The sequence below is a fragment of the Pseudarthrobacter sp. AL07 genome, from assembly GCF_029960665.1.
Classification (GTDB): Bacteria; Actinomycetota; Actinomycetes; order Actinomycetales; family Micrococcaceae; genus Arthrobacter.
The window spans coordinates 1-46,891 of sequence record NZ_JASBRB010000027.1; the positions used below are offsets into that span (position 1 = coordinate 1).

A 46,891-nucleotide genomic window follows, 5' to 3' on the forward strand; every position below is an offset into this window, starting at 1 on the left:
CTCCCCACCAACGAAAACCGAACCCAAACAACCAACACCGCAACATGCTGCACCACTGACAAATAAGCCCGGCCCAGCTTCAGGGAAGCAAAGAACCAGGCATCTGAGCTAAAGCTGGAAAACGAACAACCCTCAAACAGGCGGTCCCCGGTGCTGGAACAAAAGCACCGGGGACCGCCTGCACCTAACCTAAACCCTGTAGCGAGAGTGTGATCCGCGTGTTCAATATCCCCGCAATTACCTGGACCCTCACAGCCGTCCTGCTGCTCAGCGGAAGCTACCACCTCCTGCAGGCCACCAAGCCCGACCAACTCACCGAACGTATCAACAACAGCCTCCACGCCCTCATGAACCTCCTGATGGCCGCCATGCTCTGGAACCTCGCACCTTCCACGATGCTCGCCCAGATCGCCGTCCTCACCGGCGCAGCGCTCTGGTTCATTATCCAGGCCGTCGCCCGGCCCGAATTCAAAATACTCTGCACAGGCAGCCTGAGCCGCCCGAAATGCGTTTATCACAGCGTCAGCATGGCCGGCGCCGCCCTCATGATCGCCATGATGACGAGCCACATCACCCCCGGCGCCGCAGAAACCATGCCACTGCCCAATGCCCACCACTCAATGCCCCAGCTACCCCGCGCCACTGCCACCGCAACCCTCGATCACCTACCCAGCCTCGCCACCCCGCTGACAATCATCTTCGCAACCGCGGCGCTGATCTTCATCGCCCTTCTTCTGCGCACCCGGAAACCGGCAACCACGGAGCCCGCAAAGACCGCCCATTCCCCCCGGGAACAACACAGCCTCGAAGCCGTCGGCGCCGCCATCATGGCACTCATGTACGCCACCATGGCGTAGGTGTTGATCCCCAATGAACGCTGCGGGAGGCCCCGGCACCAACCCACGGGGAGGTTGATCTTGAGACTGACTTCCGGCCCGGCCACCCGCCGTCGGTTCCTACAAGCGAGGCCAAAGGATCTGTTATGTCGTGGTTGATTCTCATTCTTTCCGGGTCGATGGAGGCCGTCTGGGCCGCATCCCTGCACCGGACCTTCCAAGCTTCGGGCCGGCGCCGTGTCCCGCCCGCGCTCCTTTTCCTGGTCTCCGTACTCGCCAGCATGGGCGGCCTCGCCATCGCCATGCAGTCCATCCCCACCGGGACCGCCTACGCCGTCTGGGTGGGCGTTGGAGTTGTGCTGACCTCCACCTACGCGATCCTCACCAGGGCGGAACGTCCGACGACGGCCCGCCTCCTGCTGCTGACCGGGATCGCCGCGTGCGTGGTTGGCCTGAAGGTGGTGGCGTAATGACCAAGCGTTCCGCTGCCTGGCTGCTGCTGCTCGCCTCCGCCGTCCTGGAAGCCGTCTGGGCCACCGCCCTGGGCCAGTCCGAGGGCTTCACCCAACTGCTGCCCACCATGGTCTTCGCCGTCACGGCCACCCTGAGCATGACCGGCCTCGGCCTGGCCATCCGCAGCATCCCGCTCGGCACCGCCTACGCCGTCTGGGTGGGAATCGGCGCTGCGCTGACGGTGGGCTGGGCGATGGCCGCCGGCGTCGAACCCTTCAGCCTGCTGAAGGTACTCTTCATCGCGGGGATTGTGGGCTGCGCGGCCGGGCTGAAATCCCTGCCTGCGGTCGCCACATCCCCTCCCGACCGTTCCGACCGTTCCGACCGTTCCGACACCAAGGTGCCCGCCTGAGGCCGCGCTGGTTCAGACGCCGGCTTTGAGGAGAAGTGCGTCAATCATCATGAAGAACCGGGCGCGATGATCGGCGGCCTTCGGGTCGGTCATGTATTGAATGGCCGCTCCGTCGTAAATCATCAAAAAGATCCTGACCAGCGTAGCGAATTCCATGAGGCACTGTTCGCCGGTGTTTTGGGCGGCGGAAGCGAACATATTTCCGAGCTCCACTTCATAAGCGGGATAAATCCTCCCGGCCAGCGGGCTTACGGCGTTGCGTGTTGCCCACAAAATGAGTTCAATCTCCGAAAGTATGCTTTCGGGCTCTTCCTCAAGGGCGCGCCAGTAGCCTTCGGCTACTTGTTCCACAGCCTTGCGAAGGCCTAAATGGACCGGGACGTCGCTTGAGAAGCGGCTCAAGTTCTTAAACCAAGCCTCGGCGGCCGCCTCCATCAGCTCTTCTTTGTTGCTGAAGCAATAATGTGCTGTAGCCAGTGGAGCGTTAGCTTCCTTGGCAATGGCCCGGATGGTCACGGACTGAACGCCCTCACGACGCATAAGCTCAACTGTCGCTGAAATCAGCTGTTCTTTTCGATCTTCAGCGGATACCCGCATAGCTCACTCTCCAGTCTCCCGATTTCGGCCCGTCAGGGACACTTCCTCAAGACTATTGCCTGCGCGTTCGAAAAAAGGCCCAGGCCCTTCGTCAAGAACGGTTGACTTGAACATTCGCGCTTTAACAGACAAGCTTCTTCCTTCTTGCGTGCCGACATAGAGCAAGGGTTGCAACCAGCAGGGCGCGCCTCAGCGGGCCCTGCGCCTCTGCTCCTGCACCCAGCCCCATCCACGCCGGGCCCAGTCCGAGGGTTTGCCCTCGATCAACAGCTTTCGCGTGTGGATGTCCAGGACCAGGAGGTAGAACGTGAACAGCAGCGCCGTCACGAACGCCAAAGACGACGCGTCAATGGCCAGCTCCACAAAGGACCAAACCGAGAGCTGGTCTTGCGCGCCGAACACCACAAAGAACGTCACGCCCACGTAGAGGCACCGGATCTGCCAGTCGTTCCGGATGCCGGTGGCAGCCAGGAACGGCACAAACCAGAGAATGTACCAGGGCTGGATGATGGGCGAAAGCATCACGACGGCAGCGAACGCCAGGGCCAGCCGGCGCACCGCCCGCGAGTAATCGCCACGGAACATCAGCAGCAGCACCAGGCCTATAGCCGCCCACTTCATGCCCGTCCGCAAAAGGTCCGCGATAGTGCCGCCCGGCAGTCCCAGCACATTGCCTAGGAACTCGACCTGCTGCCCCAGGAACCCCGACGGCGAATACCCGGTGTACCCAGGAGTCGGGTCCATAATGGCCCACACCCAGCCCAACCCGAGGTTGTAGGGGATCCCACTGACGGCCAGCACGGCGAAACTAATACCCGCCGTCGCGCCCCAAATGAGGAACTTCCGCGTCCACGAGGCGGCAGGCCCAGCCCACATCACCCCGATGAACGGGAGCAGCAGCACGGTGATCGGCTTGATCCCGATGGAGGCGGTGACCAGCAGGATGCCGGCCAAGTAGCGCGTCGTCGCGGCGAAGTAGACACCGGCGACGGCGAGGCCCACCATCAGCGCGTCGTTGTGGGCGCTGGCCACGAAGCTGATGAGGAACAGTGGGTTGGCCACCGAGATCCAGAGCGCCCGCGCGCCGTTAATACCGTGCAGTTCTGCCAGCTTCGGCACGTAGATGACGCAGAGCAGAACCCCGAAGCCGGCGATCAGGCGGAAAAGCAGCACGGACACGTCGGGCTGGGCCCCTGTCAGCTGCACAACACCGCGGGCGAGCCACAGGAAGTAGGGCCCGTAGGGGGTCCTGTTCTCTGCCCAGGCCGGGTCCGCGCCAAGGGCGAACCAGTTGTTGAGTGTGGAGATGCCCACGGTGTAGGGATTTTGCCCCTCCATGACCAGGCGGCCCTGGCCGGTGTAGGCGTAGACATCGCGGGAGAAAATGGGGACGGCCAGCAGGAGCGGCAGGGACCAGGCGGAGATGGCTATGACCACTGACCGCAGCGAGTGTTCGCCCCAGTCACCCAGCCGCTGGCCCAGCCTGAGCCAGGACCGCATCAGGAGCATCGCCCCCACCGTCAGGAGCACGGTGGACAGCGTCACCCCCCACCCCTCGGTCCGCAGCGCGATGACCACCGGCTGGCGGATCATGGGTGAGCCGTTGGCGATCCAGCCCGTTCCGATCGAGCCCACAAACATCATGAGGGCGCCGAGGAACCCCTGCCAGGTGGCGATGTACACCCGGCGCTTCGTGGGGGGAGCTAGGTCGGGCGCAACAGACTTCGGGAGCTCCACGCCGGGGGCTGTCTTTTTCGACGGACCGGGGACGCTCTCCGAAGTGCTGATGTGTGAACCGCCTGCCGTCATCTCTTGTGTGGTCCCCTACTTACGTTACGGCGCTGGCTGGACTAGCTATATGCCGGTCTACAACCCAGTCATTTTAGCAGTTGGCTTAGCGCGTACCCCAGACGCGTAGGGACGGACGGACCCCCTGTTACGCAATGCGGCGTCGCGCCGCCCTTTGCACGCCGCAGCGCCCGAAGCCTGCCGCTGTTCGGCGAGCGGCTGTAACGGTATCCGCGGCCAATTGAATATACGGTCGCGTTGCTGTCAGCCAGCCAGAGGGAAATAATGCTTGGTCGCATTGGGTTCGGAAGGCACCGCGAACTTACTCCCGGTTAGGCTGGACCCACCACGTACGCAGAGCGTGACCTGAGAGCAGCGGGCAGGGTTGTAATGAGCTGGCAGAGCCAACATGCGACCGAAGGATGCCTATGAATCACCACAAAATGACCGCTCCCAGCACCGCTGGAGCCACCCGATGATGGCTCCGGACAGCCTCACATCCTCTCGCAGGAGGAAGAACCGGATCCGCCACCCGAGGTTTGTCGTCGGTGAGCAGGTCAGCTTCGCCGAAGGAACACTCACCGGCACCGGGGTTGTGGATGCCGCCACGGCGGACTTCTCCATCATCTGGGTCTGGACCGATGACGGTGGCGGCCGAAAAATGTTCCTTCAGGGCCACGGTGCGATCGTTCAGTCCGCAAAGGACTGATCGGGTCATCTCAAAGTTCCCCTGACGACGGAGCAATGCACGCCGAATATGGAGCCGTTACTGGCCCGGCGTGCGGATAATTCGCCGCTGCGTGGCCAGGGCGATGGCGGACGTCCGGTTGTCCACGCCGAGCTTGCCGTAGATGTGCACGAGGTGTGTTTTGACGGTGGCTTCGGAGATGAAGAGCCGCCGGGCGATGGCGCGGTTGGTCAGGCCGGTGGCCAGCAGTTCAAGGAGCTGGACCTCACGGGTTGTGAGGGCGGTTTCCGGGCTGCTGATCCGAGACATCAACAGTGCCGCAACCTTGGGCGCCAGCGCCGTCTGGCCGGCCGCCGCTGACAACACCGCCTGGCGGATCTGTTCCGGCGGGGCGTCCTTGAGCATGTAGCCACTGGCGCCCGCCTCCACGGCAGCCAGGATGTCCGCCTCGGTGTCGTAAGTGGTCAGGATCAGGACCGGTGGCGGGGATTCCAGTTTGCGGATCGCTGCCGTGGCGGTAACACCATCCATCCCGGCGCCCATCTGCAGATCCATCAGCACCACGTCCACGCGCTCCCCCAGCGTCCGCAGCCGTGCGAGTTCGCGCAGCGCAGCGTCCCCGTCGGCGGCCTCGGCAGCCACGCTGAAGTCCTCGAATTCGGTCAGCATGGCGCGCAGGCCCGCGCGGACCACAGGGTGGTCATCCACCAGCAGAATGCGGAGCTCCCCCATCAGTTTTCCCCTCCCGGGCCAGGCAACTGCTGCCCGGGAATCGCCCCGCCTGTGAGCGGCAGCCGGACGGCGATGACGGTCCCCTCGCCCGGTGCCGTCTCCACGTCCACCGAGCCGCTCAGCTCACCCACCCGGGCAGCAAGCGAACGCAGCCCGAACCCACTGCCGTCCGCCCGGCCGGCCACGCCGGTACCGGGAGCCTCCGGCACAAAGCCCGTGCCGTCGTCGTACACGTCCAGTGTGACCTCGTCCCCGAGGAACGCGAGGGTGACGACGGCGGTGCTTGCCTTGGCATGAAGCCGGATGTTGGACAGGCTGGCCTGGGCGGCCCGGAGCAGGGTGACGCTGTACTGTGGCGGCAGCTCCGCGGGGTTGCCCACCAGCTCGAAGCGGCAGCGGAGTCCGTCACCGCGGGCGGCCGCCATGGTTTCGGTTTCGGCGCAGAGCCGCTGCAGGCTCTCCGGTAGCGACGACTCCTGGAGCTGCGGCGAGGTGAGGCCGCGGACAAAGCTGCGGGCCTCCGCGAGGTTTTCCGACGCCGTCTGCTGCACCAGCGCGAACCGCTCGGCGGCGGCGGCAAGATCGCCGCCGGCCAGGGACTTCTCCGCCGCCCTCGCCACCAGGACGATGCTGGACAGGCCCTGCGCGAGGGTGTCGTGGATTTCGCGGGCCAGTCGCTCACGTTCAGCTGCGACACCGGCGTCATGCTGGGTTTTGGCCAACTCGGCCCGGGTGCTCCGGAGTTCGTCCGCGGCCAGCCGCTGCGCCTCGCTCTCCTCGTAGAGAGCGCGGTATGCGAGCCCGGTGACCACGGCGAAAACGGCACCCAGCCCCGGTCCAAGGACCATGGGGAGGGTGGGTGACGGCAGTCCGCTGGCCACCCACTGCGAGGCAACAACGGCGGCCGTCATCGCGGCTATGGTGAGCAGCGCAATTCGTCGCGGGAGGACGTGCAGGTGGAGGAAGAAAAGCGGAAAGGCGACCCAGGAAAACTCGGCGCTGCCCGCTAGGAGGATGCCCCACAGCACCGTGACAAGGCCCAGCCAAGGGGCGGCGTAGGGGTGCGGGTTGAAGCTGGAACGGCCAGCGGCGAAGCGCTTTTCCAGGATGGTGCCAGCGAGATACGCGGCCGCCAAGGCAAGTGCGAGTAGGGACCAGGCAAGGCGCTGGCCGACTGCCGCGCCCTCCGCGCCCGCCGCCAAATGGAGCCGCAGGATGGCAACCAGCAGCAGCACGGCAAAACTGACATGAAGCGTCACCCGCAGGAACCGCAGGATGGCAGCCCCCGACGTGGTGGTCTGTGGCTCCGCGGCAGGCATTTCATCAGCTTATGCGCCGGCGGGGGCGTACGGATCAACCAAAAGGTTGACCGCCCCGTCAGCCCTTTGTCCCGCCCGGCTCAACCAAGTCCCCGATGTGGGTCGGGCCGATGCGCCGGAGAGTGGAATCAGAAGGAATCCACCCCACTGAAGGAAGTACAACGTGTTTCTCGCTATTCGCGATATCCGGTTCGCCAAGGGCAGGTTTGCCCTGATGGGCGGCGTGGTGGCCTTGGTGACACTGCTGTTGGTGCTGCTGTCCGGGCTCACCGCCGGGCTGGGCGACCAGTCCACGTCCGCCATCGGGAAGCTGGGTGCCGGGTCTGGTCCTGGCTCCGGCGCTGAGGCCACGCCGGTGGACAGCATCGTTTTTGGCGCCCCGGGCGCCAACCAGCCCACGGCGTCCTTCACAGAGAGCGAGGTGACGGCAGCGCAGGTGGACAGCTGGAGGGGCACCGCCGGGGTGGCCCGGGCCGAGGCCCTGGGTATCAGCCAGTCCCGCCTCCAGGGCGGCGATGGCGGCACCACCAACGTGGCGGTGTTCGGCGTTGCCGAGGACGGGCAGCTGGCGCCGTCGCCGGTCAAGGCCGGATCGGTAGTGATCGGCGCGACCGTCGCCGCAGATCTCTCGCTCGACGTCGGAGATACGGCCACGGTGGGTGGCACTGAATTGACCGTCGCCGCCGTCGTGGATGACCAGTGGTATTCGCACACCGGCGTGGTGTGGACAGCGCTGCCCACCTGGGCCGAGGTGGCGCACCTGGCTCCGGCTGCCGGCAGCGCGCCGGGGAGCACGCCGGTGGCGACCGTCGTGGCGGTCACCTACCAGGACGGCGCCGAGGTGGACCAGGAGTCGGCCAATGCAATGGCGCAGACTGTCAGCACCACCCGCACAGGATCGTTCCAGGCGTTGGGCTCCTTCAAGAGCGAAAACGGGTCGCTGATGCTGATGCAGGCATTCCTCTATGGGATTTCGGCGCTGGTGATCGTGGCGTTCCTGACGGTCTGGACGGTTCAGCGCACCCGCGATATCGCGGTCCTCAAGGCCATGGGCGCGTCCGGAGGTTACGTGCTCCGCGACGCCATGACCCAGGCCGCCATCGTGCTGCTGGTCGGTGCTGGCCTGGGCGGGGCGGTCGGAATTCTTGGCGGGTTCGCCGCAGCCCAGGCGGCGCCGTTCCTGGTTACGCCAGCCACCACGCTGCTGCCCGTGCTGGGAATTGTGGCCTTGGGCATGGCGGGCGCCGCGCTGGCAGTCCGCAAGGTGACCACCGTCGATCCGCTGATCGCTCTCGGCGGCAACTAACTCCTTTTTCACCCTCCGAAAGGTACTTCCCATGTCTGTCACACCTGCACTCCTGGCCACGCCAACTGCCGGCTCCGCCCTGGCCCGCCCGCCGCTGGCCCTCACCAACGTCACCCTCGAATACCCGGACGGCGGCGGAACCGTCAAGGCCCTGGACAGCGTCAGCCTCCAGGTCGCGGCAGGCCGGATGGTTTCGCTGGTGGGCCCGTCCGGCTCGGGCAAATCCAGCCTCCTGGCCGTGGCGGCAACCTTGGTCCGCCCCACCAGTGGGGACGTGGTCATTGACGGGACCAACACGGCGGAACTGAAGGACAAGGAACTGACCGCGCTGCGCCGGGAGAAGGTGGGCATCATCTTCCAGCAGCCCAACCTCCTGGCCTCCCTGACCGCCGTCGAGCAGTTGATGATCGGCCACCACCTGCGCGGCAAGTCCCTGAAGGCCGCGCGTTCGCGCGCCGTGGAACTCCTGGATCTGGTGGGGCTGGCCGGGTCCGCGGACAAGCGTCCGCATCAGCTCTCGGGCGGGCAGCGGCAGCGGGTGAACATTGCCCGGGCCCTGATGGGCAGTCCAAAAGTACTGCTGGTGGACGAGCCGACGGCGGCGCTGGACCACGCGCGCAGCGCCTCCATCGTCGGGCTGCTTCGCCGGGTCACGGACGAGTTCAAAGTGGCCACCGTGATGGTCACACACGACACGGAATTCGTGCCGCTGACCGACGCCGTCGCCGCAATGCGCGATGGCGGTTTGTCTGCGCCGGCCGTACCCGGCGCCTTGCTTAATGCCTTACCTGGTGCCGGGGGCGCGGAGTAGGGTTCCGTCATGGACATCATCCTGGTACCCGGTTTCTGGTTGGACGCCTCATCGTGGGAGGAGGTGACGCCTGCCTTGGAGGCGGCCGGGCACACAACCCATCCGCTGACGCTGCCCGGCCTCGAAACTGTCGATACACCCCGGGCCGGCATCAGCCTCCAGGACCATATTGCCGCCGTCGTAAATTTCGTTGATGGCCTCGAGGGGCAAGTTGTCCTCGTGGGGCACTCCGGCGGCGGCGCGATCATCCACGCGGTGGCCGACGCGCGGCCGGGCCGGGTGGCGCGCAACATTTACGTTGACAGCGGACCCCTGGGCGAGGGCGGCGCCATAAATGACGAGCTGCCCACTGACGGCGACGACGTGCCGCTGCCGCCGTGGGACGGATTCGAGGACGCCGACCTGGTGGACCTCACCGGCGAGCTCCGCGCGTCTTTCCGGGCCCGGGCCATTCCGCAGCCCAAGGGTGTGGCCTACGGCCGGCAGCGCCTGCATGACATCCGCCGTTACAACGTCCCCGCCACCGTGATCGCGTGCGAATTCCCGTCATCGCTCCTGACCGAATGGATCGACGCCAGCCACCCTTTCACCGAGGAATTGGCTCGCATCCGCGACGTCGAGTACGTGGACCTTCCCACCGGGCACTGGCCCCAGTTCACCAAACCCGTGGAGCTGGGGCAGGCAATCCTGGCGGCGGTGGAGCGGGCGGGGTGAGTTACATCCGGCCGATAACACTTGGGCTGCGCCGCCTCCTGACCAGCCCGAGGCAAAGGACGGCCGCTGCCGCGGAAACGGCTGCAACTGTCCCGAACGGAACGGCGTCGGTGGCGCCGCCGATGCAGGTGCAGGAGCGCCGCCGCCAGCAGCCCCAGGGCGCCGGCCACAGTCATGATCAGGCCCACGGTGAGTGTCCCCCGTTCGGACCACCGTTCGGCGAGCCGGCCGGCTATGAACCCGAAAGCCATAAAGCCCAGTGAATTCAGGCCGAAGGCAAACGAGTAACCCTGCGGGGAGAGCCCGTACGTGCCCTGGAGTATGTATGTTGCCCCGCTCAAATAGGCGAAGACCGCAGAGTACGTGAACCCGGTGATCAGCACGGCGCCGACGAACACCGGGTCGGCCAGAAGCCGGCGGAAATCCTGGAGGGTGTGGGAGAGGCCTCGAGTCACCCGCCGTTTCGCGGGCAGGGTCTCCTTGAAGATCACCAATGACGCCACCAGGACCGCGACCCCGACGGCGGCGAGGAACAGGAACACTCCGCGCCAGTCGGTGACGAGGGGCCTGCCAGTACCTCCCTCCGCTGCCCAAGAATGGGGGCGTGGATCACGCCCATAGTGTGCAACGCTGGTTGCATGGATCTGGAGGTGTCACCCGCGCTCACGATTCCCGCGTCGGAACTCCGCTGGCGGTTCTCGCGCTCGTCCGGGCCAGGCGGTCAGCACGTCAACACGACGGACAGCCGCGCCAAACTCTCGTGGAACATCGCCGGCTCCGCCGCGCTTTCGGATGACCAACGGCAGATGCTGCTCACGCGCCTCGGACCACGCCTCGTTGCCGGAATTATCACCGTGGCCTCCTCCGAACAGCGCTCCCAGCTGCGCAACCGCGAGACCGCCCTGGCCAAGCTCACCGAGCTGGTGGCAGAAGGCCTGGCACCCGACGGCCCCAAGCGCCGGGCGACCAAACCGACCCGGGGTTCAAACCGCCGCCGCCTCGCCGCCAAGGAACAGCGGTCGACGACGAAACGGCAACGGCAACGGCCCTCAGCCGAGTAGCGCCGCCCAACGGTTCCGCTGGCGGGACCAAGCCGTGATCCCGCCGTCGGGCTCCTGGCTGACTTGGTCAAGAGAATAACGAGCTCCAGCGGCAACGCAGTAGTCGGCGCCTCGGTCGCGCCGCGGTCCGGATGAGCGCCCTCCTTCACGCATTCCCAGAATTCGTCCGGGGTGACTTCGAGCTGATTCTTCAAAGTTTCTCCCCAGAGGGAAGGGCCGTAAGCCGTGCCGTCCACTGGACGCGAAATTCGTGTCCGAAGAATCCGCCCATCATGCAAGGCAAGCTCATAGGTGGCGTGATGACGGACCTTCTGGTCGTTGGCGTTGAGCACGGGCTGCCACTCCTCAGTCCTACAGAAAACTTCGTGGTCATCGCGCGTGCCTGGTGGATACTTTTGGCTCACTTCTTGCTACCGGTCAGCCGTGCGTCCAGTTCCTCGTCAGTGCACGAGTGAATATGTTGCACCAGGGCCCAGTTGCCCCGGTGGTTTGGTGCCGTGCGTTAGGTGGTCCTCCCAGTCTTCGGCGTATTCGCGAAGAGCGTCGATTAAATCAAGGGTCGCTTCTTCCAACGTTGTGCCCTCGGCTGCCAAGGGCAGGCCGGGCAGGAACATGGCCCAAGCCCCGTCCTCGTTCACGACCTGCCCTTTTGCCGGAACGGTCTTTACTAGGAATTCCCTGAACAGGCCGGTGTTCACCACGGAAGCTGAGCTTTCTCCACGCTCGATGATCGACAGGCCGCCGCGGTCGCTTGTGTCACTGCCTTGGCGGCGTCGTAAATCCGTTGGGTCTGCTCTCCGGGCAGGAAGGGTGCGGGGTCCTCTTCCACAACTTTCCGGCGCCGGCGCTGCAGCGAGCAGTCGCGGGTGTCCACCACCACGTTGCCGTGCTGGTCCGCCAGGACCTGCGCCTCCATGTGCCGGGGCCGGTCCAGGTAGCGCTCCACAAAGCACTCGCCGCGGCCGAATCCACCGGACCGTCGCTGCCGGCCACCAACGGGGCACCGGCGCGGACGGCGATCGCGCGCGCCGTGATCTTGTTGCCCAGCTGGAGGATGGCCGCCGGGGTGGGTCCGATCCAGGCCACGCGCAGGAGGTTGGGGATATCGAGGTACGTTTCCGACGGCGCGTTGCCGCCCAGCGCGTACGCCTCGGTGGCCGCGCCAGCGTGCATGGCGTCGGCATCAACGTCGGCATACACCGCCACGGACTCCAGTCCGGCGTCCTCGCAGGCTCGGGCGATGCGGACAGCGATTTCTCCGCGGTTGGCGATCAGGACTCAGTTTGTCTGGGAAATGTCTGGGGAAGAATCGGAAAAGCTGGTGGGCAGCCCGTAGCCGGGAGCCCAGCGGAACCGGATGGACCCGCCGATGGGAACCTGGGCGGCCAGGTCCAGCTGGTGGTCCACCACGACGGCGATCACGGGGTAGCCACCGGTGATGGGGTGGTCGGCCAGGAAGAGGACCGGCTGTCCGTCCGGCGGGATCTGCAGCGCGCCGGCCATGGTTCCCTCGCTGGGCAGCTCCCCGTCCCGGCTCCGGCTGAGCGCCGCTCCGTCCAGGCGCATGCCCACGCGGTTCGAGCGGGGCGTCACCGCCCACTCCTGCACGCAGAGCGATTCCAGCGCGGCGGCGTCAAACCAGTCATCGCGGGGTCCGGGAACGATGTCCAGGACCGTGACGCCGGTGTCCGGGAAGTCAGGCTGCAGCTCCGGGTTGCCCACCACGTTGGAGGACGTGGCGGCGCCGGCGCCGAGCAGCTGCCCGGCGGCCAGCGGTGCCGGCCCGATCCCGGACATGGTGTCCGTAGACCGGCTCCCCAGCACCGCGTCCACTGCTGCCCCGCCACGGATGGCCAGGTAACTGCGGAAGCCGAGCTCGGGCGCTCCGATGGTCAGGATCTCGCCGTCGAACAGGGCAAACGCCGTAGCCATGGGCACCTCGCGCACCTGGTCGGACCGGTCATCTTCGTCGTCCGGAGCGTCATCATCCGGAACGTCCGACGGCGTCACGACAGTCAGTGCCGAGGGCGCGCCGGCCACGGCCAGCACCTGGTCCCCCACGGCTTGCACGCGCAGCCCGCCGGCAACGGATTCGACGACGGCGGCTGACGGGTCGTTGCCCACGATCCGGTTGGCGCGGCGCAGGGAGGAGCGGTCCAGGGCCCCGGCTGAGGACACCCCAAGCCCGGCGTGACCGGGGCGGCCGAGGTCCTGGATCAGGCTCTGGAGTCCGGGCGAGAGGATCAGCAGGCCGGACTGGTTGTCCGGTTCGTGGGACGCCGGGGCTTCGGAAGCCGCCCTCCCAGCAGGGGTGTCCGTAACTTCAATGAGTTCGCGTACCGCACTAAACTGCACGCGGTCACCGGGGGCGGCCAGGGCCGGCTGTTCCCGGCTGAGGTCCCACATCGGGGCCTCGGTGCGGCCGATCAGCTGCCAGCCACCCGGGGATTTCCGCGGGTACACGGCCGAATAGTTGCCGGCCAGGGCCACGGAGCCTGCGGGGACGGTGGTCCGGGGCGAACTCCGGCGCGGGACTTCAAGGACGTGGTTTTCCCCTACCATGTAGCTGAAGCCCGGCGCGAAGCCACCGAACGCAACCGTCCAGACCTGCCCGGTGTGGGCTGCAATGACGCCGTCAGCGCCCAGCCCGGTGAGCCGGCCCACTTCGGCGAGGTCGTCGCCGTCGTACACGGTCTCAATCTGCACCAGTTTGCCTTCGGCGTGGGACTGGACCGTCAGGTCCATCTCCAGCAGCCGGGCCGCCATCCTGCGCGCCGCAGCGGGCGAATCCGCCTTGACCATCACAGTTTCGGCGGCGGCCAGGACGTCCACCTGGCCGGGCAATGGCTCCTCCAGCAGAAGGGCCTGCAGGGCCAGGACATCGTGGAGCCCGGAGAGTTCGGCGAGAACCGCCGTCGTACCTACTGGCCTGACGGCGAGCACCCGGGCCGCGGCAGCGGGCTTGCTGACTGTTTCCATGGGATCAGGCCGCGCCGCTCAGGCGTGGCTCTCCTGCGCGTCGTCATTGGGCAGCAGGCGGAGGTCCGCTTCCGGCTGCGGGTTCCGGCCGATGGCAAGGCCCACGATGGTGACGATGGATGCCAGCAGCAGGTAGCCGGCGATCAGGTACCAGTTCCCGGAGGCCGCGGAGAGGGCGGTAAAGATCAGCGGGGCCACGGCACCACCGATCACACCCGCCAGGGTGTATGCCAGGGACCTCCCGGCGTAACGCAGGCGGGCCGGGAACTGCTCGGTGATGTAGGCGGCCTGCGGTCCGTACATAAAGGCGTGCAGGGCCAGGCCCAGCACAACGCCGATGATCAGCATAACCTCGGACCGGCCCTGGATGATGAGGAAGAACACCTGGATCCAGGCGGCAGTTGCGGCAGCTGCAATGCCATAGACCATGCGGCGGTTGAAGCGGTCGGTCAGGGCGCCGCCGGCCGGGATCAGGAAGAGCTGGAACGCGGAGCCGATCAGGATGGCGGCCAACACGTCGCCGGTGGTCATGCCCAGTTCCTTGGTGGCGTAGACGGCCACAAAGACGGTGAACAGCGCGTACAGGACGTCCGGGCAGACCCGGGACAGGGCGGCGGAGATCAGTGCTGTGTGCGTCACGATGGCGTTGTACAGTCCGCCGTGCGGCTTCACATACTGGACCCGGGCTCCCTCAACCGCGGCGAGGGCCTGCAGGGCACCGATCTGGTACACGACGTCGTCGGCCAGTTCCGTGGGGCTGATGTCCATAAAACGGCGTCCGAAACCGGCGAGGGCCCGGTAGCCGACGTGGGCACCACTGACGACGCCCGCGGCGGCGGCCTCGCGGCAGGTCCTGCGGATGACACTGGGATCGCCGGCGTGGAATCCGCAGGCCACGTTCGCGCTCGAAACCGAGTTGAACATTGCCAGGTCATTGCCGAGGCTCCAGCGCCCGAAGGACTCGCCGACGTCGCTATTGAGGTCAATCGTTGCCATTTGTGATCCCCGTCTCATTGGGTGGTCCTAACTAGGATGCACTAAATCTTCAGATTGTTCAACAATCCTTCGATTACACAATGTGACGATCGTGTAAATTCTCGTGTATGGCCTCTTCAGACCCGCTCGTCCCCTCTTCCCGCGTTTCTCCCCGCGTTTCGACGACAACGACGCCGGACCGGGGTACCCGGGTTGCCTCGGGCCGCCTGCGGGTTGCCGTTCCGTCCGTGGCCGAACGCGTGGCGGATGAACTCCGCCTGCAGCTGGCCGAAGGCGCGCTGCCCCCTGGAATGCGGCTCACCGAATCCACCATCGCGGAGGATCTGGGCGTCTCCCGCAACACGGTGCGTGAGGCCTTCGTTGAACTTGCCAGCGAACGCCTGGTGGTCCGGCATCCCAACCGCGGCGTCTTTGTGGCAAGCCTGGAGGCAGGCGATATTCACGACGTATATACGGTCCGCCGCGCCATCGAGGTCAGCGCCCTGCGAGCCGGAGGCAGCCCCGAGGATATGGCCGCCGTCCGGGCGGCAGTAGAGGAAGGCAAACGCGCGGCGGCAGCCCGTGACGACGAAGCCCTGGGCACCGCCAACCAGCACTTCCACGGGGCCATCGTGGCCATGGCCGGAAGCCCACGGCTGAACAGCATCATGGGCCAGGTCCTGGCCGAGATGCGCCTGTTCTTTCACAAAGCCACTGTGGACGCGCAGTTTTACCAGCACTATCTGAAGGACAACGAGACGATCTGCCTGGCCCTCGAATCAGGGGAACTGGACCGTGCAGCTGACCTTCTCCTGGCCTATCTGGACCGCTCCGAAGACAACCTGAACGAAGTGCACGGAGAAGCCGGAACAGACTGAGTCGGTAGGCTGGACGAATGAAACGCCGACTTGCCGCCCTGTCCGTCGTCCCCCTGATGCTCCTCCTCTCCGCCTGCGGATCGGTCCAGGAAGTCGCTGAAAACGCCGGAAACGATGCCGCCTCCAAGGTGGCAACCGCAGCCACGGACGAGGTCAAGAAGCAGGTCTGCACCGTAGTGGAGGACGGCCTGGTCAGCGTTCAGGACAAGGCCTTGCTGGGCGGGCTGGTGTCCGCCGCGGACGCTGCCGGCGTGCCCGCGGAAATTACGACGCCGCTGGGCCAGATCGCCGAGGCCGGAGACCGAGTGCCGGCAGAGTCAGTCGCAGAACTGACGGAAGCCTGCTCGGCTTAGTTCCGCCGGAACCCAGAACGGCTCCACTCACCGCAGCCATCTCCGCCCTGGAAACTTGCATGAATGCAGAAACCTAAAGCGGCATCCAGGAGTAGATTCACGTTCTGCTTGCAAAGCATTCATCGCCACAAAGGCGGCCTTATCTGCAGAAATGCCGCTTTGTTCGTGGAACGGGAGTTCTCGCAGTCACTTCTACTCCCGTGCTTTAACTACCGATAATGAAGATTCCGTCAATTTGTCAGCATGACAGGACATATCCGACTACGGGTCCATCTTAACTGCCTTGCCGCTGACCATGCAACTGGCCTGCCCGAGGATGCACGGGTGACAAACACGGGATTGACGGGCCGCCCGGCTACCGGTCGCCCGCCGGACCGCGCATCCATGTTGGGCCCGCAAAACAGGCTCCCTGTTAATGCCTGTGAATCTTGTGAACCCCGTGCGTTTCCGCAGCGTGCGACCGGCTTCAGCCGCATCCAGTATGCCGAAACGGGCGTTCTGAAACCCGCCGAGCAGGAGGCTCCGGAGGTCCGGAATCAGGAGGCCACCGCGCTTAACAGGCCCCCGCACAGGGCCACGGCTGTCAGTTACTGTTTCCGCCCGGGGTCAGGCGGGAGGACACCTGCAAGCCAGATGATGGACTGCCGCTGCCGGTATTCCAGGACTTCTACATCCTGATCGCTTTCGACCGCGATTAGGTCGATGGAGGCCAGCCGTTCTTCAAGGATGGCCGGGTCGATCAGGCGCGCCAGCACCAGCGCCCGAACAAACTCAAAGTCCTTTTCACGGTGCGCCATCAGCTTCGCCGCGCACAGGTCGTGGGGTTCCAGGCACAAGCCCGTGGCATTGTTTGTCGCTTCGTTGCGCACCCCGACCAGCCGGTACTCCCAGGCCGGGGGCAGGATTGCTGTTCTCTTACCCACCCCTTCGATATAGAAGCCGTAGGTGGCGTGGAACTCCGACCACTCGCCTGCGTCAAAGCTCAGCTGATCACTCAAGGCATCGGCATCAGCATCCCGCATCGGAGCGATGTCAACCTCCGGTGACATCGTCGCGGCCGCCGGCAGCTGGTCCTCACTGTAGGAACCCAGGATCGACTGGCTGCCGATGATAATGACCTGGTCGTCCTGGATGATTTGGGTCGCGGCACGGATAGCGTGCTCGAGTTCATCCCTTCGCAAGCAACTGCGCTTTCTTCATGGCAACCAGCCTGTCTTCGCCACTCAGCGCCCCGGCGAAGGGACTGATCTGGCGCAGATCCCTGCCCTTTTCGTCGTTGGCGAGCATCGCCTTTTCCAGTGCATCATCGGGCAGTTCGAGAAGTTCATCCCACTGGTCCAGCCAACGTTCAGCGACGGCAGCACGCGGGGTGCGACGCATTCTTTCAAGGTTGCCGCGCGCCAGGCTGCGCAGCCGCGATGGCTCCTCGTGCAAGCGCATCCCCAGCATGACGTGCAGCTCATAAGGGAACCGCTCCTCGCGCCGGGCTGGGGGGTGCCTGCCTTTCGCTGTGCGGAGGGCAGCCTGAATCACCGACGGGCTGCTTCCCAGCCGCGCAGCAATGGCCCGCACGGATAGCCCGGAGGCGTGAAGGCCCAGGATGCACTCCTGACGCCGGCGGGCGCTCAGCAGCATCCGCTTCCGGGCCTCTTCCGTCTCGGCGGCGGATGCGGCAGCTTCGGTCGCCAGCAGGTCGATAATGCTCTGATTCATAACTGTATGGTACTCCCATACAGCAAACGTTCGGAAAAGTCCGTGACTTGGCGGTTCACGCGATCGTCGAGGATTGCGGCGGATTCCCCGGATACGAGACACTCCTGGATGCCCTGGCGGATCCTTCCCAGCCATCTGCGGTCTGCGACGCAGGCTCCCAGCTGACTCCGCGAGTTCCCGATTGGTTACGTCCCGCTGAGTGGTGGAGTTTTCTCGACACCGTGCAGGTCAGTTATTTGATTATGCTGCCGTTAGCTCGTGGAGCATTCGCGTCGTCGCAGTCCAAGGCGACGAGTGGGGCAGCGCTTTAGCGCTTGCCCTTCTTGCGGGAGCCTTTGCCGCGGCCCTTGTCCGGATTCGGGGCGTACCGCTGGGCCACCTTCGGTTTCTTAACCGCGTGGCCGCGCCGGTCCGGCTTCGGTTCCTTCTTGGGCTTCTCCTGCTGGGCCGAAGGCTGCCGGGAACTTGCCGCCGTGCGGCCGCGGACAATCCCGATGAACTCCTCGATGATGTCGTCCGTGGAATCGCTCGGCCAGGCCAGCGCGATCTCCGTGCTCGGGGCACCTGTCAGCCGCCGGGCCACAGTGTCCTTGACATTGAAATGCCGGGCCACGGACATGGGAAGGATCACCAGGCCAGCGCCGGACGCCACCACCTGCAGGGCCGCCTCCGGGCCACCCAATGCGGCGACATCCAGGAAAGTCTCTGCCGACAGGTCGGCCAAGGCCACTTCCTCAAACACTGAAATCTCGTGGCCCTTGGGCGCCACCACCACGGGCTGCTCCTCATAGAGGGGAATCACATTGAGGCCCTCGCGTTCCACCGGAAGCCGCACGAAGCTGAGGTCCGCAGAACCGTCACCCAATACGGAAAGCTGGGCGCCGTCGTCGGACATAAACGACTCCAGCGGGATGTCCAGCACGCGCTCTTCCCAGCGGCGGATCCACTTGCCCGGGGTCACGCCGGCCACATAGGCGAAGCGGAGCACGCGGGGCGCCTCCTGCTCCGGCGATTCGTCGGGACTGGCGTTCTGCGGGGATTCATTGACTGCGGGCACGTCTTCACAGTACCGCCCACGCGGCCCCGCAATGCCGGACCTGATGTTGAGATGGGGCGGGACTGGTACTGAGATGGTGCGGGACGGGTGCAGTATTGGTGCCTTTCAGGCGGGCAGCCAGATACCCTTGAATCATGACCTCTGCAAACTCCCAGTCCATGAAGCCGGCCACCGTTGCCAAGAAGCTTGGCATCTACCTACCGGCAACACCGCAGGAGTTCCAGGATTCAACCATCAGCCGCGCCGATTTCGCCGAACTCCAGACCAACCCGCCGGAGTGGCTCGCGGAACTCCGCCGCAACGGCCCGCACCCCCGCCCGGTTGTGGCCCAGAAGCTGAACGTCTCCATCAGCGGCCTGGCCCGCGGCGGTGTTGAGGAAGCGCTCACGACGGCGGAAATCACCGCGCTGCTGCAGGCTCCCCCGGCGTGGCTGGTCACTGAGCGCTCCACCCACGCCGCCGTCCGCACCGAAGCCCAGCGGGTCAAGGACGAGGCAGCCAAGAAGGACGCCAAGAAGGCCCGCGCCCAGGCCGAGTAGCCAGCGCCGGTCATAGGCGTTGGGGAACGACAGTCCTGGTGCAGCTGCACGAAGTTGCCGCAGCCATCGTCGAAGACTGCACTGATCCCGGACGGATCCTCTGATGGTTCGCCCTGGAAGGTCACGCCTGCGGCCAGCAGCCGGCTGTACTCGGCCTGAACATCCGGAACCCCGAACGTGATGGCCGCGATCCCGGCCTCATGCAGGGCGTTCATGTAGTTCGCACCGATCGGGTTGTCACTGGGCTCCAGCAGCAGCCCCACAGACCCGGCATCGGCGCCGGGATCCTTGATGATGAACAGGTTGTACTCGGGCATCGCCATCAGCGTCTCGAACCCGAGGGTCCCGGTGTAGAACGTATGGGCTGCGGCCGGATCCTGGACATGGATGCTGCACATTTTCAGTCTCATGGTCTCAAGCGACCGGCCCGCGGCAGGCGCGGGAACCTCCGGCACGAATCACGGCCGGCGCAGGAGGTCCCGCCATTGACCCCGGCGTCCGGAAGGGTTGCAATGGAAGGAGCAACCCGGAATCCTGGGCCGGGCCTGACGCGGGGAGGTGCCGCAGTGCCGGCATTCGCAGAATCCGTCCTGTTTGGAGCATTGCAGCTGGGCTTCTGGGGTGCAGTGCTGGTGTGCGCCGTGGCCGCCACTGTCCTGGCTGTCCGCCGGCATTCGACGCCGGACCCTCCCGTCCACGCCCCTGACCCCGTATTCTGGGACGTTTTTATGGGGTCTGCCGTGGCAATCCCGGCGATCCTCATTCCCACACTTGCGTCACCTTGGTCCGGCGCAATCCTGGCTGTGCTGGGGACAGGGGCGGGCGTGGCCGCGTACTGGGGCAGTCCCCAAATCCTGGCGTGGCAGGAACGCCGCCGCCAGCAAAGGCAGGACAAGCCCGCGCACACCGCGGCGCAGGCTGTACATGACGCACTTCTGGCCCGGTGGAGCCGCTACGAGCTGGACCCCGCCTGCTGCATCGACTACCCCGCCATGACGGACGTCCGGCTGCCCGAGACGTCCGCACTGATCCGCGCCATGAGGGAGGCGGAACAGCTGCGGCCCGTGCCGCACCAGGGCTACGCTCCCGCCGTCGTCCGCTTTGGCGTTGCCCTCGCTGCGGCGGAACGGGCTGCCGGGATCCCCGCCGGACTTCCCGCCGTCGGACGTTAACTACTGTGTCGCCGTCGCTGGAGTCCTGCCGTCCCTAAAGCTCCACCGTGCCGCTTTCGCCGACGCTCATGCGGCTGTGCGTCACTTTGGACTTAACCCACTGGATGACTGTGGCGGCCGTCCCGCCCGGACTGGTCCAGTATTCTGCGGATTCCGAGTCCACCCGGAGCAGGCAAACCTCAGGGGTATCCGGTCCGTCCGGGAACCACGCTTCAACTACCTGGTTCCACATTTCGTGGATCTTGGCCCGGTCCGTGACCACCTCGGCGGTACCGGCCACCGACACCCACTCGGTGCGCCTGCCGAAGGAAACATTGACCCGCGGATCGGCCTGAATGTGTGAGACCTGCGAGGTGCCCCGGCCTGTGAAGAACCAGAGGTCTCCGTCCTCCTGCACGTCCTGGACCGCCAGCGGCCTGCTGACCAGGGCGCCCTCTTCGTTGATGGTGGTCAACATACCGATGTGCGCATCGTTGATGATGTCCGTAACTTTGCTGATGATCTCAGTATCCGTCATGCTCTCACCTCGTTCTGGTCGAAGGGGAAATTCCCCTCCGCCAGCCTATTGGTAAGCATGCTTCTTTTCTAGTGACGGTGAGCATGCCCGGCTAGAACCCCCCTCGACTTCCTGTCACAACAGAAGCTCGGCCACCCTTTGCATGACATAAAATAAATAAGCAATATACGCGTGGATAATTCACGGCACAGAAGTTGGTTCGACTGAACTGGTTCGACAATTGGAGAAGGCGATGCCGGGTGTTATTCGGTCTCGCCGGCAACCGGCGGCTACACAACGGCTGATCTATTTACGGGATCATGTGACGACAAGCGGTGGGTTTTGGGCGGAGCATCGGACGGGCAGTTCGTGTGTCAGGTACAGCTATGACGGGCAAACCGCTGACATGAAGTCGATAGATTGCCCCTCAACAGAGCCTCAGCCAGCGTCCACCGACGAACGAGTCGCAATTCCCTAATCGGTGATATGCGTGGCTACGCTAAGACAGCGATTCCGTCGATTTCGACCCTGATTCCGTCGCCAAGACCGACAGGGACCGTGGTGCGAGCGGGGAAGGGGTGTTCGAAGAATTCGCCGTACGCGGCGTTGACTTCCGGCCAGTCGTCATCGCTGCTGATATACACACGGACCGTCACGAGATTGGACATCGCTCCGCCGGCAGCCTCGATAATACTCCGCAGGTTTGTCAGCGCCTGGCGCGTCTGCTCGCCGGCATCCTCGCTCACCAGTTCACGGGAAACGGGGTCGAACCCGCATTGCCCGGTCAGGTACAAGTGATCCCCGACCCGCACCCCCTGGGAGTAGCTTCCTAGCGGAAGGGGCGCTGCGGGTGTCCTGATCTCTTCTTTGAGCATGGGTAATCAATCCTCTTTGTGGTGTTTTTTTCGGGAGCATCTTGACGTATCGGCTGTGACGTCTGACACTTGAACTGTCAGACAGTCTGATACTAGGAAGATAGGCTGAAATATGCAAGCCAAATTTCGCAACATCGCCATCGCAGCAGTGGCGGCCGGAGTCATGTCCATCACTGCCTGCGGCGGCTCGACTCCTCAATCGTCTGGAACGTCCTCAGCCCCTGCGATGAATTCAAAGCTCGCGGCGATGGTGCCCGAGAACATCCGGCAGGCAGGAAAAATTCGCGTTGGTACCGATCCGACCTACGCTCCCTTCGAATCCACTGACGCAGATGGAAAGACCATCATTGGGCTCGACCCTGACCTGGCAAAAGCCATCGGCGGCCTGCTGGACCTGGACGTTGAACTCGTTCCCACATCCTTTGACGCACTGATCCCGTCGCTGGCAGCAAACAAAGTGGACATGGCCATGTCTTCCATCGGTGACACAAAGAAGCGGGAGGAGACCGTGGACTTCGCTACCTATTACTGGAACGGCACACTTCTCTTGATTAGCAAGGGCAACCCCAAGGAACTCACCGCAGAACAGACATGCGGCGGACGCATCGGCGTGATCAGAGGCTCGCTACAGCAGACCACCTTCCTGCCCGCCCAGGAGGAATCCTGCAAGGCCGCCGGCAAGGCCGCGCCCACTGCCGACGTCTACCAAACGGCTCCGCAGGCCCAGCTCGCTCTGCAGAGCAACAGGATCGATGGAGTCCTGACCGACGCACCGCCTATCGCCGATGCCGCGAAGAAGAATCCGGCAAAATTCGAGTCCGTGGGCCCTCTCTTGAAAAACCCCAACCCCGGTGGCGTGGCGCTTCCCAAGGACAGCAAACTGACTGCAGCGATAAACGCTGCGATCAATGAACTGATCAGCAACGGCACCTACGAATCCATCCTGAACAAGTGGAACCTGGGCGATATCAAGATCGAAAAATCTGAAATCAACGGAGCTCTTTCGTGAACACAAGCATGAACGGACTCGCTGTCCCCGACGTTTCCGTCGGACAGCGAAGCCCGGAGAAAGTCAAGAAGCTCAAGCGGCCTGGCCGCTGGGCGTCCTACATAATGATGGGTCTGGTGGCGGTTCTAGTCATTCAGTCCGTCGCGACGAACCCCAACTTCGGCTGGCCCATTGTCGGTGAATACTTCGCCTCTCCCCGGGTGCTTGACGGCTTGGTGAATACCCTGCAACTGACCTTCATCGCCATGCTTCTGGGCGTAGTCCTCGGAGTGATCCTGGCAGTCATGCGCTTGAGCACCAACCCGGCGCTCTATGGGGCGGCCGGCCTCTACATCTGGTTCTTCCGCGGAACTCCGGTGTTCGTTCAGTTGCTGTTCTGGGGCTTCATCTCAGCCCTGTATCCCACGCTTGCCCTCGGCATCCCCGGAGCAGAACCCCTCTTCTCGACGGACACCAACTCACTGATCACTCCCGTCGTAGCCGCGATCCTTGGGCTTGCACTGAACGAAGCCGCCTACATGGCTGAAATCGTCCGGGCAGGCATCGTCTCGGTCGGCAAGGGACAGACGGAGGCAGCACACGCGCTGGGTATGTCAAACATGCGCACCCTGCGTCGAGTAATACTCCCCCAGGCGATGAGCGTCATCGTCCCGCCGACGGCCAATAACGTCATTTCCATGCTGAAGACGACGTCGCTGGTCAGCGTGCTGTCCTTCCCTGAGCTGCTCTACGCGACCCAACTCATCTACGCCGAAAACTTCCAGACCATACCTCTCCTGATCACGGCATCCATTTGGTACCTGATCGTCACGACCCTCATGACCATCGGCCAGTACTACACCGAACGCCACTACAACAAAAGCACCCGTGCACAGGGTCTGAGCATCATGCGCCGATTTATTGAACTGCAAAAAAGGCGCGGCACCAATGATGCCCCGGCCCGTTAGGAGAACTCGATGACCCAGACACCAAAAGTGATGGTTAAGGCAACGAACGTATGGAAGTCCTTCGGGCACAACGAAGTACTCAAAGGCATCAACCTGGAAGTCAAAGCCGGAGAAGTAACCACCCTTCTCGGCCCTTCAGGATCTGGAAAGTCAACTTTCCTGCGCCTCATCAATCACCTCGACACTGCCTCAGCGGGGCGCATCACCGTCGACGGCGACCTGGTTGGTTACCGCGAACACAACGGGGCTCTCCACGAACTCCGCCCCCAGTCCATAGCGAAAATGCGCTCGGAAGTGGGAATGGTATTCCAACAGTTCAACTTGTTCCCGCACATGTCGGTTCTCCAGAACATCATGGAGGCGCCCGTGGGCGTGAAAAAGGAATCGAAGGCCAGGGTTAGGGAACGCGCCGAACGTCTGCTTGAGCGGGTCGGTCTTGCCGACAAGCGCAACGCCTACCCAGGGTCACTCTCCGGCGGGCAACAACAGCGCATTGCCATCGCCCGTGCGCTGGCAATGGAACCCAAGCTCATGCTGTTCGACGAACCCACCTCGGCGCTGGATCCCGAACTGGTCGGGGAGGTACTGGATGTCATGCATGACCTCGCCTCCACCGGAATGACCATGATCGTTGTGACGCACGAGATGGGTTTTGCACGGGAAGTCGCGGACTCCGTCGTCTTCATGGACGGTGGCGTCGTTGTCGAAAGCGGCCGGCCCAAAGATGTCCTAAGCAACCCCCAGGAGGAACGCACCCAAGCCTTCCTCAGCAAAGTCCTCTAAACCAGAGCATTACCACCGCAGAAGGAACCATCAATGAAAATAGCCGTAATCGGAGCGGGAATAATTGGCGTGTCCATCGCCGCCGAGGCAGCTGCCCGTGGGGCTGAAGTAACCCTGATCGACAAGAACGCCCCGGGCTCTGGGACGTCTTCGACCTCATATGCATGGGTAAACTCGAATGGCAAGGAACCCGTAGGTTACTACGAACTCAACCGCGCCGGCCTCGAAGCACACCACCGCCTTGCCGGCACGGGCGCGGACTGGTTCCGACCCACCGGTCACATCGAACTCGCAGCCACGCCTGAGCACGCCACCGAACTCCAACACCGATTGGAACGGCTTGTGCAGCTCGGGTACGAAGCAGCAGGCATCAGCAGTTCAACGGCCAACGAACTCGTTCCTGACCTGATCGTCCCTGAGGACTGCAGCGCTGCTGTTTACTTCCCGCACGAAGCGCACTGCTACCCCACCCTGTACATACGTCACCAGCTCCAGCGGGCCAAACAACTCGGCGTCCGTCTGCGCATCGGAGCGAACGTGGAATCCTTCGAAGAGATGACCGACGGCGTGAACGTCAGCCTTAGCGACGGCAGCAGCATCCTTGTAGACCACGTGATCAGCGCTGTTGGACGGTGGACAAACGACATCACAGCAGCCGCAGGATTGGGTCCGGTTGTTGCCGAGTACCAAGAGCCGGGCGATGTGACCGTCGGCTACCTTGCGGTCACAAACCCCCTGCCCGTAGCCATAGACCGGATGCTCACCAGCCCAAAGCTGAACATCCGCCCCGACGGCGGTGGTCGTTTATTGCTGCAAGCACTCGATCTCGATGTGACCGCGACAGTTGGTTCGGTCCCCGCTCTGGAATCGGACTTGGCAAAGGAATTCATCGACAGGCTCCAACACATCCTGAAAAACACCGAAAACGCCCAAATCACGGAACTCCATGTCGGAGTCCGAGCAATGCCTGCTGATGGGCAAAGTGTCATCGGCGCCGTCCCTTCCAGGCCCTGGCTCTACCTCGTTGCTACCCACAGTGGCGTGACCCTGGCCCCGTTCCTGGGATCGGCAGTCGCTGCGGAAGTGTTTGACGAGCCCGAGCCGCTGTTCGATAGTTTCCGGCCCACCAGGCTGCTGGACAGCTACCCCCACCAGGTTCTGGCCGCGCCCCGCCAGCCCGGGCAACAGTAATCGATAAATCCACGCTCCAGGAACACCTAGGATCGTGACTAGATAAGTGGTGGCGGGTCCCGGCTGGACGGACCCGCCACCGCCGAAGACAGTAGGAGCACCCTGTGAACAAAATCCGACGTATGACCGCAACTGAGCTGAGCACCGCGGCGCTTCGGCAGCAGATCCTGACCCGCGAAATACTCCCGGGAACGCGGGTCACGGAAGATGCCGTGGCAACTGAACTCGGCGTTTCGCGTGCCACTGTCCGCCAAGCCTTGAACTCCCTGGAGCTAGAAGGGCTACTCGTTCGCAATCCTGCCTCCCGGGTCCTGGAAGTCCTCACCCTCGACCCCGAGGACGTTAGGGAGATTTACCAAGCACGCCGCGTCCTTGAACTAGCTGGCGTGAAGGCTGCCGACGGCGCTCCAGAGGAAGCACTCCTTCAACTCAAAGACGCCATTGCCCAAATGAAGGACGCCGTGACCAACGGTGACGTGGTCGGGTTCGTTGAAGCCGACAAGCTCAGCCATGTAACAACCGTCAGCTTCCTCAAATCCCGCATACTCTCTGAGACGCACGCTTCGCTCATGAGACGCCTCCGGCTCGCCATGACACACCAGGAAGCTGACGAGAACGTCATGGGCGACGAACTGCACGAACATCAGGAATTCTGTGACCTGGTTCTGGCCGGAAAGATCGATGAGGCCCAAAAGAACCTCAATGACCGACTGAACGTTGCAGAACGACAAATGCTCAAGAGCCTAATTGCTCCCCCCATCCACGCTCCTGAATAAAGGAAGCCTCGGTAGGCCGCGGCGGGGTAGCGGACGTCGCGGACCGGCTGGGATCGGCGTACCGGCCGGCACAATGGAGATCTTAGGCAGTCCCTGAATGTGGTGGCGATGTTCAGCGGCAGGTTCTTGCTCAGCTCGCCCAGTTCCGGGTTCGCGAACAGTTGGGCCAGCATGAGATAGAAGAAGTCAACGGCGACGGCCGCCAGATTGGACAGCACAATGATGGTGGCCGCAATCAGCCCCCAGCCCTCCATCCAACCGATCCACGGACCAAAGACGCGCGATGCCCACGTGAACGAGGTGCCGGCGTCGGGCATGGCATTGTTCAGTTCCCGGTAGCCGAACGCCACCAGAATCATTGGGATAAAGCCCACCAGGAAGATCGCCGGCAGCTGAACCCCCACCTCCGATACCGTTGGCCCCAGCGCCGCGGGCTGCGTGTATGCAGGCGCGATACAGGAAACCCCGATCACGACGGCGCCCACCAGCCCCACCGCGCCGGCGTTCAGGCCCTTCCCGCTCAGGCCCTTTTCAGCCAGGCCATTTGTCCACGCCGCTGGCTGTCTGTACTGTCACTTCTTTGGGAACCATGGCCTGGCCTCTCGTAGTTCATTCGACGCTGAATGGATTGGAGCCGGTGCTGCTGTCAGTCGACAGCGGCCATATGTTCTGCACCGGATGCGCCCGCATTGGCTGCAACACCCGCCGCCGCAGCGATGCGCGCCGCCGTACGCCGGCCCATGCAGACGGCCCCGTCAACATGCTGGTAGCCCTCCGCTGCGAGGTCTGAGGAGCACCAGTAGATCGGGCCCACGGGGGTGTGCTGGTCCTTGCCGTAACGGTGCAGGCCGCCCAGATCGTAGCTGGCTGCGTACGCGCCCCGGGTCCATTCTTCGGAGCCCCAGTCGGATTCGTAGTAGACCTCTGGTGCCAGGGCCTTATCCCCCAGGAAGCCGGCAATGGACTCCAAGACCACGCGCTTCCGTTCGGCGGCACTCAACTCGAAGACGGCGTCGGCCTTTTCGTCCGAGATGAAGCCCACCAGCGTTCCGCGCAAATCAGCGTGGTTCGTGTTGTCGTAGACCTCCTGGACCAGCGACCCGGCACCGAAGCCAGTGCCGGAGAGTCCGTCTTCACGCCAGAACGGCGTGCTGTAGACGGCGTGGACCTTGATCACCAGGCCCAGTGACTGGTGCTGGTGCATCTGCTGCTGGCGCCGCGGAAGCGGCGGGTCAAAGGAGACACGCGAGTAGAGGTTCGGCGGCACGGCCATGATCACAAAGCGCGCATTCACGGTGGCACGCTCCGAAACGACACTGACGTGGTGCCCGTCTTCGCCGTCATCCCCCCAGTGGACGGTGCGCACCGGACTGTTAAGTACGACGTCGGCACCCAGTTCCGCTGCCTGCAGCAGGGACACCTGCTGCATCCCGCCGATGACCCGCTTGTCCAGGATGAAGCCCTCATCCGTGAGGTGGCTGAAGGACCCGGCGGAGGCTGCCATCAGCACCGCCTGCAGCGCCGAGAAGGCATGTGCCGGCTTGGTGAGCATGCCGCCCGCAATGAACAGGCCAATGTTGTTGCACGCCTCCTCGTCGGACGAATTGGCGCGCAGCCAGTGGTGGAAGGAAATGGTGTCCAGTTCACGGGCCTTGGGGTGCGCCCAGGGTTCGGTGGCGCCGATTTCCGCGGCGAGGACGTCCAGAATGCCGATCAGCTTGTCCATTTCCGCCCCGGTGGCTCCACTGACCGGGAAGGAATCGCCGGTGTAGCGGGTCTTCGTGCCGTCGGCACCGACATAGACGGATTCGCCCTCACGGTAGCGGGAGTATGTCTTCAGGCCGAGCTCGTCCAGAAGCTCCAGCAGTGCAGTCTGGTCCGGGGAGACCCACTGGCCACCGATTTCCAACATGGCCCCGTCAATGGTGGCGGTCCATGTCCGGCCGCCCACGCGGTCCCGTGCTTCCAGCACTGCCACGCTGAGGCCGGCCTTCTTCAGCTCGCGGGCAGCGGTGAGCCCGGACGGTCCCGCGCCGACGATTACAACGTCGCGGTCAAGATTCAGCATGATGTCCTCTCTGTGGCCACTTGAGTGACGCGTACTACTAAATGAATATCATTCATTTAGTAGTACTGTAGCTGTTGCGCGGCCCGCGAGGAAGCGACCGGTGGAATAATGCTGGGGATACTGCCCGCAGAAAGGCCAGCAATGCCGGCGTCACCAGCCAAGTCACCCAGCATCAAGGAGCACGACCCCGCACCGAAAACCGGTGCGTCGCGGCGTCGCGCGGGGCGGCCGGCCGCCGCCGTCCTGGACCTCGCGGGCATCACCGCTGCAGCCCTGCGGCTCATCGGCAAGAACGGCTACGACGGCCTCACCATGGCCGCACTGGCCCGCTCACTGCACGTGGCGCCGTCGGCCCTCTATAACCACGTGGAATCCAAGCGGGACGTGCTCCTGCTCGTGGAAGACCACCTCGCTGCCCTGGTGGACGTGACTGCGTTCGCCGCAGAGCCCTGGGAGTCGGCAGTGCGGAAATGGGCCTGGAGTTACCGGGATGTCTTCGCGGAACACACGCCCTTGATTCCCGTCATCGCAGTACTTCCCGTGACGGACGCACCCCAGACCCTCGCCATGTATGAGACCGTCAGCGCCGGATTCCGGACAGCCGGATTCCCGGCGGAGCGGATCGTGTCCGCCATCGTGGCCCTGGAATCATTCATCTTCGGATCCGCTTACGACGTCACCGCCCCCGCCGACATTTTCGAATCCGGCCGGATGGCCGAATCGACGCCGAGCTTCACGGGAGCAGTCCGGAGCCTCGCCGCGCAGGGGCACGAGAAACCTGCGGACGAGGCGTTCAGCCTGGGGCTTGAGGCCCTTATCGTGGGCTTCGGGGCGTTAAGGAAGTAGAACCGCTGCCACCCGGCACGAATCCCGGGACTTCGCCCGTGTTGGAGCTTAGACGCAGAAAAGCCCCGATCCTGAGACCGGGGCTTTTCTGGATTTGCGTGCGCGAGGGGGGATTTGAACCCCCACGCCCTTTCGGACACTGGCACCTGAAGCCAGCGCGTCTGCCGTTCCGCCACTCGCGCGCAACTTCTTTTCCATGAATCACGGCCGGTTTCCCGGATCCGCAACCGTGTAAAAGCAGCGAGATCAAGCATAACGGACATCGGCGGCAAAACACCAATTGAGCTCCGGACGCGGTCAAATTCCCCTCCGGGAGCGCGCCTTCCGGGGTCCCGGAACGGGCTTTTCCAGCGGCCCGGCCGTTGCGGATTAAGGTCATTTACAGGCCTGCCCAGTAGTATCTGATGTAGTAGTGCCTGCCACTGCCAGGCAGGCCACTGGGTTCTGAACTGCGTTGTTGGTCGAGTTCCGGAACGAAAACTGCCCCGCAGCAGGGGGGAAAGGAGAAGACCATGGGATTGCTGGACAAGGTCGAGCGCGGTATTGAAAAGGCCGTCCGCGGTGTCTTCTCCACCGGTTCGCGCGCCCAGGTGGAACCTGTGGAAATCGCCAGCCGCCTCCGCCGCGAGGTGGACAACAAAGCCCTCACGATCGCCGCCGGCCGCACGCTGGCCCCGAACGTCTTCGACGTCCAGCTCAGTGATGGCGACTTCACAAGGGCGCAGGAATGGGGCACACCACTCGCCGAAGAACTCTGCGACGTCGTCATCAACCACGTCCGCAGCCAGGGCTACACCCTGCAGGGCTCGGTACGGATCTCCTTCCGCCGGTCCGAGGAGCTGCGCGCCGGCGACTTCGAGATCATCTCCTCCACCGAGAAGTCCAAAGCCGGCCCCGGCGTCGCGCCGGCCAGGCCCAACCTGCCGGCGGCCCCCGGCCGCCCGCCCCTGCGGCTGCAGCCCGTTCTGGACATCGACGGCCAGCGCTACTCCCTCAATGCCCCATCCATCGTCCTGGGCCGGTCTTCCGAGGCTGACATCCTGGTTGACGACACCGGCGTCTCTCGCCGCCACCTCGAGATCCGCACCACCAACGGTGTCACCAGCGCCGTGGACCTCGGCTCCACTAACGGCAGCTACGTCAATGGCCATAAGCTGGCAGACAGCACCGAATTGACCGACGGCTCCACCATCACGATGGGACGGACTAAGATCATCTTTCGCCTGCTTCCCGCCAACCCTGGGGGCCGCCCGTGAGCGACCTGACCATCACTGCGCTGCGGTTTGGCTTCCTGATCCTGCTTTGGGTCCTCATCTTCAGCATAGTTTCGGCCATGCGCCGGGACCTGATGGTGGGCCGCAAAGCTGCCGCCGGCACTCCGACCGCCCGGCAGGTCCGCAAGAATCCGGATCTGGCCGAGGCTCCGCCGCAGACCCTCAAGCAGCAGGCCCACCAACTGGTGGTCACCGAAGGCCCGCTCAAGGGAACCACCATCCCCTTGGCCGCCAGCCCCATCCTGTTGGGCCGCGCGCAGGAAGCCACGCTGATTCTCGAGGACGACTACGCCTCTGGCCGCCACGCGCGGCTTTTCCCGCAGGGCAGCCGCTGGTTTATCGAGGACCTGGGCTCCACCAACGGCACTTACCTGGCCGACCAGCAACTTACCCGGGCCCTGCCCGTTGAACTTGGCGTACCCGTGAGAATCGGCAAGACGGTCATCGAATTGAGGCCATAGCAATGGCCGCTGATCTTCCCGCCGGCGAGGCCACGCCCGTCCAGCGGCCCCTCATCATGCGCTATGCGGCGCGCTCGGACGTGGGACGCATTCGAGCCAAAAATGATGACTCGGCGTATGTCGGCCGCCATTTGGCGGTGGTCGCGGACGGAATGGGCGGCCACGCGGGCGGCGATGTCGCCTCTGCCGCCACCGTGCTGGACATGCTGCACCTGGACCACGACGACCACGACGGCGATGCCGGCACAATCCTCGCTGACGAAATCCAGACGGCCAACTCCCTGCTCTCCGAGCTGGTCCATATCAACCCCAAGCTGGCCGGCATGGGCACCACCGTTACATCCCTGCTTTTGGCAGACGGCAAGCTACATTTCGCGCATATCGGAGACTCCCGGGCCTACCGCCTGCGCGACGGCGAATTTGCCCAGATCAGCATTGACCACACGTTCGTCCAGCGGCTGATCGATGAGGGGCGGCTCCGCCCCGAAGAAGCCGAAACCCACCCACACAAAAACGTCCTTATGCGCGTCCTGGGCGACGTCGACGCCAGCCCCGAGCTGGATCTGGACACCCTGGACGTCCAGCCCGGGGAGCGCTGGCTGCTCTGCTCCGACGGGCTCAACTACGTGGCCGGACACGTGGTGGAGCGGACGGTCCGCGAGACTAAGGACCTCCGCGAGTGCGTCGAAACCCTGGTGAACCTAACGCTTGAAGCTGGCTCACCGGACAACGTCACCGTCGTCATGGTGGAAATCACCGAGGAAACGCCCGACGACGTCAGTACCGCCGCCGTCGACATCGTCCCCTCGCAGCCGGTCACCGAAGCCCCTGCCGCTGACAGCGAAGCAGCTGGCTCTTCACCGGACCCAGAGACGTCCGACGTCAAGAGCCCCGCCGCCGACAAAGCCCCAGAAAAGCCAGCGGCCGCGGAACCTCCGCCCTCCACCGATCCCCATCTGGGCGAGCACCTTTCGGCCGAAGTCCTGCGGCAGGAACTTGCATCGCGCCCGCACGAACTGGTCGGGGCTGCGGCCACCGCGGCCGAGTCCGGTTCCATTCCTACCATTGCCGGCCGCACCGTGGCCCGCCGGGCCGCAACCGTCCTGACGCACAAGGCCGACGCTCCCGTGGCGGAGGTGGATGACGCCGCCCTGGGGCAGCCGAAACCCCGCCGCTGGGTCACCATGTCCATCGCCGCATCCGTGCTGGTGGTGCTGACGGTTGGCCTCTGGCTCGGCTATGCCTGGACCCAGACCCGCTATTACATCGGGGAATACGATTCCCGTGTGGCCATCTATAACGGTGTGTCGCAGCGGCTTGGCCCCATCCAGCTTTCCACCCTCGAAGCCGTAACAGAGATCCAGATGGATTCCCTACCCCAGTTCTCCCAGCAGCGCGTCCGGCAGACAGTTCCCGCACGCGACCTCTACGACGCCCAGCGGATCGTGAAGAACCTTGAAGGCACCGGCACCATTGCCCCGCCGGATGAGTGCCTGACCCCGTCGCCCGCTCCGAGCCCAACAACTGCGCCGGCCGCAACACCCACGGCCCCTGCCCCTTCGTCGGACCCCGCCGCTCCTGCGGCGACCCCGGCCGCCTCCCCCAGCCCCACTACCGCTTGTGAGGGAGGCCAGTGAGCCAGCTCAGCACCGTACCCAAACCCCGCCGCAACGTGGAACTGTTGCTCCTGATTCTCGCCCTGTCTGTGGGCATCGGCGCCAACATGTTAGTGGGCGTTGACCAGGAGAAGGCGTTCGACTCCGATTTCTGGTTCCAGTCCAGCCTCCTCGCGGTGGCTGCCCTGGTCTTCCACCTAGTCCTGCGGATCCGGGCTAAATATGCAGATCCGGTAATACTTCCGTTGGTGGTTGCACTTAACGGCCTGGGACTTGCCATGATCCACCGCCTCGACGCCCCCGGGGAGGACACCGGCAACAACCAGCTCCGCTGGACCCTGATCGCCATGGCCGTGGCCATTGGCGTTATCTGGTTCCTCAAGGACCACCGGGTGCTCCGCCGCTTCACCTACATCTCGCTGGCCGTGAGCGCGCTCCTGCTCATTCTTCCCCTCGTGCCGGGGATCTCGGCCGGCGAAATCCTGGGAGCCCGGGTCTGGATCCGGATGGGTCCCTTGACGTTCCAGCCGGGTGAGATTGCCAAGATCACCCTCGCTATATTCTTCGCCGGTTATCTATCCTCCAACCGCGACCTCATCCTGCTGGCCGGCCGCAAGATCGGCCCGCTACAGTTCCCCCGGTTCAAGGACATGGGGCCCATGATCACCGCCTGGCTGGTGAGCATCGGCGTGTTGATCTTCCAGCGGGACCTCGGCTCTTCCGTGCTGTTCTTTGGCCTGTTCATCGTGATGATCTACGTGGCCACCAGCCGTATCAGCTGGGTGGTTATCGGCTTGGCCCTCATCCTGGGCGGCGGCTTCGTGGCAGCCCAGGTGTTTTCCCATGTCGAGGTCCGCATCTACGGCTGGCTGAACGCCTTCAGCCCGGAAGTTTACGAGACCGGCAGCCGGCAAGTCATCGAGGGACTCTTCGGCATGGCCAACGGCGGCCTGGTGGGTACCGGCCTGGGTCAGGGCCGGCCGGACCTGGTCCCCTTCGCTAACAGCGACATGATCATCGCGTCCATCGGCGAGGAGCTGGGCCTGATCGGACTGTTCGCCGTGGTGCTGATGTACGTCATGCTGTTCACACGCGGGTTCCGGGCTGCGCTGGGCACCCGGGATGCCTTTGGGAAGCTGCTGGCCTGCGGACTTTCCTTCGCTATCGCGCTTCAGTGCTTCGTGGTGATCGGCGGAGTCACACGACTGATCCCGCTGACCGGTTTGACCACGCCGTTCCTCGCCGCCGGCGGTTCGTCGCTGCTGGCCAACTGGATCATCGTTGGCCTGCTCCTGCTGATCTCCCATACGGCGCGGGGACCGGTGGACACCACGCCACTTCCTCCCGGCGGCGCCGCGGAACCTGCAGGAATCGACACTCCCACCGAGGCGGTGAAACAAGCGTGAACCAGGCAATCCGTAGTTCCTGGGTGGCAGCGATCGCCATGTTTGCCTTGATCTTCGGGGCCATCAGCTTCGTCCAGGTGGTGGGTGCCGATGACCTCAAAGACAATCCCCTGAACCAGCGCGCCATTCTGCAGAATTACTGCAACGACCGCGGCGCCATCATCGTGGGCGGGGATCCTGTGGCCGAATCGGTGGAAGGCACGTCCGAGGTCTGCCAGTTCCAGAGAACGTACGCGCAGCCGGCACTTTATGCAGGCATCACGGGCTACTTCTCGAAGAACTACGGTGCCACCGGCCTCGAAGTGGCGATGAACGCGCAATTGGCCGGCAGCTCCGACCAGCAGTTCTTCGACCGGATCGGCCAGCTCTTCCTGGGCAGCCAGCCGAAGGGGGCCTCGGTGGAACTCACCATCGATCCCGCCATCCAGAAGCTCGCCTACGACCTCATTCCGGATGGCCAGCGTGGATCCATCGTGGTCACCAACCCCAAGACCGGCGCCATCCTGGCCATGGTGTCCAAGCCGTCCTATGACCCCAACCTGATCGCCACCCAAGACTCGAAAGCCGAAAACACCAACATCAATGAGCTGGTCAAGGTCCCCGGCATCAACCTGAACCAGAATGTCAGCGGGCCCACGGGTGAACTGCTCGCTCCGGGGTCAGTCTTCAAGCTGGTGGATACCGCCGCGGCCCTCGCCTCCGGGAAGTACAACAAGGACAGCGTGCTCCCCAACCCGGCCGAGATGCCGTTCCCGGGGATCCAGTACAAGCTGCCGAACTACGCCGGGGGCAACTGCTACACCCAGGAGACGGCCAGCTTTGCCTTCGCCCTGCAGCAGTCCTGCAATACGCCGTTCGCCAGCATTGCCCTCGACCTGGGCCGCGACGCCATCGCCGAGCAGGCGGCAAAGTTCGGCTTCGGCGAGGTACTTGGCGATCAGCTCAAGCTCGCCTACGCCAAGGGCAACGGCTTCCCCGATGAACTGGACGGGCCAGGCCTGGCCCAGTCCGCCATTGGCCAGAAGGACGTGCGCGCCACGCCGCTGCAGATCGCAATGATGACCGCCGCCATCGCCAACAATGGCGTCCAGATGAGCCCCAGCCTTGTCAAGACCGTGCGGTCCCCGGACCTTCGGGTCATTGACGAACCCAAGCCTGAAGCACTCCGGACTTCCACCACGCCGGAGATTGCCCGGCAGATCACCGAATGGATGACCAGCGCGGTGAGCCAGGGCATCGCCCGCGGCGCGGCTGTCCCCGGTGTTCAGGTGGCCGGCAAAACCGGAACCGCCGAACTGGGCAACGGCCTGAACAACTCCTGGTTCACCGGGTTTGCCCCCGCCAACAACCCGGAGGTGAGTGTCACCATCGCCATGGAGGGCGTAGACATCACCACCGGTGCACAGCTAACCAGTCCGAACGCGAAGAAGATTTTTGAGGCGGTGTTGAATAAGTGAGGCCTACAACGGGAATCACCCTCGGCGGCAGATTCCAGCTGACCACGCGGATTGCGATCGGCGGGATGGGCGAGGTCTGGAAGGCCAAGGACCAGGTCCTGGGCCGGATTGTCGCCATCAAGGTACTCAAGGAGGAATACACCGGTGATCCCGGATTCCTCCAGAGGTTCCGCGCGGAGGCACGCCACACCGCCCTGTTGAACCACGTGGGCATCGCCAATGTCTTTGACTACGGCGAGGAGGATGGCTCCGCCTACCTGGTCATGGAGCTCGTTCCGGGCCAGCCGCTGAGCAGCATCATCGAGCACGAGCAGGTACTGTCCCCGGACCGGACGCTCTCCATGATGGCGCAGACCGCCCGCGCCCTTTCCGTCGCCCACGCCCAGGGGCTGGTCCACCGCGACATCAAGCCGGGCAACCTGCTGATCACACCCGACGGCCGGGTCAAGGTCACCGACTTCGGCATCGCCCGCCTGGCCGACCAGGTCCCGTTGACACAGACAGGCCAGGTCATGGGGACCGCCCAGTACCTCGCCCCGGAGCAGGCCACCGGCCAGACAGCTACCGGCGCCTCGGACATCTACTCACTCGGCGTGATCGGCTACGAGTGCCTCACCGGACACCGGCCCTTCTCCGGCGAATCCCAGATCGCCATTGCCCTGGCGCAGGTCAACGATGCCCCGCCGCCGCTTCCGGAGACCCTGCCCAGACCGGTCCGCGCGCTGCTGATGTCCATGCTGGCCAAGGACCCCAAGAACCGCCCTGCCAACGCCATCAAGCTGTCCGAAGCTGCCGAGGCCATCCGCAACGGCGACATTGATGCCGCGCACGCGGCGGTTCCCGGCATGTTGCTCTTCGAAGCGACAACCGGCCCCATTACGGCACCGGTGGACATTGCCACAGCGCCCACGGGTGTTATCGCCCACAAGGACAGCAACACAACGTCCACGTCCGCCCTGCCCGTGCTTGGTGCCGCTGCCGGTGGCGCTGCAGTCGGCGCCGCGGCCGCGGGCACAGCCACCGGAGCCGGCAGCACGCTTTCGCGTGCGGACGCCCTGGCTGCGGAGCGCAGTTGGGTGCAGGAGGAAGAAAAGTACGACGACGAACCCGAGGACGAGCCCGAGCGTCGCGGCCGCAGCCCCTGGACCTGGCCGCTGGTCGCCTTGATCGTGCTGGTTCTGTTCGCGCTGGTGGGGTTCTTCCTGACGCAGGCCGGGATTTTCAACCCGGCCAACACCACCACTAACTCGGCATCCAGCAACCCGCCGTCCACCAGCGCCAGCCCTACGGCGACCTCGGCGTCCGCGACGCCCACCCCCAGCCGGACCACCGACGCGCCCACGCCCACGCCCACTCCGACGCCCACCCCCAGCACGGTGGACATTATTTCGGCGGCATACCTCGGGAAGGACTACCGTCAGGTCCAGGGGACGCTTGAAACCATGGGTCTGTCCGTGCGGGTCATCCCGCAGCAGAGTACTTCCGCTGCGGGAACGGTGTTGCAGGTCAATCCCACGGGCACCGTGCCCAAGGGGGCTGAAGTGACCGTGACTTACGCCGTTCCTGCCCCGGCCACTACGCCGGCCGTTCCGCCCTCCTCGCCAGCCGCCTCGGCTCAGCCGACGTCCGCCCTGCCCAGCTGCACCCCCGGCCAGGTGCAGGGCTTACCCCCTACCTGCGCGCCTTAGTCGTCAGGATTGACAGTGAATGACTCGCCCCGCACTCCGCTGCACCGGGAGGACAGCCTCCCGGTGGACAATCAGCGCGTCCTGAGCGGCCGCTACGAACTCGGCGGAATCATCGGCCGCGGGGGGATGGCGGATGTTCACCGCGGAGTCGATACCAGGCTGGGCCGGACAGTTGCCGTCAAGCTTCTCCGCCCCGATATGGCCAGGGATCCGCAGTTCCAGGCGCGGTTCAAACGCGAAGCGCAGTCCGTTGCGGCGCTGAACCACCCCTCCATCGTGGCCATTTACGACACCGGCGAACACACCGTTCCAGATGGCTCGGACGACAGTGTCCGGGTGCCCTACATCGTGATGGAGTTTGTCGAGGGCAGGACCATCCGCGACCTGATCCGGGCCAAGGAAGTCAGCATCGACCAGGCTATCGACTTTTGCCTTGGCGTGCTCTCCGCGCTTGAATACAGCCACAAGGCCGGCATCGTCCACCGCGACATCAAGCCCGCCAACGTGATGTTCTGCGAAGGCTCCAATTCCGTGAAGGTCATGGACTTCGGAATTGCCCGGGCCATCGCCGATTCCTCGGCCACCATGACGCAGACCCAGGCCGTGGTGGGCACGGCCCAGTACCTCTCGCCCGAGCAAGCCCGGGGCGAAACAGTGGATGCGCGCAGCGACCTTTACTCGGCTGCCTGCCTGCTCTACGAAATGCTTACCGCCCGGCCGCCCTTCATTGGTGACAGCCCGGTCTCCGTGGCATACCAGCACGTCAGGGAAATTCCGGAGCCAGCCAGCAGCGTGAATCCGGAGGTTTCGGCCGCCCTGGACAGTGTCTTGGCCAAGGCGTTGCAGAAGAACCGGACGGACCGTTTCCAGGACGCGGCTGCCTTCCGGCGTGCGCTGCGCGCCGCGCGGGCGGGCGTGTCCGTGCCCGTGCTGGCCGCAACCGAAGCCCCCACCGATCCCAACGACCACGTCCCGACGCCGGAACGCCCGCCCGTGACAGAGGCGTTCGGGCTCACCGGTGCGGGTTTCCTCGACGATGTCCCCACCGGCTGGCAGCGCAACGCGGACGACACCCGCACTGACGGGAGAGTCCCCCTCATGGCGGGCGACGCGCGCGAACCGTCTGATGTCGACGAGCTTCCCCTGGGCTTCGCTCCGGAACGTGAGCGGACCGCCCGGCAGAAGTCCCGTCGTCGTACATGGATGGCTATCCTGTTGATCTTCACCCTGCTGATCCTTGGCGGCGGCGGTTTCTGGCTGTACAGCACCGTAAACCGGCCCGCGCCCCCGCCGCCCCAGGTGCAGGTCCCGGCGGTGGCGGCGCTGACGGAATCGGCGGCGCTGCAGGAACTTTATGGTGCCAACCTGCGTCCGCAGATCAAACGGAACAAACACGAGACCATACCAAGCGGGACGGCCATCGGTACTGACCCGGTGGCCGGGACCTCGGTTAATCCCAACGCGGAGGTGATCCTGAATATCTCTGAAGGCCCAAGCGCCGTCAAGATTCCGGAAACCCTTCCGGGCCAGACGGAGGCGGCGGCCCGGGACATCCTGCGCCAGAACGGCCTGCAGGGCGCCGCGTCCACCACCACCGCCAACAGTGCCACCGTGCCTGCCGGCAGGGTGATTACCACCAGCCCCTCGCCGGGCCAGATGGTGGGTGTGGGCACCACGGTGGAGATCGTGATTTCCACCGGCAAGGTATCCATGCCTGGACTGATCAATCTTCCGCGCGCCGAGGCGGAGGCGGCGCTGAAGGAACTAGGACTGGTCCCAAACATCCAGGAAGTGGAAAACTCTGAGGTCGCGGCGGGTATCGTTACGGGGCAAAGTGAGCAGGTCAACGCCGTCGTCGACCAGGGCAAGACCATCAACGTAGAGGTGGCTAAGGCACCGGCACCGCCGCCCACACCAACGCCAACCGCCACGCCCACAGCCACCAAAAAGGGCTGACCCGCACCCGCTCCTTGAGCCAACGCGGGGTCACTTCGCGCCCATGTTCCCCTCCGGGATGGGCGGGAAGTGACCCCGCGTTGTTTGAGGGTGGGTGCCTGTCAGTGCTGGATGAGCGGGCTCAAAGTGGCGGCCCGGGCGGCAGCCCCCGCCATGCCCAGTGACTCAAGCCAGTTGCCCAGCATCTGGTAGCCGCCTTCGGTCAGGACCGACTCCGGGTGGAACTGCACGCCGCACAGCGGTGCAGTACGGTGCTGCAGGCCCATCACGACGCCGGTCGCTGTTTCGGCGGTGATCTCCAGGACGTCGGGGATGGTGTCCCTGACCGCTGCAAGCGAGTGGTAGCGCGTCGCTGTCACGGGGGAGGGGAGCCCGGCGAAGACGCTGGTGCCGTTGTGCTCCACCAGCGATGTCTTGCCGTGCATCAGCTCCGGCGCGTGGGTCACCGTGCCGCCGTAGGCTTCAGCCAGGGCCTGATGGCCCAGGCAGACACCGAACATGGGCTTCTTGTTCGCGCCGCACCACTTGATCAGCTCAATGCACACACCCGCCTCGGCGGGGTTCCCCGGACCGGGTGAGATGAGCACGCCGTCGCGCGATTGGGCCATCTCGATGGCTTCGGCGAGGGTCACATCGTCATTGCGGACAACGGTGGTCTCGGCGCCGAGCTCCTGGAGGTAGCCCACCAGGGTGTAAACGAAGCTGTCGTAGTTGTCTACGACCAGGATTTTAGTTGTGGTCATGGCTGGCTTGCAGAACCAATCGTTGAGTCGGTGAATGCGGTGAACCCGGACATCCAGGGGAACAGGAATTGAACCATCAGGATCAGTGCGCCGGCGATGAGCACCAGCGAGGTGAAGATCCGGAGCCAGAGGGGGCCCGGCAGGTGGCGGAAAATCCAACCGTACATACTCAGCTTCCTCCCACCGCTGCGGTCACCTGGGCGGCGATCTCGGCCGGCGGTCCCGCCGAGGCAGGCCGCCAGCTGTCCAGCAGCGCGTAGGCGATGATGCGTTCCTCGGCGCCGAAACGCGGATTGCAACTGGTCATGGTGAGGAAGCTTTCGGTGGGAGTGATGCCGGGGCGGGTGGGGACCGGTTCCAGGACATCGGTCCGGGACGGCATCACGATCTGGTTATTGCGGAAGACATAGATGTAAAAGCCGTCCTTGGTCTGGACGTAGATTTTGTCGCCCGGGACAAGGGTGTGGATATTGTCCAGGACGGCACCGTGGGTCTGCCGGTGACCGGCCACGGCGAAGTTCCCGACGGCGCCCGGCATCGCCGTGTTGGCGTAATGGCCGAGCCCCAGCGTATCCAGGACATCCCCAGTGGTTCCCTGCACGATGGGCCGCGTGTAGTTCGGGCCAAACCGGGGGATGTACATAATGCCGATAGTGCCGGCATGGCCTGGTGCCGAGGAAACCGTTGGAGTGCCGTAATCCACCGGCGCTGCCGCTGGACCCGGTTCCGGGACTGCGGGCACCGTACCGCGCAGCCCCTGGGCGAATTCCTTGATGACCGCGCTCTGCTTGGCGTCGGATTCGATGTTGGTCCACCACAGCTGCCAGCCCACAAAGAGCAGGAGAACAATGCCGGCCGTGATGAGCAGCTCGCCGAGCAACTGCACGGTCCCACGCAGATTGGAAGCGCGGGCGGGCGCCGCACGGGCGGGCCCGCTGGCAGCGCGCCTCGCCTTTTCCTGCACTACCACGCGTTCTCCTCCGGGGTGGCCGCGATGGGCATTTGAGTGCCCTGACTACGGCTAGAATTGACTGCTAGTAAGAATCCAGATTTGACCAAGATCGCGCTGACCGCTGGCACCTTCCTTCTTGCAGGATATCAAGCCCGCGACGCCGAGCTTGCTCCAGTCCGCCAAGGAGAGCACGTGCCCGAGTCAAAGCCTCGCAAGAAGACTTCCAGCGCCACGCAGCCCGCTTCCGGGGCACAGACGTATAAGCCCAACGCTGTCTGGTTCAAGCCAGTGATGTTCGGCCTGATGATCATCGGGCTCTTCTGGATCATCACGTTTTACATCAGCGAGGGCCGGTTCCCTGTCCAGGCCTGGGCGTCGTGGAACATTGTGGCCGGCTTCGGCATTGCCATCATTGGCTTCCTGATGACCACGCGCTGGCGTTCCTGACGCTGACCGCAGGACCCGTATGACTCCCGTAGCAGCGGTCCAGCCCCGAAACGAGGGTGAGGCCGGATCTGTCCTGGGCGACGACGGCCTCGCCCGTCCGCCGTGGGCGGCCGTGGATCCGCTGTTGCGCGAATACTATGACTCCGAGTGGGGCCTGCCCGTCCGGCACGAACAGGGCCTCTACGAGCGCATCTGTCTTGAGGGTTTCCAGGCAGGCCTCTCCTGGGCCACGATCCTGCGAAAGCGCCCTGCCTTCCGTCAGGCTTTCCTCGACTTCCAGCCGGACGCTGTTGCCGCCTTTACGGAAGCGGATGTCGAGCGCCTGCTCCAGGATCGCGGCATCGTCCGCAACCGGCTCAAGATCCGGGCCACTATCGCCAATGCCCGGGCCACCATCGCGCTGCGCGAGCGGCAAGGCCTGGTTGCCTTCGTCTGGCAGTTCCAGCCCACAACCACTCCCCAGCCGGTAACGCACGCGGAGATCCCCACGCAGTCACCGGAATCGGTGGCGCTGTCCAAGGCCCTGCGGAAGCAAGGGTTCTCGTTCGTTGGCCCCACCACCATGTTCGCCCTCATGGAAGCCATCGGCATGGTGGACACCCATCTTCTGCACAGCCACCGGCGCGGTTCCTCAGGCGTCTGGCAGGGTTGACCGGCAACAGCCGGGCTGGTGGGCGGGCGCCCCGCCGCCGGCTGATCTGGCATTCCTCCGGATAAGTTCTCCCCAGCTGTTGGGAAAGTTATCCACACTGTGCATAACTTTCCCGGGCCGAAAGCGATGACATCCTGTGCAGGCCTTGGTCCACGGGACCCGGATCCAAGTCGCTCGGACGAACAGTTATTAACAGTGTGGATTAGCTGTGGATAATCGCCCGCGCTAAGCGGTCGCGGCGAACCGAATGGTGACTGGTGATGGCACGGCCAGGGCCACCCAATCCCCGTCCGTGAACAGGGCCGTCTCCCGCGCATTGATCAGTGCGGGGGTCCTGCGGTCTATCCCGGCGGCTTCGCGGGTCAATCCCGGCGGCTTCGCGGGTCAATCCCGGCGGCTTCGTGCGCTTACACCCCAAGACCGTTGAGGCCACGCCATACCGCGGGGTGCTGCCTGTCGAGGTAGATGTGCTGGGTGGTGGCGCCGGCGCTCAAGGCGATCCTCCTGGCTGGGAGCCCGTGTGTTCGGTTGCTGCGTACGAGGGCCCTCGCACGGGCAGGTGTTTTCCACTTACTAACACTGGGCTACCCACAACTTATCCACAGTTGTGGATAACAATCCACAGAACGGGTCGGGGCGACCTCCTCAGATGCCCCAACCCGGTAAACACCGAAGTTTAACTACATGCCTGTAAGTTATGAATACTGTGAACAACCCTGTTGATACGGGCAGCGCAAATCCCTTCGTGCAGGGCTGTACTGCCGAAAACGGCCATGTTATCCACAGGTCGGGTCTAAGAGGCGTGTTTTTCCACTTAACCACAAGCACATCCCCAGGGGTTGTCCACAATTGTGGACAACGGGAGGATCAAAGCCGGGAAATGGCGGACATCCGGGCCCAGGGAAACATCGCAATCCTGAACTACACCCGTGTAAGTTACCAACAGTGTGGATAAGCCCTGTGGATAACTTTGAGTACCGGCCGTGGCCTGCGACTGCCACGGCCTGCTGGGGGCAGCGAAAACCCCGGTGTCCAATGGGACACCGGGGTCTGGGAAGGAGTCCGGAGGTGGGTCGGCGGACCCGGGCAGTCAGCCCGTCGTGACGCGGAGCCAGCTCACCAGGGTTAGCAGAAGAACCACTCCGGCCAGTCCGGCCGCGTGCAGCAGGCGCTGCCGGGGGCCACGGGGCGTGTAAGCAATCACGGCAGCGCAGAGGGCGCCGGTGACAAGGCCGCCCAGGTGGGCCTGCCAGGCGATCTGTGGGACCACAAATCCGATCACGCCGTTGATGGCGATCAGGATCCACAACTGCCGCGTATCCCCGCCACGGTGCCGCTGCACCAGAAGCATCGCGCCGAAGAGTCCAAAGATGGCGCCCGAGGCGCCCACCACGCCGGCAAGAGGCACTCCCGGCACATAGCCGGGGGTCAGAAGAAGGTAGCCAACGGACCCCCCGATGGCAGAGATGAGATACAACGCCAGGAACCGGACCCGGCCCAGGAGCGGTTCGAGTGCCTGGCCGAAAATCCACAGCATGTACATGTTCAGCACAATGTGGAGGATGAATCCCTGTGAATGCAGGAATGCCGCCGTCAGCATCCGCCAGGGTTCGAACTCACCAAATTCGGGGCTGGCGAACACATTGGCGAACGCCAGGTTCTGGTAGACCCACTCGTCGGGAACTATCCATTGCAGAACGTACATCACCGCACACAGGGCGATAATTCCAAACGTCACCACCGGTTTGTCGGTTGCCACGGCTCCGCCGTAGACAGTCTTGACGGCCGGCGTCGTCCGCTTGGTTTCGTTGACGCAGTCAACACACTGGAATCCGACGGCGGCCGCCCGCTGGCAGTCCGGGCACGCTGGGCGCCCGCAGCGCTGGCAGCGCACATAGGAGGGCCTGTCCGGGTGCCTGGGGCACACCGGAATTTGCGCGGACGGCTCAGCCGCCGGAATTCCGTAGCTCATGCGCTGGTTAGAGCTGCTCGATGTCGATGCTGTTGATGGTGACGTCCTCAACCGGGCGGTCGCCCATACCGGTGCGGACGCCCTCGATCGCGTCGACGACCTTCTTGGAGTCCTCGTCAGCAACCTCACCGAAGATGCTGTGCTTGCCCTGCAGCCAGTCGGTGGGGATGGTGGTGATGAAGAACTGTGAGCCGTTGGTGCCCTTGCCCGCCTGGATGCCGGCGTTGGCCATGGCCAGTTTGTACGGGGCGTTGAAGCTGAGTTCAGGGTGGATTTCGTCGTCAAACTTGTAGCCCGGTCCGCCCACGCCACGGCCCAGCGGATCGCCGGCCTGGATCATGAAGTCCTTGATGATGCGGTGGAAGATGGTGCCGTCGTACAGCGGCGTGCCCGTCTTGTCCTCGCCGGTCTCGGGGTGGGTCCAGGCCTGCTCACCGGTGGCCAGGCCAACGAAGTTCTTGACCGTCTTCGGCGCATGGTTGCCGAAGAGATCAACGACGATGTCGCCGAGGCTGGTGTGGATGGTTGCTTTTGCAGTTGCGATTGCAGTCATACCGCCCATTCTTTCACGGCCGGTCAACGCGGAAGGGGCATGACGGGCAGTTCCGCGCTGGGTGAAATCAGCCGGAAATCCGCTGGAAGAATAGCCCGTGCAGGTCATGGCACGTAGGCTAACAACAGAACCGTCACATTAATCGGGAGGTAGTTGTGAAGAAATCGGATCGTATTGCCCGCGACCTTGAACAGTCAGTTAACAGCGCAGTTGAGAACGCCAAGGACTGGGCATCCCCCCGCGTGGAAGCAGCAGTGGATTGGGCAGTTCCCCGCCTGCAGCATGGCCTGGACACCGCATCTCCCAGGATCCAGGAAGGGCTTAAGACCGCGGCCCACAACCTTGCCGACGGCGTCGCAACAGTGACACCGCGCATCCAGGAGGGTCTCGCCCAGCTCGCCCCGAAAATTCACGACGCCGTTGAGGTCGCCACCCCGCGCCTGCATGAGGCACTGGACAAGGCCACTCCCGTTATCCAGAACGCGCGGGACCGCGTGGTGGTGGAATACCTGCCGCGCCTTTCGGACCAGATCGGCTACGCATCCGACGCCGTGCACCGCACCTTGGAAAGCGCGCCGTCCCACGTGGATGCCGTCGCCCAGCGGTTCGCCGATTCCGGCGTTGTGCATTCCCTCCAGGAACAGGCGCAGACGGCCGGCACCCAGCTGAAGGCAGCCGCGCATGAAGCCGGTAAGGCTGTCGGCGTCCAGATCGCCCAGCCACAGAAGCCCAGGAAGCGCGGCTGGCTGGTGTTCGGCATCATCGCCGCAGCCGTCGCCGCCGGCGTCGCGGCCTGGAAAGCCTCCAAGCCCGTGGAAGACCCGTGGAAGACCCCTTCTCCTGTCACTCCTGCGCCGGTTCCTGCCACCACGGTGAACGACGCCAAGGAAACAGCCGAGGACACAGCCAGCAAGGCCGCAAGCGCCGCGGCTTCGGTCTCTGACGCCGCGGCCGACCAGGCGCAGGATGCTGCAACGGATGCGAAGGACACCGTGGACGACGTCGACGAGAAGGCCAAACACGTTGCCGATGAATCGGCAGACGCGGCAGCCAAGGCATCCACCGATGCCAAGACCGCCATCAAGAACATCGCGGCCAACATGAACGGTGGCGCGGACAAGGACAGCAACTAGCACGTCCGGCGCCACAGCGCCGTCCATATGAAGGGGCTCCGCCTGGTGCGGGGCCCCTTCAAGGTTTCCCCAGTGTTTGTCCGGACCGGACCCAGCCGCTGGCAGGTCAAATCCCGATCGGTGCTAAATTTGATCTGATGTCAGCCGATAAATCCTCTGGGGATGCCTTGAACGACGCAGCACAGCTGCCGTGCGTGTCCGTTGTTATCCCGGCCTACAACGAGGAAAGTGTCATCCGGCAGTGTCTCATCGCTGCGGTGTACCAGTCGGTTCCGGCCCACGAGATCATCGTGGTGGACAACCTCTCCACTGACCGCACCGCCGCCATCGTGGCGCAGATGCAGCTGGAGTATCCGGAAAGTCCGATCATCCTGCTCAGCCAGGACCGGGACCAGGGCCTGATTCCCACCCGGAATTTTGGCCTCAACCACGCCACCGGCGACATCCTGGGACGCATCGACGCGGATTCGGTTGTCGAGCCGGACTGGGTTGAACAGGTCCAGAAGGCCTTTCTTGACCCGACAGTCCAGGCAGCCACCGGACCGGTGGTCTACTACGACATGCCGATGCGGCGGTTCGGGCTCAAGGCAGACGACAAGATGCGCCAGCTCATGCTCAAGCTCGCCAAGCACCAATACCACTTCCTGTTCGGCTCCAACATGGCCCTGCGCGCCACGGCATGGGAAACCATCCGTGACGAAACCTGCCGTGACGCCAAGGACGAGATGCACGAGGACATCGATCTCTCCCTGCACCTCGCCGACCACGATCTCAAGGTCCAGTACTGGCCCCAGATGGTCTCCGGGATGTCCGCCCGCCGGCTCGAGGATTCACCGCGGGACTACCGGTATTACGTGACCCGCTTCGACCGCACGTACAAGGCGCACAACGTCAAGAAGATGGCCCTCAAGGCACCCATGGTGGTATTCTTCTCGGTTTACTTCCCGGCGAAGCTCCTGCGGGCGATCCATACGGTCAACACCGCCCAGCCTGTCCGTCGCGGCGGACAGTAAGCTCGCCCCCACGTCCTGCTTCGAGGGCCTGGCCTCAGTCCGTTCCAAGGTCGGCCAGACGGCCCGACTGCGGCTCATCCGCATGCGGGCCGGAGCTGTCCCTGCGTTTCCGTGAACCCGACCTCTGTCCCAGAACCCAGGGCTCCTGACCGAGCCATTTAATTTGTGGGTGACGTTTCTTTGTTTTTGATCTC

Annotated in this window: 47 protein-coding genes, 1 tRNA gene and 4 pseudogenes; 29 read left to right on the forward strand and 23 right to left on the reverse strand. The window is 64.3% G+C overall.

Annotated elements, in window-relative coordinates; genetic code table 11:
- Window positions 1-218 precede the first annotated feature (218 nt).
- The 3 genes from QK290_RS15710 to QK290_RS15720 all read left to right on the forward strand — a co-directional run bounded on the left by QK290_RS15710 (window position 219) and on the right by QK290_RS15720 (window position 1,701).
- Window positions 219-857 (forward strand): DUF5134 domain-containing protein, encoded by a 639-nt coding sequence (locus tag QK290_RS15710; RefSeq protein ID WP_282331562.1) that lies wholly within the window; start codon window positions 219-221, stop codon window positions 855-857.
- A gap of 125 nt (window positions 858-982) precedes the next feature.
- A complete protein-coding gene (locus tag QK290_RS15715) occupies window positions 983-1,306 on the forward strand; it encodes an SMR family transporter (protein ID WP_282331564.1) in 324 nt (107 codons plus the stop codon).
- A complete protein-coding gene (locus tag QK290_RS15720) occupies window positions 1,306-1,701 on the forward strand; it encodes an SMR family transporter (protein WP_282331565.1) in 396 nt (131 codons plus the stop codon). The genes QK290_RS15715 and QK290_RS15720 overlap by 1 nt, the downstream gene beginning before the upstream one ends.
- A gap of 12 nt (window positions 1,702-1,713) precedes the next feature.
- Here the strand turns inward: QK290_RS15720 and QK290_RS15725 are convergent, their stop codons facing one another.
- Window positions 1,714-2,298, reverse strand: coding sequence for a TetR family transcriptional regulator (locus tag QK290_RS15725; RefSeq protein WP_282331567.1), 585 nt, complete (start codon window positions 2,296-2,298; stop codon window positions 1,714-1,716).
- Between the two features lie 189 nt (window positions 2,299-2,487).
- Window positions 2,488-4,107, reverse strand: coding sequence for a polyprenol phosphomannose-dependent alpha 1,6 mannosyltransferase MptB (gene mptB, locus QK290_RS15730; protein WP_282331568.1), 1,620 nt, complete (start codon window positions 4,105-4,107; stop codon window positions 2,488-2,490).
- 388 nt (window positions 4,108-4,495) lie between these two features.
- Between mptB and QK290_RS15735 the strand changes: the two genes are divergently transcribed.
- Window positions 4,496-4,795 (forward strand): hypothetical protein, encoded by a 300-nt coding sequence (locus QK290_RS15735; protein ID WP_282331570.1) that lies wholly within the window; start codon window positions 4,496-4,498, stop codon window positions 4,793-4,795.
- Between the two features lie 57 nt (window positions 4,796-4,852).
- On the opposite strand, the gene QK290_RS15740 is transcribed toward QK290_RS15735, so the two are convergent.
- Window positions 4,853-5,506, reverse strand: coding sequence for a response regulator transcription factor (locus QK290_RS15740; protein ID WP_282331571.1), 654 nt, complete (start codon window positions 5,504-5,506; stop codon window positions 4,853-4,855).
- Entirely contained in the window at window positions 5,506-6,825 is a 1,320-nt protein-coding gene (locus QK290_RS15745) for a sensor histidine kinase (RefSeq protein WP_282331572.1), read from the reverse strand. The genes QK290_RS15740 and QK290_RS15745 overlap by 1 nt, the downstream gene beginning before the upstream one ends.
- 163 nt (window positions 6,826-6,988) lie before the next feature.
- On the opposite strand from QK290_RS15745, the gene QK290_RS15750 reads away from it, so the two are divergent.
- Genes QK290_RS15750 through QK290_RS15760 form a run of 3 tightly spaced genes read left to right on the forward strand, consistent with a single transcriptional unit; the run spans window position 6,989 to window position 9,656 of the window.
- Window positions 6,989-8,131 carry an ABC transporter permease gene (locus tag QK290_RS15750; RefSeq protein ID WP_282331573.1) on the forward strand — a complete coding sequence of 381 codons (1,143 nt, stop codon included), beginning with the start codon at window positions 6,989-6,991 and terminating at the stop codon, window positions 8,129-8,131.
- A 31-nt stretch (window positions 8,132-8,162) separates the two neighbouring features.
- Window positions 8,163-8,942 carry an ABC transporter ATP-binding protein gene (locus tag QK290_RS15755; protein WP_282331574.1) on the forward strand — a complete coding sequence of 260 codons (780 nt, stop codon included), beginning with the start codon at window positions 8,163-8,165 and terminating at the stop codon, window positions 8,940-8,942.
- Window positions 8,943-8,951: 9 nt separating this feature from the next.
- Window positions 8,952-9,656, forward strand: a complete 705-nt coding sequence (locus QK290_RS15760; RefSeq protein WP_282331575.1) for an alpha/beta hydrolase — start codon at window positions 8,952-8,954, stop codon at window positions 9,654-9,656.
- A gap of 191 nt (window positions 9,657-9,847) precedes the next feature.
- Here the strand turns inward: QK290_RS15760 and QK290_RS15765 are convergent.
- A pseudogene (locus tag QK290_RS15765) lies at window positions 9,848-10,198 on the reverse strand (MFS transporter); the annotation flags it as partial.
- A 96-nt stretch (window positions 10,199-10,294) separates the two neighbouring features.
- Between QK290_RS15765 and arfB the strand changes: the two are divergent.
- The gene (arfB, locus tag QK290_RS15770; protein WP_282331576.1) at window positions 10,295-10,717 is read left to right on the forward strand and encodes an alternative ribosome rescue aminoacyl-tRNA hydrolase ArfB; all 423 of its coding nucleotides are present in this window, start codon (window positions 10,295-10,297) and stop codon (window positions 10,715-10,717) included.
- A 440-nt stretch (window positions 10,718-11,157) separates the two neighbouring features.
- Here arfB and QK290_RS15775 read toward each other — a convergent pair whose 3' ends face one another.
- The 4 genes and pseudogenes from QK290_RS15775 to QK290_RS15790 form a co-directional block, all read right to left on the reverse strand.
- A complete protein-coding gene (locus QK290_RS15775; RefSeq protein ID WP_282331577.1) occupies window positions 11,158-11,355 on the reverse strand; it encodes a hypothetical protein in 198 nt (65 codons plus the stop codon).
- A gap of 119 nt (window positions 11,356-11,474) precedes the next feature.
- Window positions 11,475-11,992, reverse strand: a pseudogene (locus QK290_RS15780) (biotin carboxylase N-terminal domain-containing protein); the annotation flags it as partial.
- A gap of 3 nt (window positions 11,993-11,995) precedes the next feature.
- Window positions 11,996-13,696, reverse strand: coding sequence for a 5-oxoprolinase/urea amidolyase family protein (locus QK290_RS15785; RefSeq protein WP_282331578.1), 1,701 nt, complete (start codon window positions 13,694-13,696; stop codon window positions 11,996-11,998).
- A gap of 18 nt (window positions 13,697-13,714) precedes the next feature.
- A complete protein-coding gene (locus QK290_RS15790; protein ID WP_348994664.1) occupies window positions 13,715-14,710 on the reverse strand; it encodes an MFS transporter in 996 nt (331 codons plus the stop codon).
- Between the two features lie 89 nt (window positions 14,711-14,799).
- Here QK290_RS15790 and QK290_RS15795 point away from each other — a divergent pair, with 89 nt between their 5' ends.
- The gene (locus QK290_RS15795; protein ID WP_282331579.1) at window positions 14,800-15,549 is read left to right on the forward strand and encodes a GntR family transcriptional regulator; all 750 of its coding nucleotides are present in this window, start codon (window positions 14,800-14,802) and stop codon (window positions 15,547-15,549) included.
- A gap of 17 nt (window positions 15,550-15,566) precedes the next feature.
- On the forward strand, window positions 15,567-15,902 hold the full coding sequence (locus tag QK290_RS15800; protein ID WP_282331580.1) for a hypothetical protein: 336 nt from the start codon (window positions 15,567-15,569) through the stop codon (window positions 15,900-15,902).
- 587 nt (window positions 15,903-16,489) lie between these two features.
- Here QK290_RS15800 and QK290_RS15805 read toward each other — a convergent pair.
- The 3 genes from QK290_RS15805 to QK290_RS15815 all read right to left on the reverse strand — a co-directional run bounded on the left by QK290_RS15805 (window position 16,490) and on the right by QK290_RS15815 (window position 18,672).
- On the reverse strand, window positions 16,490-17,083 hold the full coding sequence (locus tag QK290_RS15805; protein WP_282331581.1) for a DUF6036 family nucleotidyltransferase: 594 nt from the start codon (window positions 17,081-17,083) through the stop codon (window positions 16,490-16,492).
- The gene (locus QK290_RS15810) at window positions 17,070-17,615 is read right to left on the reverse strand and encodes a helix-turn-helix domain-containing protein (protein WP_282331582.1); all 546 of its coding nucleotides are present in this window, start codon (window positions 17,613-17,615) and stop codon (window positions 17,070-17,072) included. Before QK290_RS15810 ends, QK290_RS15805 begins: the two co-directional genes overlap by 14 nt.
- Window positions 17,616-17,922: 307 nt before the next feature.
- Window positions 17,923-18,672, reverse strand: a complete 750-nt coding sequence (locus QK290_RS15815; protein WP_282331583.1) for a LysR substrate-binding domain-containing protein — start codon at window positions 18,670-18,672, stop codon at window positions 17,923-17,925.
- A gap of 134 nt (window positions 18,673-18,806) precedes the next feature.
- Between QK290_RS15815 and QK290_RS15820 the strand changes: the two genes are divergently transcribed.
- The gene (locus QK290_RS15820; protein WP_160675920.1) at window positions 18,807-19,211 is read left to right on the forward strand and encodes a DUF5997 family protein; all 405 of its coding nucleotides are present in this window, start codon (window positions 18,807-18,809) and stop codon (window positions 19,209-19,211) included.
- 32 nt (window positions 19,212-19,243) lie between these two features.
- On the opposite strand, the pseudogene QK290_RS15825 reads toward QK290_RS15820, so the two are convergent.
- A pseudogene (locus QK290_RS15825) lies at window positions 19,244-19,621 on the reverse strand (VOC family protein); the annotation flags it as partial.
- A 156-nt stretch (window positions 19,622-19,777) separates the two neighbouring features.
- Here QK290_RS15825 and QK290_RS15830 point away from each other — a divergent pair.
- A complete protein-coding gene (locus QK290_RS15830) occupies window positions 19,778-20,383 on the forward strand; it encodes a hypothetical protein (protein WP_282331584.1) in 606 nt (201 codons plus the stop codon).
- 34 nt (window positions 20,384-20,417) lie between these two features.
- On the opposite strand, the gene QK290_RS15835 is transcribed toward QK290_RS15830, so the two are convergent.
- A complete protein-coding gene (locus tag QK290_RS15835) occupies window positions 20,418-20,900 on the reverse strand; it encodes a pyridoxamine 5'-phosphate oxidase family protein (protein ID WP_282331585.1) in 483 nt (160 codons plus the stop codon).
- A gap of 473 nt (window positions 20,901-21,373) precedes the next feature.
- Window positions 21,374-21,754, reverse strand: coding sequence for a RidA family protein (locus tag QK290_RS15840; protein WP_282331586.1), 381 nt, complete (start codon window positions 21,752-21,754; stop codon window positions 21,374-21,376).
- A gap of 112 nt (window positions 21,755-21,866) precedes the next feature.
- Between QK290_RS15840 and QK290_RS15845 the strand changes: the two genes are divergently transcribed.
- The 5 genes from QK290_RS15845 (at window position 21,867) to QK290_RS15865 (ending at window position 26,460) form a co-directional block, all read left to right on the forward strand.
- On the forward strand, window positions 21,867-22,763 hold the full coding sequence (locus QK290_RS15845; RefSeq protein ID WP_282331587.1) for an ABC transporter substrate-binding protein: 897 nt from the start codon (window positions 21,867-21,869) through the stop codon (window positions 22,761-22,763).
- Window positions 22,760-23,710 (forward strand): amino acid ABC transporter permease, encoded by a 951-nt coding sequence (locus QK290_RS15850; protein WP_282331588.1) that lies wholly within the window; start codon window positions 22,760-22,762, stop codon window positions 23,708-23,710. Before QK290_RS15845 ends, QK290_RS15850 begins: the two co-directional genes overlap by 4 nt.
- Window positions 23,711-23,719: 9 nt before the next feature.
- Complete coding sequence (locus tag QK290_RS15855) at window positions 23,720-24,493, forward strand: amino acid ABC transporter ATP-binding protein (protein ID WP_282331589.1); 774 nt, start codon at window positions 23,720-23,722, stop codon at window positions 24,491-24,493.
- Between the two features lie 33 nt (window positions 24,494-24,526).
- Complete coding sequence (locus QK290_RS15860) at window positions 24,527-25,684, forward strand: FAD-dependent oxidoreductase (RefSeq protein ID WP_282331592.1); 1,158 nt, start codon at window positions 24,527-24,529, stop codon at window positions 25,682-25,684.
- Between the two features lie 104 nt (window positions 25,685-25,788).
- Window positions 25,789-26,460, forward strand: a complete 672-nt coding sequence (locus QK290_RS15865; RefSeq protein ID WP_282331593.1) for a GntR family transcriptional regulator — start codon at window positions 25,789-25,791, stop codon at window positions 26,458-26,460.
- A 98-nt stretch (window positions 26,461-26,558) separates the two neighbouring features.
- On the opposite strand, the pseudogene QK290_RS15870 reads toward QK290_RS15865, so the two are convergent.
- Window positions 26,559-26,999 (reverse strand): annotated as a pseudogene (locus QK290_RS15870) (amino acid transporter); the annotation flags it as partial.
- Window positions 27,000-27,106: 107 nt separating this feature from the next.
- Window positions 27,107-28,528 carry an NAD(P)/FAD-dependent oxidoreductase gene (locus QK290_RS15875; RefSeq protein WP_282331594.1) on the reverse strand — a complete coding sequence of 474 codons (1,422 nt, stop codon included), beginning with the start codon at window positions 28,526-28,528 and terminating at the stop codon, window positions 27,107-27,109.
- A gap of 108 nt (window positions 28,529-28,636) precedes the next feature.
- On the opposite strand from QK290_RS15875, the gene QK290_RS15880 reads away from it, so the two are divergent.
- Window positions 28,637-29,374 (forward strand): TetR family transcriptional regulator, encoded by a 738-nt coding sequence (locus tag QK290_RS15880; RefSeq protein WP_282331595.1) that lies wholly within the window; start codon window positions 28,637-28,639, stop codon window positions 29,372-29,374.
- Window positions 29,375-29,473: 99 nt separating this feature from the next.
- Here the strand turns inward: QK290_RS15880 and QK290_RS15885 are convergent.
- Window positions 29,474-29,556 (reverse strand) — tRNA-Leu (locus tag QK290_RS15885).
- A gap of 330 nt (window positions 29,557-29,886) precedes the next feature.
- Between QK290_RS15885 and QK290_RS15890 the strand changes: the two genes are divergently transcribed.
- The 7 genes from QK290_RS15890 to pknB are packed head-to-tail and all read left to right on the forward strand — an operon-like array spanning window position 29,887 to window position 39,232.
- Window positions 29,887-30,630, forward strand: a complete 744-nt coding sequence (locus QK290_RS15890) for a DUF3662 and FHA domain-containing protein (protein WP_282331596.1) — start codon at window positions 29,887-29,889, stop codon at window positions 30,628-30,630.
- The gene (locus QK290_RS15895) at window positions 30,627-31,109 is read left to right on the forward strand and encodes an FHA domain-containing protein (protein WP_185262068.1); all 483 of its coding nucleotides are present in this window, start codon (window positions 30,627-30,629) and stop codon (window positions 31,107-31,109) included. The genes QK290_RS15890 and QK290_RS15895 overlap by 4 nt, the downstream gene beginning before the upstream one ends.
- A gap of 2 nt (window positions 31,110-31,111) precedes the next feature.
- A complete protein-coding gene (locus QK290_RS15900) occupies window positions 31,112-32,746 on the forward strand; it encodes a protein phosphatase 2C domain-containing protein (RefSeq protein ID WP_282331597.1) in 1,635 nt (544 codons plus the stop codon).
- Entirely contained in the window at window positions 32,743-34,131 is a 1,389-nt protein-coding gene (locus QK290_RS15905) for an FtsW/RodA/SpoVE family cell cycle protein (protein ID WP_282331598.1), read from the forward strand. The genes QK290_RS15900 and QK290_RS15905 overlap by 4 nt, the downstream gene beginning before the upstream one ends.
- The gene (locus QK290_RS15910) at window positions 34,128-35,588 is read left to right on the forward strand and encodes a penicillin-binding protein 2 (RefSeq protein WP_282331599.1); all 1,461 of its coding nucleotides are present in this window, start codon (window positions 34,128-34,130) and stop codon (window positions 35,586-35,588) included. The genes QK290_RS15905 and QK290_RS15910 overlap by 4 nt, the downstream gene beginning before the upstream one ends.
- Window positions 35,585-37,276 carry a protein kinase gene (locus tag QK290_RS15915; protein ID WP_282331600.1) on the forward strand — a complete coding sequence of 564 codons (1,692 nt, stop codon included), beginning with the start codon at window positions 35,585-35,587 and terminating at the stop codon, window positions 37,274-37,276. The genes QK290_RS15910 and QK290_RS15915 overlap by 4 nt, the downstream gene beginning before the upstream one ends.
- Window positions 37,277-37,291: 15 nt before the next feature.
- Window positions 37,292-39,232: a Stk1 family PASTA domain-containing Ser/Thr kinase gene (gene pknB, locus QK290_RS15920; RefSeq protein ID WP_282331601.1), complete on the forward strand. Its 1,941-nt coding sequence runs from the start codon at window positions 37,292-37,294 to the stop codon at window positions 39,230-39,232.
- Window positions 39,233-39,333: 101 nt separating this feature from the next.
- Here the strand turns inward: pknB and QK290_RS15925 are convergent, their stop codons facing one another.
- From QK290_RS15925 to QK290_RS15935, 3 genes are read right to left on the reverse strand one after another with little or no spacing between them, the layout of a single operon-like run.
- Window positions 39,334-39,975 (reverse strand): aminodeoxychorismate/anthranilate synthase component II, encoded by a 642-nt coding sequence (locus tag QK290_RS15925; RefSeq protein WP_282331602.1) that lies wholly within the window; start codon window positions 39,973-39,975, stop codon window positions 39,334-39,336.
- Window positions 39,972-40,142 (reverse strand): hypothetical protein, encoded by a 171-nt coding sequence (locus QK290_RS15930; protein WP_181577402.1) that lies wholly within the window; start codon window positions 40,140-40,142, stop codon window positions 39,972-39,974. The genes QK290_RS15925 and QK290_RS15930 overlap by 4 nt, the downstream gene beginning before the upstream one ends.
- A gap of 2 nt (window positions 40,143-40,144) precedes the next feature.
- Complete coding sequence (locus tag QK290_RS15935) at window positions 40,145-40,945, reverse strand: class E sortase (protein ID WP_282331603.1); 801 nt, start codon at window positions 40,943-40,945, stop codon at window positions 40,145-40,147.
- A 174-nt stretch (window positions 40,946-41,119) separates the two neighbouring features.
- On the opposite strand from QK290_RS15935, the gene QK290_RS15940 reads away from it, so the two are divergent.
- The gene (locus QK290_RS15940; RefSeq protein ID WP_282331611.1) at window positions 41,120-41,374 is read left to right on the forward strand and encodes a cell division protein CrgA; all 255 of its coding nucleotides are present in this window, start codon (window positions 41,120-41,122) and stop codon (window positions 41,372-41,374) included.
- 19 nt (window positions 41,375-41,393) lie between these two features.
- Window positions 41,394-42,026 carry a DNA-3-methyladenine glycosylase I gene (locus tag QK290_RS15945; protein WP_282331605.1) on the forward strand — a complete coding sequence of 211 codons (633 nt, stop codon included), beginning with the start codon at window positions 41,394-41,396 and terminating at the stop codon, window positions 42,024-42,026.
- A 1,090-nt stretch (window positions 42,027-43,116) separates the two neighbouring features.
- On the opposite strand, the gene QK290_RS15950 is transcribed toward QK290_RS15945, so the two are convergent.
- Both QK290_RS15950 and QK290_RS15955 read right to left on the reverse strand, forming a co-directional pair.
- Window positions 43,117-43,998: a rhomboid family intramembrane serine protease gene (locus tag QK290_RS15950; RefSeq protein ID WP_282331607.1), complete on the reverse strand. Its 882-nt coding sequence runs from the start codon at window positions 43,996-43,998 to the stop codon at window positions 43,117-43,119.
- Between the two features lie 7 nt (window positions 43,999-44,005).
- Entirely contained in the window at window positions 44,006-44,551 is a 546-nt protein-coding gene (locus QK290_RS15955) for a peptidylprolyl isomerase (protein ID WP_185262060.1), read from the reverse strand.
- A gap of 155 nt (window positions 44,552-44,706) precedes the next feature.
- On the opposite strand from QK290_RS15955, the gene QK290_RS15960 reads away from it, so the two are divergent.
- Window positions 44,707-45,684 carry a hypothetical protein gene (locus QK290_RS15960; RefSeq protein WP_282331608.1) on the forward strand — a complete coding sequence of 326 codons (978 nt, stop codon included), beginning with the start codon at window positions 44,707-44,709 and terminating at the stop codon, window positions 45,682-45,684.
- 137 nt (window positions 45,685-45,821) lie between these two features.
- Window positions 45,822-46,697, forward strand: coding sequence for a glycosyltransferase family 2 protein (locus QK290_RS15965; protein ID WP_282331609.1), 876 nt, complete (start codon window positions 45,822-45,824; stop codon window positions 46,695-46,697).
- Window positions 46,698-46,891: the final 194 nt, after the last annotated feature.

Coding starts and splice junctions, on each gene's coding strand:
- QK290_RS15860 (WP_282331592.1), top strand. CDS start 24,527: ATGAAAATAGCCGTAATCGGAGCGGGAATAATTGGCGTGTCCATCGCC.
- QK290_RS15715 (WP_282331564.1), top strand. CDS start 983: ATGTCGTGGTTGATTCTCATTCTTTCCGGGTCGATGGAGGCCGTCTGG.
- QK290_RS15790 (WP_348994664.1), bottom strand. CDS start 14,710: ATGAGACGGGGATCACAAATGGCAACGATTGACCTCAATAGCGACGTC.
- arfB (WP_282331576.1), top strand. CDS start 10,295: ATGGATCTGGAGGTGTCACCCGCGCTCACGATTCCCGCGTCGGAACTC.
- QK290_RS15945 (WP_282331605.1), top strand. CDS start 41,394: ATGACTCCCGTAGCAGCGGTCCAGCCCCGAAACGAGGGTGAGGCCGGA.
- QK290_RS15735 (WP_282331570.1), top strand. CDS start 4,496: ATGCGACCGAAGGATGCCTATGAATCACCACAAAATGACCGCTCCCAG.
- QK290_RS15845 (WP_282331587.1), top strand. CDS start 21,867: ATGCAAGCCAAATTTCGCAACATCGCCATCGCAGCAGTGGCGGCCGGA.
- QK290_RS15955 (WP_185262060.1), bottom strand. CDS start 44,551: ATGACTGCAATCGCAACTGCAAAAGCAACCATCCACACCAGCCTCGGC.
- QK290_RS15875 (WP_282331594.1), bottom strand. CDS start 28,528: ATGCTGAATCTTGACCGCGACGTTGTAATCGTCGGCGCGGGACCGTCC.
- QK290_RS15785 (WP_282331578.1), bottom strand. CDS start 13,696: ATGGAAACAGTCAGCAAGCCCGCTGCCGCGGCCCGGGTGCTCGCCGTC.
- QK290_RS15880 (WP_282331595.1), top strand. CDS start 28,637: ATGCTGGGGATACTGCCCGCAGAAAGGCCAGCAATGCCGGCGTCACCA.
- QK290_RS15835 (WP_282331585.1), bottom strand. CDS start 20,900: ATGACGGATACTGAGATCATCAGCAAAGTTACGGACATCATCAACGAT.
- QK290_RS15755 (WP_282331574.1), top strand. CDS start 8,163: ATGTCTGTCACACCTGCACTCCTGGCCACGCCAACTGCCGGCTCCGCC.
- QK290_RS15855 (WP_282331589.1), top strand. CDS start 23,720: ATGACCCAGACACCAAAAGTGATGGTTAAGGCAACGAACGTATGGAAG.
- QK290_RS15800 (WP_282331580.1), top strand. CDS start 15,567: ATGAAACGCCGACTTGCCGCCCTGTCCGTCGTCCCCCTGATGCTCCTC.
- QK290_RS15760 (WP_282331575.1), top strand. CDS start 8,952: ATGGACATCATCCTGGTACCCGGTTTCTGGTTGGACGCCTCATCGTGG.
- QK290_RS15930 (WP_181577402.1), bottom strand. CDS start 40,142: ATGTACGGTTGGATTTTCCGCCACCTGCCGGGCCCCCTCTGGCTCCGG.
- QK290_RS15725 (WP_282331567.1), bottom strand. CDS start 2,298: ATGCGGGTATCCGCTGAAGATCGAAAAGAACAGCTGATTTCAGCGACA.
- QK290_RS15890 (WP_282331596.1), top strand. CDS start 29,887: ATGGGATTGCTGGACAAGGTCGAGCGCGGTATTGAAAAGGCCGTCCGC.
- mptB (WP_282331568.1), bottom strand. CDS start 4,107: ATGACGGCAGGCGGTTCACACATCAGCACTTCGGAGAGCGTCCCCGGT.
- QK290_RS15925 (WP_282331602.1), bottom strand. CDS start 39,975: ATGACCACAACTAAAATCCTGGTCGTAGACAACTACGACAGCTTCGTT.
- QK290_RS15745 (WP_282331572.1), bottom strand. CDS start 6,825: ATGCCTGCCGCGGAGCCACAGACCACCACGTCGGGGGCTGCCATCCTG.
- QK290_RS15740 (WP_282331571.1), bottom strand. CDS start 5,506: ATGGGGGAGCTCCGCATTCTGCTGGTGGATGACCACCCTGTGGTCCGC.
- QK290_RS15720 (WP_282331565.1), top strand. CDS start 1,306: ATGACCAAGCGTTCCGCTGCCTGGCTGCTGCTGCTCGCCTCCGCCGTC.
- QK290_RS15820 (WP_160675920.1), top strand. CDS start 18,807: ATGACCTCTGCAAACTCCCAGTCCATGAAGCCGGCCACCGTTGCCAAG.
- QK290_RS15795 (WP_282331579.1), top strand. CDS start 14,800: ATGGCCTCTTCAGACCCGCTCGTCCCCTCTTCCCGCGTTTCTCCCCGC.
- QK290_RS15840 (WP_282331586.1), bottom strand. CDS start 21,754: ATGCTCAAAGAAGAGATCAGGACACCCGCAGCGCCCCTTCCGCTAGGA.
- QK290_RS15950 (WP_282331607.1), bottom strand. CDS start 43,998: ATGAGCTACGGAATTCCGGCGGCTGAGCCGTCCGCGCAAATTCCGGTG.
- QK290_RS15900 (WP_282331597.1), top strand. CDS start 31,112: ATGGCCGCTGATCTTCCCGCCGGCGAGGCCACGCCCGTCCAGCGGCCC.
- QK290_RS15810 (WP_282331582.1), bottom strand. CDS start 17,615: ATGAATCAGAGCATTATCGACCTGCTGGCGACCGAAGCTGCCGCATCC.
- QK290_RS15965 (WP_282331609.1), top strand. CDS start 45,822: ATGTCAGCCGATAAATCCTCTGGGGATGCCTTGAACGACGCAGCACAG.